This window comes from Chitinophaga sp. SVR4-12A (assembly GCF_056754765.1).
On the sequence record NZ_JBPGWP010000001.1, the window covers coordinates 2,479,875 to 2,537,545 of the forward strand.

Annotated in this window: 52 protein-coding genes and 1 riboswitch (2 of these 53 cut by a window edge); of the genes, 19 read left to right on the forward strand and 33 right to left on the reverse strand. The window is 48.7% G+C overall.

Annotation, left to right across the window (positions count from 1 at the left end; genetic code table 11):
* Together ACR9Y8_RS10120 and ACR9Y8_RS10125 are read left to right on the forward strand one after the other, a co-directional pair.
* Positions 1 to 386 carry the 3' end of a sugar phosphate isomerase/epimerase family protein gene (locus tag ACR9Y8_RS10120; protein WP_481213138.1) on the forward strand. The gene continues 553 nt to the left of window position 1, outside the view, so 386 of the gene's 939 nt are visible here — the last part of the coding sequence; its start codon lies beyond the left edge, outside the window; the stop codon is at positions 384 to 386.
* A 69-nt stretch (positions 387 to 455) separates the two neighbouring features.
* Complete coding sequence (locus tag ACR9Y8_RS10125) at positions 456 to 1,817, forward strand: c-type cytochrome domain-containing protein (RefSeq protein ID WP_481213139.1); 1,362 nt, start codon at positions 456 to 458, stop codon at positions 1,815 to 1,817.
* Between the two features lie 262 nt (positions 1,818 to 2,079).
* Here the strand turns inward: ACR9Y8_RS10125 and ACR9Y8_RS10130 are convergent, their stop codons facing one another.
* Positions 2,080 to 3,381, reverse strand: coding sequence for a DUF2851 family protein (locus ACR9Y8_RS10130; RefSeq protein WP_481213140.1), 1,302 nt, complete (start codon positions 3,379 to 3,381; stop codon positions 2,080 to 2,082).
* 134 nt (positions 3,382 to 3,515) lie between these two features.
* A riboswitch (SAM riboswitch) is annotated at positions 3,516 to 3,641 on the forward strand.
* A 135-nt stretch (positions 3,642 to 3,776) separates the two neighbouring features.
* On the opposite strand from ACR9Y8_RS10130, the gene ACR9Y8_RS10135 reads away from it, so the two are divergent.
* Together ACR9Y8_RS10135 and ACR9Y8_RS10140 are read left to right on the forward strand one after the other, a co-directional pair.
* On the forward strand, positions 3,777 to 4,958 hold the full coding sequence (locus ACR9Y8_RS10135; protein WP_481213141.1) for a trans-sulfuration enzyme family protein: 1,182 nt from the start codon (positions 3,777 to 3,779) through the stop codon (positions 4,956 to 4,958).
* 2 nt (positions 4,959 to 4,960) lie between these two features.
* Positions 4,961 to 6,142 carry a homoserine dehydrogenase gene (locus ACR9Y8_RS10140; protein ID WP_481213142.1) on the forward strand — a complete coding sequence of 394 codons (1,182 nt, stop codon included), beginning with the start codon at positions 4,961 to 4,963 and terminating at the stop codon, positions 6,140 to 6,142.
* A 94-nt stretch (positions 6,143 to 6,236) separates the two neighbouring features.
* Here ACR9Y8_RS10140 and ACR9Y8_RS10145 read toward each other — a convergent pair whose 3' ends face one another.
* The 6 genes from ACR9Y8_RS10145 to ACR9Y8_RS10170 form a co-directional block, all read right to left on the reverse strand.
* Positions 6,237 to 6,806 (reverse strand): Maf family protein, encoded by a 570-nt coding sequence (locus tag ACR9Y8_RS10145; RefSeq protein WP_481213143.1) that lies wholly within the window; start codon positions 6,804 to 6,806, stop codon positions 6,237 to 6,239.
* Positions 6,806 to 7,747, reverse strand: a complete 942-nt coding sequence (locus ACR9Y8_RS10150) for a geranylgeranylglycerol-phosphate geranylgeranyltransferase (protein ID WP_481213144.1) — start codon at positions 7,745 to 7,747, stop codon at positions 6,806 to 6,808. Before ACR9Y8_RS10150 ends, ACR9Y8_RS10145 begins: the two co-directional genes overlap by 1 nt.
* Before the next feature lie 35 nt (positions 7,748 to 7,782).
* The gene (locus tag ACR9Y8_RS10155; protein ID WP_481213145.1) at positions 7,783 to 8,304 is read right to left on the reverse strand and encodes a KdsC family phosphatase; all 522 of its coding nucleotides are present in this window, start codon (positions 8,302 to 8,304) and stop codon (positions 7,783 to 7,785) included.
* 4 nt (positions 8,305 to 8,308) lie between these two features.
* Entirely contained in the window at positions 8,309 to 8,545 is a 237-nt protein-coding gene (gene iscX, locus ACR9Y8_RS10160; protein WP_481213146.1) for a Fe-S cluster assembly protein IscX, read from the reverse strand.
* 27 nt (positions 8,546 to 8,572) lie between these two features.
* Positions 8,573 to 8,908, reverse strand: a complete 336-nt coding sequence (locus ACR9Y8_RS10165; protein WP_481213147.1) for a 2Fe-2S iron-sulfur cluster-binding protein — start codon at positions 8,906 to 8,908, stop codon at positions 8,573 to 8,575.
* A gap of 220 nt (positions 8,909 to 9,128) precedes the next feature.
* Complete coding sequence (locus ACR9Y8_RS10170) at positions 9,129 to 9,899, reverse strand: Rossmann-like and DUF2520 domain-containing protein (RefSeq protein WP_481213148.1); 771 nt, start codon at positions 9,897 to 9,899, stop codon at positions 9,129 to 9,131.
* A gap of 212 nt (positions 9,900 to 10,111) precedes the next feature.
* Between ACR9Y8_RS10170 and topA the strand changes: the two genes are divergently transcribed.
* On the forward strand, positions 10,112 to 12,466 hold the full coding sequence (gene topA / locus ACR9Y8_RS10175; RefSeq protein WP_481213149.1) for a type I DNA topoisomerase: 2,355 nt from the start codon (positions 10,112 to 10,114) through the stop codon (positions 12,464 to 12,466).
* Between the two features lie 49 nt (positions 12,467 to 12,515).
* The gene (locus ACR9Y8_RS10180) at positions 12,516 to 13,388 is read left to right on the forward strand and encodes a transglutaminase-like domain-containing protein (RefSeq protein ID WP_481213150.1); all 873 of its coding nucleotides are present in this window, start codon (positions 12,516 to 12,518) and stop codon (positions 13,386 to 13,388) included.
* A gap of 105 nt (positions 13,389 to 13,493) precedes the next feature.
* Here ACR9Y8_RS10180 and ACR9Y8_RS10185 read toward each other — a convergent pair whose 3' ends face one another.
* Positions 13,494 to 15,623: a carboxy terminal-processing peptidase gene (locus ACR9Y8_RS10185; RefSeq protein WP_481213151.1), complete on the reverse strand. Its 2,130-nt coding sequence runs from the start codon at positions 15,621 to 15,623 to the stop codon at positions 13,494 to 13,496.
* Between the two features lie 96 nt (positions 15,624 to 15,719).
* Positions 15,720 to 16,925, reverse strand: coding sequence for a PQQ-dependent sugar dehydrogenase (locus ACR9Y8_RS10190; protein ID WP_481213152.1), 1,206 nt, complete (start codon positions 16,923 to 16,925; stop codon positions 15,720 to 15,722).
* A gap of 195 nt (positions 16,926 to 17,120) precedes the next feature.
* On the opposite strand from ACR9Y8_RS10190, the gene ACR9Y8_RS10195 reads away from it, so the two are divergent.
* Entirely contained in the window at positions 17,121 to 18,377 is a 1,257-nt protein-coding gene (locus tag ACR9Y8_RS10195) for an MFS transporter (protein ID WP_481213153.1), read from the forward strand.
* Here ACR9Y8_RS10195 and ACR9Y8_RS10200 read toward each other — a convergent pair whose 3' ends face one another.
* Positions 18,378 to 18,872 carry a YkgJ family cysteine cluster protein gene (locus tag ACR9Y8_RS10200; protein WP_481213154.1) on the reverse strand — a complete coding sequence of 165 codons (495 nt, stop codon included), beginning with the start codon at positions 18,870 to 18,872 and terminating at the stop codon, positions 18,378 to 18,380.
* A 215-nt stretch (positions 18,873 to 19,087) separates the two neighbouring features.
* On the opposite strand from ACR9Y8_RS10200, the gene ACR9Y8_RS10205 reads away from it, so the two are divergent.
* The 4 genes from ACR9Y8_RS10205 (at position 19,088) to ACR9Y8_RS10220 (ending at position 23,048) form a co-directional block, all read left to right on the forward strand.
* The gene (locus ACR9Y8_RS10205) at positions 19,088 to 20,755 is read left to right on the forward strand and encodes an aminomethyl-transferring glycine dehydrogenase (RefSeq protein ID WP_481213155.1); all 1,668 of its coding nucleotides are present in this window, start codon (positions 19,088 to 19,090) and stop codon (positions 20,753 to 20,755) included.
* Positions 20,667 to 21,989, forward strand: a complete 1,323-nt coding sequence (locus ACR9Y8_RS10210; RefSeq protein WP_481213156.1) for an aminomethyl-transferring glycine dehydrogenase — start codon at positions 20,667 to 20,669, stop codon at positions 21,987 to 21,989. Before ACR9Y8_RS10205 ends, ACR9Y8_RS10210 begins: the two co-directional genes overlap by 89 nt.
* Positions 21,990 to 22,102: 113 nt before the next feature.
* A complete protein-coding gene (locus ACR9Y8_RS10215) occupies positions 22,103 to 22,438 on the forward strand; it encodes a hypothetical protein (protein WP_481213157.1) in 336 nt (111 codons plus the stop codon).
* A gap of 97 nt (positions 22,439 to 22,535) precedes the next feature.
* The gene (locus ACR9Y8_RS10220) at positions 22,536 to 23,048 is read left to right on the forward strand and encodes a hypothetical protein (protein ID WP_481213158.1); all 513 of its coding nucleotides are present in this window, start codon (positions 22,536 to 22,538) and stop codon (positions 23,046 to 23,048) included.
* Positions 23,049 to 23,129: 81 nt separating this feature from the next.
* On the opposite strand, the gene ACR9Y8_RS10225 is transcribed toward ACR9Y8_RS10220, so the two are convergent.
* The 6 genes from ACR9Y8_RS10225 to ACR9Y8_RS10250 all read right to left on the reverse strand — a co-directional run bounded on the left by ACR9Y8_RS10225 (position 23,130) and on the right by ACR9Y8_RS10250 (position 33,929).
* Positions 23,130 to 26,444, reverse strand: a complete 3,315-nt coding sequence (locus tag ACR9Y8_RS10225) for a VCBS repeat-containing protein (RefSeq protein ID WP_481213159.1) — start codon at positions 26,442 to 26,444, stop codon at positions 23,130 to 23,132.
* Between the two features lie 5 nt (positions 26,445 to 26,449).
* Entirely contained in the window at positions 26,450 to 28,018 is a 1,569-nt protein-coding gene (locus tag ACR9Y8_RS10230) for a RagB/SusD family nutrient uptake outer membrane protein (RefSeq protein ID WP_481213160.1), read from the reverse strand.
* 28 nt (positions 28,019 to 28,046) lie between these two features.
* Complete coding sequence (locus tag ACR9Y8_RS10235) at positions 28,047 to 31,493, reverse strand: TonB-dependent receptor (RefSeq protein ID WP_481213161.1); 3,447 nt, start codon at positions 31,491 to 31,493, stop codon at positions 28,047 to 28,049.
* A 249-nt stretch (positions 31,494 to 31,742) separates the two neighbouring features.
* On the reverse strand, positions 31,743 to 32,852 hold the full coding sequence (locus tag ACR9Y8_RS10240) for a FecR family protein (protein ID WP_481213162.1): 1,110 nt from the start codon (positions 32,850 to 32,852) through the stop codon (positions 31,743 to 31,745).
* Between the two features lie 78 nt (positions 32,853 to 32,930).
* Positions 32,931 to 33,506: an RNA polymerase sigma factor gene (locus ACR9Y8_RS10245; protein WP_481213163.1), complete on the reverse strand. Its 576-nt coding sequence runs from the start codon at positions 33,504 to 33,506 to the stop codon at positions 32,931 to 32,933.
* A 66-nt stretch (positions 33,507 to 33,572) separates the two neighbouring features.
* Positions 33,573 to 33,929 carry an MmcQ/YjbR family DNA-binding protein gene (locus ACR9Y8_RS10250; protein ID WP_481213164.1) on the reverse strand — a complete coding sequence of 119 codons (357 nt, stop codon included), beginning with the start codon at positions 33,927 to 33,929 and terminating at the stop codon, positions 33,573 to 33,575.
* Between the two features lie 48 nt (positions 33,930 to 33,977).
* Between ACR9Y8_RS10250 and ACR9Y8_RS10255 the strand changes: the two genes are divergently transcribed.
* Positions 33,978 to 35,870, forward strand: coding sequence for a CocE/NonD family hydrolase (locus ACR9Y8_RS10255; RefSeq protein ID WP_481213165.1), 1,893 nt, complete (start codon positions 33,978 to 33,980; stop codon positions 35,868 to 35,870).
* Between the two features lie 224 nt (positions 35,871 to 36,094).
* On the opposite strand, the gene ACR9Y8_RS10260 is transcribed toward ACR9Y8_RS10255, so the two are convergent.
* From ACR9Y8_RS10260 to ACR9Y8_RS10275, 4 genes are all read right to left on the reverse strand, one after another.
* On the reverse strand, positions 36,095 to 36,667 hold the full coding sequence (locus ACR9Y8_RS10260; protein WP_481213166.1) for a Crp/Fnr family transcriptional regulator: 573 nt from the start codon (positions 36,665 to 36,667) through the stop codon (positions 36,095 to 36,097).
* A 1,079-nt stretch (positions 36,668 to 37,746) separates the two neighbouring features.
* The gene (locus tag ACR9Y8_RS10265) at positions 37,747 to 37,932 is read right to left on the reverse strand and encodes a helix-turn-helix domain-containing protein (RefSeq protein WP_481216220.1); all 186 of its coding nucleotides are present in this window, start codon (positions 37,930 to 37,932) and stop codon (positions 37,747 to 37,749) included.
* 57 nt (positions 37,933 to 37,989) lie between these two features.
* Positions 37,990 to 38,493 carry a DoxX family protein gene (locus ACR9Y8_RS10270; RefSeq protein WP_481213167.1) on the reverse strand — a complete coding sequence of 168 codons (504 nt, stop codon included), beginning with the start codon at positions 38,491 to 38,493 and terminating at the stop codon, positions 37,990 to 37,992.
* Between the two features lie 119 nt (positions 38,494 to 38,612).
* Positions 38,613 to 38,795 carry a hypothetical protein gene (locus tag ACR9Y8_RS10275; RefSeq protein WP_481213168.1) on the reverse strand — a complete coding sequence of 61 codons (183 nt, stop codon included), beginning with the start codon at positions 38,793 to 38,795 and terminating at the stop codon, positions 38,613 to 38,615.
* 158 nt (positions 38,796 to 38,953) lie between these two features.
* Between ACR9Y8_RS10275 and ACR9Y8_RS10280 the strand changes: the two genes are divergently transcribed.
* The 4 genes from ACR9Y8_RS10280 to bamJ all read left to right on the forward strand — a co-directional run bounded on the left by ACR9Y8_RS10280 (position 38,954) and on the right by bamJ (position 42,718).
* A complete protein-coding gene (locus ACR9Y8_RS10280; protein ID WP_481213169.1) occupies positions 38,954 to 40,150 on the forward strand; it encodes a hypothetical protein in 1,197 nt (398 codons plus the stop codon).
* Between the two features lie 17 nt (positions 40,151 to 40,167).
* Complete coding sequence (locus tag ACR9Y8_RS10285; protein WP_481216221.1) at positions 40,168 to 41,241, forward strand: RHS repeat domain-containing protein; 1,074 nt, start codon at positions 40,168 to 40,170, stop codon at positions 41,239 to 41,241.
* A gap of 29 nt (positions 41,242 to 41,270) precedes the next feature.
* Positions 41,271 to 41,825, forward strand: coding sequence for a hypothetical protein (locus ACR9Y8_RS10290; protein ID WP_481213170.1), 555 nt, complete (start codon positions 41,271 to 41,273; stop codon positions 41,823 to 41,825).
* A 188-nt stretch (positions 41,826 to 42,013) separates the two neighbouring features.
* On the forward strand, positions 42,014 to 42,718 hold the full coding sequence (gene bamJ, locus ACR9Y8_RS10295) for a BamJ family beta-barrel-assembly machinery protein (protein ID WP_481213171.1): 705 nt from the start codon (positions 42,014 to 42,016) through the stop codon (positions 42,716 to 42,718).
* A 206-nt stretch (positions 42,719 to 42,924) separates the two neighbouring features.
* Here bamJ and ACR9Y8_RS10300 read toward each other — a convergent pair whose 3' ends face one another.
* The 8 genes from ACR9Y8_RS10300 to ACR9Y8_RS10335 all read right to left on the reverse strand — a co-directional run bounded on the left by ACR9Y8_RS10300 (position 42,925) and on the right by ACR9Y8_RS10335 (position 51,189).
* Entirely contained in the window at positions 42,925 to 43,920 is a 996-nt protein-coding gene (locus ACR9Y8_RS10300; protein ID WP_481213172.1) for a chorismate synthase, read from the reverse strand.
* Between the two features lie 29 nt (positions 43,921 to 43,949).
* Positions 43,950 to 45,224: a 3-phosphoshikimate 1-carboxyvinyltransferase gene (gene aroA / locus ACR9Y8_RS10305; protein ID WP_481213173.1), complete on the reverse strand. Its 1,275-nt coding sequence runs from the start codon at positions 45,222 to 45,224 to the stop codon at positions 43,950 to 43,952.
* Positions 45,225 to 45,297: 73 nt separating this feature from the next.
* Complete coding sequence (aroB, locus tag ACR9Y8_RS10310; protein WP_481213174.1) at positions 45,298 to 46,323, reverse strand: 3-dehydroquinate synthase; 1,026 nt, start codon at positions 46,321 to 46,323, stop codon at positions 45,298 to 45,300.
* Between the two features lie 51 nt (positions 46,324 to 46,374).
* A complete protein-coding gene (locus tag ACR9Y8_RS10315; protein WP_481213175.1) occupies positions 46,375 to 47,469 on the reverse strand; it encodes a chorismate mutase in 1,095 nt (364 codons plus the stop codon).
* Positions 47,470 to 47,474: 5 nt separating this feature from the next.
* The gene (locus tag ACR9Y8_RS10320; RefSeq protein WP_481213176.1) at positions 47,475 to 48,317 is read right to left on the reverse strand and encodes a prephenate dehydrogenase; all 843 of its coding nucleotides are present in this window, start codon (positions 48,315 to 48,317) and stop codon (positions 47,475 to 47,477) included.
* A gap of 97 nt (positions 48,318 to 48,414) precedes the next feature.
* Positions 48,415 to 49,584: a pyridoxal phosphate-dependent aminotransferase gene (locus ACR9Y8_RS10325; RefSeq protein WP_481213177.1), complete on the reverse strand. Its 1,170-nt coding sequence runs from the start codon at positions 49,582 to 49,584 to the stop codon at positions 48,415 to 48,417.
* Between the two features lies 1 nt (position 49,585).
* Complete coding sequence (locus ACR9Y8_RS10330; protein WP_481213178.1) at positions 49,586 to 50,410, reverse strand: prephenate dehydratase; 825 nt, start codon at positions 50,408 to 50,410, stop codon at positions 49,586 to 49,588.
* Between the two features lie 554 nt (positions 50,411 to 50,964).
* Positions 50,965 to 51,189, reverse strand: coding sequence for a hypothetical protein (locus tag ACR9Y8_RS10335; protein ID WP_481213179.1), 225 nt, complete (start codon positions 51,187 to 51,189; stop codon positions 50,965 to 50,967).
* Positions 51,190 to 51,328: 139 nt separating this feature from the next.
* Here ACR9Y8_RS10335 and ACR9Y8_RS10340 point away from each other — a divergent pair, with 139 nt between their 5' ends.
* Positions 51,329 to 51,913, forward strand: a complete 585-nt coding sequence (locus tag ACR9Y8_RS10340) for an RNA polymerase sigma factor (RefSeq protein ID WP_481213180.1) — start codon at positions 51,329 to 51,331, stop codon at positions 51,911 to 51,913.
* Between the two features lie 42 nt (positions 51,914 to 51,955).
* Positions 51,956 to 53,053 (forward strand): S1C family serine protease, encoded by a 1,098-nt coding sequence (locus tag ACR9Y8_RS10345; RefSeq protein WP_481213181.1) that lies wholly within the window; start codon positions 51,956 to 51,958, stop codon positions 53,051 to 53,053.
* Positions 53,054 to 53,148: 95 nt separating this feature from the next.
* On the opposite strand, the gene ACR9Y8_RS10350 is transcribed toward ACR9Y8_RS10345, so the two are convergent.
* The 3 genes from ACR9Y8_RS10350 to ACR9Y8_RS10360 form a co-directional block, all read right to left on the reverse strand.
* Positions 53,149 to 53,859: a carboxypeptidase-like regulatory domain-containing protein gene (locus ACR9Y8_RS10350; protein WP_481213182.1), complete on the reverse strand. Its 711-nt coding sequence runs from the start codon at positions 53,857 to 53,859 to the stop codon at positions 53,149 to 53,151.
* 111 nt (positions 53,860 to 53,970) lie between these two features.
* Positions 53,971 to 54,156, reverse strand: coding sequence for a CsbD family protein (locus ACR9Y8_RS10355; protein WP_481213183.1), 186 nt, complete (start codon positions 54,154 to 54,156; stop codon positions 53,971 to 53,973).
* Positions 54,157 to 54,208: 52 nt separating this feature from the next.
* Complete coding sequence (locus tag ACR9Y8_RS10360; protein WP_481213184.1) at positions 54,209 to 55,162, reverse strand: aldose epimerase family protein; 954 nt, start codon at positions 55,160 to 55,162, stop codon at positions 54,209 to 54,211.
* Positions 55,163 to 55,227: 65 nt separating this feature from the next.
* On the opposite strand from ACR9Y8_RS10360, the gene ACR9Y8_RS10365 reads away from it, so the two are divergent.
* On the forward strand, positions 55,228 to 55,743 hold the full coding sequence (locus tag ACR9Y8_RS10365; protein WP_481213185.1) for a DinB family protein: 516 nt from the start codon (positions 55,228 to 55,230) through the stop codon (positions 55,741 to 55,743).
* 151 nt (positions 55,744 to 55,894) lie between these two features.
* Here ACR9Y8_RS10365 and ACR9Y8_RS10370 read toward each other — a convergent pair whose 3' ends face one another.
* A complete protein-coding gene (locus ACR9Y8_RS10370; protein ID WP_481213186.1) occupies positions 55,895 to 57,379 on the reverse strand; it encodes a xylulokinase in 1,485 nt (494 codons plus the stop codon).
* Between the two features lie 78 nt (positions 57,380 to 57,457).
* On the reverse strand, positions 57,458 to 57,671 hold the 3' portion of the coding sequence (locus ACR9Y8_RS10375; protein ID WP_481213187.1) for a sodium/sugar symporter. The gene runs 1,397 nt beyond the window's last position; the window shows 214 of its 1,611 coding nt (coding positions 1,398-1,611); its start codon lies beyond the right edge, outside the window; it ends in the stop codon at positions 57,458 to 57,460.

Here is a 57,671-nt window from a genome sequence, read left to right on the forward strand (position 1 = left end):
AAAAGAACCCGGAGCTGCGCATCACGTTTGATGTATCACACTGGTGTAATGTAAGTGAATCATTATTACAGGACCAACCGGAGAATGTGGCGCTGGCCCTGGAAAGGGCGGGGCATATTCACGCCCGCATCGGGCACCCGGAAGGGCCACAGGTAAATGATCCGCGGGCGCCTGAATGGGAGCATGCCGTGAAAGCGCACCTGGCCTGGTGGGACGCAATTGTATCACGTAAGAAGCAACAGCACGAACGCTTAACTATACTAACGGAGTTCGGTCCGCCGGACTATATGCCTACCATGCCTTATACCCGGAAGGCCTTGTCTGACCAATGGGCTGTCAATGTACATATGATGCATTTACTGCGTGAACGTTATTCATCGTTATAAAAGAAAAAGATCACAGTGCTTTTGTTTATTCCAGAATTTATAGGCCGGTTTCATCCCTTACTTGTTCATTTGCCGATCGGTATACTACTGCTGGCGCCTTTGCTGCAATGGCTGTCGCGCAGGGAAGGCTATGCTATTTCGGCTGGTGTGTTGAATGTGGTTTGGTTGCTGGGCATTGGCAGCGCCTTACTATCCTGTATTACCGGTTACATGCTATCGCTGAGCGGAGAATATGATAAAGGCACGGTTACGCTGCATATGTGGGCGGGTATCGGCGTTACACTGGTGGCGATGTTTGCCGCGGTGAAAGTGTTTAATAAAGAATTTGACAACATCTATAAAGCAACGGCCATTGGGTTGCTGGTGCTGATCACATTTACCGGTCACTTAGGCGGCAGCCTGACGCATGGCGGTGATTATCTCCTGGCAGGATTGAACGGTGGTAAGAACACCGCAGATGAAAAGCCGGTATTGATAGCCAATGTGCAGGCGGCTGATGTGTATGCAGATGTAGTCTCTCCTATGCTGAAAAGCCGCTGCTATAGCTGTCACGGGCCGCAAAAGCAAAAGGGTGGCCTGCGGATGGACAGCCCGGAAGGATTGATGAAAGGAGGCAAAGAAGCAAAAGCATTTATTGCCGGGAAACCGGATGAAAGTGAAATGATCAAACGGCTGTTGCTGCCTCCCTCCCATGAAGATCATATGCCGCCAAAAGAAAAACCGCAGCTGAGCGAAGCACAGATAGCGCTGATTCACTGGTGGATAGAACAGGGCGCGCCCTTTAATAAAAAAGTCCAGGCAATGACGCAGCCGGAGAAGATCAAGACTTACCTGCTGGCATTGCAGAGTGGGCCGGCGGAGGAAAAGAAGCAACCTTCTAACGTACCTGCTGCGGAGGTAGCGCCTGCTCCCGAAAAAGACATCGCCGCGTTAAGCGCTAAAGGAGTGCTGGTAATGCCCGTAGCGCAGGATGCCCATTATTTGTCTGCCAACTTTGTAAATGCCGCCGGCTTTGGTAACAAGGATGCGGCGCTGTTACTGCCATTAAAGCAGCAACTGGTATGGCTTAAAATGGGCGGCACCCGTACAGGCGACAGCGCCCTGCAGGTGATCGGGCAATGCCGTAACCTTACTGTGTTACAGTTGAACAATACCAGCGTAACAGACAAAGGCCTTGCTTTCTTACAGCCTTTATCAGGCTTACAATCCCTTAACCTGGTGGGCACTGCTGTAACCGTACAAGGCCTGGAACAGCTGAAAGGTTTACAGCAATTGCAGTCCATTTATCTTTATAAGACAAAAGTAACAGCGCAGGACTGGCCACAGTTAAAGAAGATATTTCCGAAGGCCACGATAGACTCCGGCGGATATGTGGTGAAAACATTGCTAACGGATACTACGATGGTGAAACCGAAGGAGGTTAAAAAATAGTTGTCAGTGGTCAGTTGTCAGTCGTCAGTTGTCAGTCGTCAGTTGTCAGTCGTCAGTCGTCAGTCGTCAGTTGTCAGTCGTTAGTTGTCAGTCGTCAGTTGTAAGTCATTAGTCATTAGTATGCCCCTTCAAGACCAGCGCTCCGACAAGAAGACAACAGTATGTACTGATCCGTGGCTTATCACTGACAACTGACAACTAACGACTGACAACTATCAACTAACGACTAATGACTTACGACTAACGACTAACGACTAACAATTCAAATAATCCCTTCCCTCAGCAACTTCGCTCCTACCGCACATTGCAAACATCTTTTCTCGTCACAGTAATGCTGTTTCAGTTCAAGTAATGCCTGCGAGTCCAGGGCATTGTGCTGTTCTATGCCTGCTTCTTCCCAGGCGTTGCTGATCTTGTTCTCTTCTGCGGGCAGGGTTTCCATGAACTGCAGGGCGCGATCCTGGTAGTAGCGCTGGCCTTTCTCGCGGCCATAGAGGAACAGCAAGGGCAGAATGGTATTAATAAGGATGTTGTGAATGGCGAGACGGCCTTGGCTGCGTATTTGTGAAACCGGCCCGTCAAAGCGGTAGTGCTCCTGCCAGTAGGCAGAGGGTTGTGCGGCAAACAGCTGTTCGAAACGGCCGATGCTCTCTATTTCCAGGATCCGGGAAAACAGGTGAGGCGCCTGGTGCAATAAAGCTGCCAGGGCAGCAATACGTAAGGTGGGAAAGGAAGCCGGGCGCATACGCAGCCATTTCCAGGAATAGGCTGGTATGGGCTTCAGCTTGTATTTGTAGCGCAGGTAGTTGTACTCCTGCTGCAGGTCGCAGGGATATTCATCTGTAAATGTTCCGGACAGCATGCCCGCCTGTCCGAACAGCAGGGCTTCCAGCTGAAAGAGACTGGGCCGGTGGCGGGCCAGCAGGGTATGCGGTAGTGATTGAGCCAGCTGGAGGAAAGGCTCTCCATTAGCGGGCAGGCCAAAGCTCTGGGCCACAGCACGGTAGCATACCTCCTCCCAGTTATTACCGGTTTGCAGCAGCCAGGAATGGAGACTGGTGATCTTACGCTCCCAGCGCTGTACCAGCAGGCGTTCTTTCCAATTGTGCCAGATAAGGCCGGGCACGCGCCTGGCGCTTTCTTCACAGGGCACAAAGGCGGCCAGCTGGCGGAAACCTTCATAACGGCGCAGCAGCAGTTTGGGGATCTGCTGCTGTAGGGAGAGGCAGGGCGGCATCTTATCCGTATCATAATCGGGCACATCGTGCTCAAATACAACATGCAGGATGACATTGCTGTATTGCCCGTTATGCTGGTGCCCATGACGGTACCAGTCTGAAGTACGCAGGTGCAGTTCAACATTACCTGCCCAGAGCGTATTACCGATCCTTATTTTAGCCGCAGTGAAATCAGGCCCCGCATGGTGATTGTGTATGCCCGGGTGGATGATCTGAACAGGCTCGCCGTCTATCGTGGTTAAGGAGGCCGTTTTAAATAAGCGGAACTGCCAGATGTGCTGGAATAGCTCTTCTGTAAGAAGCGGGTTAATAGTTGCAATGGTCATTGATATGGTGGTTTTTATCGGTCAACAAAATGGAAAATGCTAAACTATTTAGCAATATATAACACTCTTTCTGAACCACCAAATTTGGAAAATTCATAAAAGTACTATTACCTTTGCACCCAGTTCTTAAACATCACTTATCCAGAAAGGCGGAGGGACTTGGCCCTGCGATGCCTTAGCAACCAATTCTGTCTGCCAGCCGGCGGATAGGAAAAAGGTGCTAATTCCTGCCCCGGCGGCAAACCGGGGAAAGATAAGTTGGCAGAGAAATTTCTTCCTTTCATGATATTCTAAAGGGCTCTTCCAACTATATGGAAGGGCCCTTTTTTTTGCGCTGTTAGCCTTTAGCCACTAGCAGCTAGCAGCTAAAAGCTAACAGCTTATAAAAATAACTGATGATGAAAACAGCAACACAACTCATTCACAGTATTCCGGTAGATGAACTGACGGGCGCTATTTCTGTGCCCATCTATCAAACCTCCACGTTTGTGCAGGAATCGCCGGGTATCAATAAAGGGTTTGAGTTTTCGCGCGCCAACAACCCCACCCGCAAAGTACTGGAGCAGCTGATCTGCGGCCTGGAAGAAGGATATGCAGGTTTTGCCTTTGCCAGCGGGATGGCGGCTATAGACGCGGTGTTGAAGCTGTTGAAGACCGGCGACGAAATACTGGCGGTTGACGATACCTATGGCGGCATCTTCCAGATGTTTAACCATATGATCGAACGTTTTGGCATCAAGGTGAACTTTACAGATACCAGCAATACAGACAACGTGCTGGCGGCTATTACGCCCAACACGCGGATCATCTGGCTGGAATCGCCTACCAACCCGACGCTGAAAATATCAGACATCAAGTCTATCAGCAAAATCGCCAAACAGCATAATGTGCTGCTGGTAGTAGATAATACGCTGTGCACACCGCTGTTGCAGCAACCGATCCAGATGGGCGCCGACATTGTGATACACAGCGCCACCAAATACCTGGCCGGACATACAGATGTAATCGCAGGACTGGTAGTGGTGAACAACAAAGCACTGGCAGACCAGCTGCGGTTTAACCAGAACATCTCCGGCAGCATTCTGAGCCCGTTTGAGGCCTGGCTCACCATCCGGGGTATCGAAACGCTGTACCTGCGCCTGGAAAAACAATGTGCCAACGCCATGGCCATTGCCAGCTGGCTGGCTACTCATCCCGCAGTGGATAAGGTGTTCTACCCGGGACTGGCCACCCATAAGAACCACCACATTGCCCGCAAACAGCAGAAACTGTTTGGCGCACTGGTGAGCTTCTCGCTGAAAAGCGACAACGTGAAGAACGCCATCCGCATTGTGAACGCCACCCGCCTGTTCAAACTGGCGGAAAGCTTTGGCGGCGTGAAAAGTATGCTGGATCATCCGGCAACGATGACACACCGCAACATCCCGGAAGACTTCCGGAAAAGGGCCGGCCTGCAGGACAGCTGCATACGGCTGTCTGTAGGCATAGAAGATGCAGAAGATCTGATCAATGACCTGAAGCAGGCATTAGATAAATTAAACCAACCATCAGGAAAACAAACCACCGTTTTACAATAAATATGGAAAATAAGATCATTAACCTGGGTATTTTCGGGTTTGGCTGTGTAGGACAGGGACTTTACGAAGTATTGAACAGGACTAAAGGCATCAATGCCCGCATCAAGAAAATATGCATTAAAGATCCTAACAAGGCTCGTCCCATAGACATGAGCTATTTTACCACTGACAAGAATGAGATCTTAAATGACCCTACCATCGACGTAGTGGTAGAGCTCATCAACGATACGGAAGCCGCCTTTGAAATAGTGAGCACGGCGCTGCGCAATGGCAAAGCAGTAGTGAGCGCCAGCAAGCGCATGATCGCAGAGAACCTGCCTGCCCTGTACCAGCTGCAGGTAGAGAACAAAGTGCCTTTCCTCTACGAGGCCTCCAGCTGCGCCAGTATTCCCATCATCCGCAACCTGGAAGAGTATTATGACAACGACCTGCTGAATGCCGTAGAAGGGATCTGCAACGGTTCTACCAACTACATTCTCACCAAGATCTTTGAAGAAGGGCTGAGCTTTGAAACCGCACTGCAACAGGCACAGGATAAAGGTTTTGCAGAAACCGACCCTACCCTTGACATTGAAGGCTACGATCCCAAGTTCAAGATCGTGATCCTGCTGCTGCATGCTTTCGGCACCTTTGTAAAACCGGAAGAAGTATACAACTTCGGTATCCACCACCTCAACGATTTTGACATACAGTTTGCCCGCCAGCGGGATTGCACTATTAAGCTGATCGGCAACTGCCGCCGCCAGAACGGTAATGTATTTGCCTACGTGCTGCCGCACCTGATCAAGGAGCATAACCTGCTGTACGATGTATACAACGAGTATAACGGTATCCTGCTGGAAAGCGCCTTTACAGATAAACAGTTCTTTGTAGGCAAAGGCGCGGGCGGTACCGCCACCGGCAGTGCTGTACTGTCTGATATTTCCGCCCTGCTGTATAATTACCGCTACGAGTATAAAAAGATCAAGCAGTCTAACCAGCCCGCCTTCACCAATGATGTGCAGCTCAAAGTATACCTGCGTTACAGAACACCTGACCAGGTAGATCTGGCTGACTTCTATAATATCTCAGAGAAATATGAATCGCCTTCTTACAGGTATGTGGTTGGGGTGATCAACCTGCAGAAGCTGAAGGAGAATAATTGGCTGAAGAATAAGGATGTGAATTTACTGGTGTTAGAATAGCCGTAAGTCATAAGTCGTTAGTCGTTAGTGATTGGAGCGGAGATTAAATCCGCTGCATTTACTAACGACTAACGACTGACCACTATCGACTGTCTTACATTTTCTCCAACTCCCCCACTACCCTGCTCACCGGCAGGCCCATTACATTATAAAAATCTCCGTTAATACTATCGATCCCTACTGCTCCTATCCATTCCTGGATGGCGTATGCGCCTGCTTTATCATAGGGTTTATAATGATCTACATAGTAAACGATCTGTTCGGGCGTGAGTGATTTAAAATGTACATCTGTAGTTTTGGCAAAGATGTTCTCCTTGCTGCCCTGTTTGATCACTACACCGGTGATCACCTGGTGGGTGCGGCCGCTGAGAGCTGTCAGAATGCGGATTGCGTCTTCACGGTCTTTCGGTTTGCCAATGATCGTATCATCCAGTACTACTACAGTATCTGCAGCGATGATAATATCTTCGGCGTTGCACAATGCTGTTACGGCCAGCGCCTTGTGCAGGGCAATATGACTGGGTACCTCGGGCACCGGCATATCGGGCGGAAATGTTTCTGCGGTTTCTACCACCTTCACTTCAAAAGGAATGCCTGCCTGTTCGAGCAGCTGTTTACGCCTCGGCGACTGTGAAGCCAATATCACGGATTTTCCTTTATACATCAGAGGTACATTTTAAAAAATATCATGGATAAGATACCGGTGAGCATCACCAGCTTGATCAGGGAGCTTACTTTATGATAATGCTCGGGCAGGTGGGCCTTTCGCAACTGCATCCATATATAGAGGGCCGGTGCCTGTACCAGCAATACCAGGTAGGCGATAGAAACATACCAGCCAAGTATGGCCACTCTCAGATCTACCAGCACCAGTAATACCTGCAGGGCCAGCAGCAGGAAATAGCAGAATCTTTTGGCAGGCAGCACCCCCCATACGATGGGGATGGTACGGCAACCGTCTTTACTGTCGCCGATCATATCTTCCAGGTCTTTCACCACTTCCCGCACCATAGATATAATGAAGGCAAACAAGGCATATACGCCGATCACCTGGATCAGCTTACGCCCGGTTGGCGAGAGGATGGCTTCAAAGCTTTCGTAGATCTGTTTTTCGTAAAAGCCTACCACTACTACGGAGAGGGCCGTGAGCAAAGAGATGACCACGTTGCCGATCAGCACCTGCCTTTTAAAAGAGGTAGAATAGAACCACAGCAGCAGGGAACAGATCACCTGTGTAAAGCCGAGGTAGATCTGGCCTATCTTCCAGGCTACTACAAAACCTATAGATACGCCGGCCATGTTCAGGATGGTATGCCAGGCCATGGCCCAGCGGCGGCCGATGATCTTATCGACCACCATCTTATCCGGCTTGTTGATGATATCTATATTAATATCAAAATAGTCGTTAATGATATAGCCGGCGGCAGCTACCAGGATGGTAGAGATGCATAGCAGCACAAAGCAAAGGACAGAAAGAGAGGGTTGCTCTCCACTGCTGGCCAATACAGGTGCTACCACGCAATACTGCAGCAGAAATTGCGTAAGCGCTATATAAATAAGGTTAGGATAACGTACGAGTTTTAAAAAAGCGGCCAACAGGTTCATAAAATGAAATAAAAAATTAAGTGATAGCCTGCAGGTCAGCGGGAGGCGATCGTTTCATCGATACCCCAGTGACCATTCAGTTTAAGCACCTTTTCCAGGATATCCCGTACACAGCCATTACCACCGGTAACGGGCGAGATATAACGGCTGATGCTTTTGATCTCGGGAACTGCATCTGCAGGGCATACCGGCAGGCCTACCATTTGCATGGCGCGGTAGTCGGGTATATCGTCTCCCATGAACAGCACTTCATCCCAGCGCAGCTCATTTTCCATGACGTAGTCCTGCAGCTTTTCCTCTTTATCAGTAATATTAATGTAGATGTCTTTAATGCCGAGGCCCTGCAAACGGCTGATAACGCTTTCTGACTTACCACCGGAGATGATCACTACCCGGTAGCCTTTCTTAACGGCGAGCTGCAGGGCGTACCCATCCTTTACGCTCATTTTCCGGGAAAGCTCACCGCCGGGCAGCAACTGTACGGTACCGTCGGTCAGTACGCCGTCTACATCCAGGACAAAGGTGGTAATAGGTTTAAATAATGATAATACGTTCATACGATTATTGCTGATTATCCCTCCATTCATACACCCAGTTGCTCTGGATCATCTCCAAGTGGCCTTCGTTACATTCTTCCCGTTTGCCCAGAAAGTTGGGGATCTGCAGCACCCATTCTATCAGGTCGGTGAACCGGATGCGGTAGATCCTGCTTTCGGAGAAGTCGTTGCCGAAACGCTCATACAACTTCATGGCTATGTCTTCATAGTCGTTCCAGTAAATGGGGGGCTCAAAATGCATTTGATCAGGAATTACAGGTTACAGAAATTATTCCCCATAGATGAGGGACTGGTCGGGAATGGTTACTTCTAACTGCCCCTTGCCATCCAGCAGTATACACTGGCAGCCCAGGCGGGAGTTAAGCCGGGGATTACGCGCACGGTCTATAAAGTCTTCTTCCCTATCTGTAAGATCTTCCAGTAACCCATCTCCCTGTTCAATATATATATGGCATGTACTGCAGGCACATACGCCCCCACAGTTATGGTGCAGCTGTATATCATGCTTCAGCGCCACTTCCAGGATGGAATCCCCTTCCGGGGCGCCGGTGATCATCACCGTTTCCAGTCCCTTCTGCTCGAACCTGAATATAATATTATACATGCCGCTCATTTAACAGACCGCAAAAATATAAAAAAATAAGGCGGTTTGAGGTTTGAAGTTTGAGGTTTGAAGTTTGAAGTTTGAGGTTCGTTGGAGGTTCGAGGTTCAAAGCAGCAATCTGCCTTAGAAGCAGATTGCCTGTATGACTGGATGGCATGTCGCGTACTTTTAACTTCTAACGAACCTCAAACTTCAAACTTCAAACCTCAAACCTCAAACCTCAAACTTTGTTCTGATGAAACTGGTGAATACTGTCTGACATGACCTGGTAGATCCGTTGCAAGTATTTTTCCTTTTCCAACAGGGAGCGGTGCAGGGCCATGGTAGTGGTATCTCCCCGGAAGGCAGGGCCCGTTTGTACAGACTCGGGCGGGAACTTCTCCAATCGATCAAAGGTCTCCTTAATAATAGGCTGCAGGAGGGTAAAATCCAGGCCTTCCTGTTCGCAATAGCGTTTGGCGCTGGCAAAGAGGTGGTTGGTGAAGTTATTGCACAGCACAGCAGCCAGGTGCAGCTGCAGACGCTGGTGGGAATTGACAACGGCTATCTGGGAGGCAATGCTCTGGGCCAGGGACTGGAGGCGGCGCAGCACCTCATCATTGCTGGCCTCCAGCATGATCGGAATGGGGGGATAGTTCTTCAGCTCCTTCCGGATGGACTGGAGCGGATATAATACCCCCGTATGGGTGGAAATACGGCTGATGGCGTCCAAAGGAACCGCCCCTGCCGTATGAGCCACGATACGCTTGCCGAGCCGGAGCTGATCGTTCAGGCCGGGGATGGCATCGTCGCTGACCGCCAGGAGGTATACGTCTGCCTCCATATTTATATCCAGCAAATCGTCTGTGGCTTTGGCCTGTAAGAGCTCGCCCAGCTCCTGGGCATGGGCCTTGTTACGGCTGATGACCTGCAGTATCTGGTGCCCGTGCAGTTTTAAGAGGTGGCCGAAACAGTGCGCTACGTTACCTGCCCCTACAATAACAATCTCCATATTGAATCTTTTTTACCTTTCTATAATGCTGAATATGTGAATATACGCAAATAAATGTGCTGTGGTTTACCTATAACATTAAAGTAACCTATAACGCAATAAAACAAAGCCTTATTTTTTATTCTCAGCCTTAATTTCTATACTTGCAAAAATCGTATTCGGATTTTTTATATTAAATTTTGCATATTTAGCTCGCATTAAAGAAGGCATTCATGGCAAAAAATCTAGTTATAGTTGAGTCCCCAGCCAAGGCTAAGACCATTGAAAAAATATTAGGAAAGGATTTTGAGGTAAAATCTTGTTTTGGGCACATACGCGACCTGGAGAAGGACGATATGGGTATCGACATACAAAATAACTTCAAACCAAAGTATGCCGTTCCGGAAGATAAAGAGAAGATTGTGAAGGAGTTAAAGAAGCTGGCGAAGGATACCGATGAGGTATGGCTGGCAACGGATGAGGACCGTGAGGGGGAGGCCATTTCCTGGCATTTGTGCGAAGTATTGGGCCTGGACCCACATACTACCAAGCGCATCGTTTTTCATGAGATCACTAAACCTGCTATAGAACGGGCGGTGCAACAGCCCCGCCTGCTGGATATGAACCTGGTAAATGCACAGCAGGCCAGGCGTATCCTTGACCGTATCGTAGGCTTTGAGCTGTCGCCTGTGCTCTGGCGCAAGATGAGCATGCGCAACTCTTTGTCTGCCGGCCGCGTACAATCTGTAGCGGTTAGGCTGATCGTGGAAAGGGAACGGGAGATCAACCAATTCACCACCGTGAGCAGCTTCAGGGTAGAGGCCTTCTTTACCGCCAAGGACTCCCAGGGCAAGAGCATGTCTTTCAAAGCGGAGGGGCCTTCCAGGTTTAAAAGTGTGGAAGACGCGGAAAAATTCCTGACACAGTGTATAGGCGCCGCCTATACGGTGAAGGATATACAGGTAAAGCCGGGCAAGAAATCGCCTGCCGCACCCTTTACCACGTCTACTCTTCAGCAGGAAGCCAGCCGCAAGCTGGGTTACAGCGTTTCAAAAACCATGCTGCTGGCCCAAAAATTGTATGAGAGTGGAAAGATCACGTACATGCGTACTGACTCCGTGAACCTCTCCGATACGGCGCTGACAGATATTAAACAAGCCATAGATAAAAACTACGGTCAGAAATACCACCAGCATCGTAAATTTAAGAACAAGAACGAATCGGCACAGGAAGCACACGAAGCCATCCGCCCTACTTACATGGAGAATTCTTCAGTAGAGGACAGTGATTCTAAAAAATTATATGAGCTGATCTGGAAGCGTACCATCGCCAGCCAGATGGCCGATGCAGAACTGGAAAAGACAATCGCCAAAATAGATATATCCACCAATCACGAAGAGCTGACCGCCAGTGGTGAAGTACTGAAGTTTGACGGCTTCCTCAAAGTATATATGGAGAGCCGCGACGACGAGGATATAGCTGACGAAGAAGACCAGGAAGGCGTACTGCCGCCGCTGCAGGTAAAACAGGTGGTGGACCTGAAGGAGATGAAGGCCACAGAAAGATTTACCCGTCCTGCGCCCCGCTACACGGAGGCCAGCCTGGTAAAGAAACTGGAAGAACTGGGCATTGGCCGCCCGTCTACCTATGCACCTACCATTACTACTATCCAGAAACGCAATTATGTAGAGAAAAGGGACAAAGAGGGAGTAAAAAGGGAGTTCCGCATACTGGTACTGAAGAGCGACAAGATCAATAAACTCACTGACACAGAGAATACCGGTGCGGAAAAATCCAAATTGTTCCCGACTGATCTTGGGATGATCGTAACCGATTTCCTGAACCAGTACTTTGACTCTGTAATGGACTATGGCTTTACCGCCAAGATCGAAGAGGAGTTTGACGAAATAGCCCATGGAAAGAAAGTTTGGAACAAGATGCTGAACGATTTCTATGAGCCTTTTCATAAAGATGTAGCCAATACACTGGAGAACGCGGAAAGAGTGAAGGGCGAACGCTTCCTGGGTGATGACCCGGAAACCGGTAAACCGGTGGTAGCCCGCATGGGACGTTATGGCCCCATGATCCAGATAGGCAAAGCCGAAGATGAAGAGAAACCACGCTTTGCCAAACTAAAGGCTACACAAAGCATTGAGACTATCAGCATGCAGGAAGCCATGGAGCTGTTCAGGCTGCCGAGGAACCTGGGACTGTTTGAAGGTACAGAAGTAAGCGTGAACATAGGCCGCTTTGGCCCCTATGCACAACATGACAAGAAATTCTATTCCCTTAAAAAGGAAATGGACCCTTATACAGTAGAACTGGATGAGATTGCGCCGCTGATCGTTGAGAAACGCGCTGCTAAAGATGAACGTACTATTAAGGTATTTGAGAAAGAGAAGATACAGATATTAAAAGGCCCGTATGGCCCGTACATTAAACAGGGACTGAAGAACTATAAGATTCCCAAGGAAAAGATAGATAACGCTGCCGACATTACTGTGGAAGAGGCCAAAGCTATTATTGAAGATGTCAAGGCCAATCCGCCCAAGAAAAAGGCGCCGGCCAGGAAGAAAAAAACGGAATAATAAAGTAATTCCCTTTTGAGAGACGGGACACATTAGCACATTGTAGCGTATGAATGAAACAAAAGAAATTAATGCTTTATTCCATTTGCTGGACGATCCGGATCAGGAGGTATTTGATACGGTAGCCAACAAGATCTTGTTATATGGAAAGGAGATCATTCCCAACCTGGAGAACCTGTGGGAAAATACAGTGGATGAATCCATCCAGGAAAGGATAGAACAGCTGATACACCGCGTGCATTACCAGGACCTGCAGGTAGCCATGCAACAGTGGATCCGGTCAGACAACCCCGACCTGCTGCAGGGCTCCATACTGGTGGCCCGCTACCAGTTCCCGGATATGCAGCCCAACCCGGTGATGACAGAAATCGAACGGATCAAGCGTAATATCTGGCTGGAGCTGAACAATTACCTGACGCCGCTGGAACAGATCAATGTGCTGAACAGCATGATCTATAACTACTTCGGCCTGAAAGGGGAAGAAGTGGCTTACATACGTAAGAACCAGTTTTTCATTAACCAGGTGATAGAGGCCAAAAGAGGCAATCCCATCACCAATGGCATCATCTACCAGAGCCTCTGCGCCATGCTGGACCTCCCGGTGTATGCTGTGAACATTCCCCGCCAGTTCATCCTGGCCTATTTCGATTCTTTCTATGATTTTGCGGAACCGCCCAAACCAGACGATTACCGCATCCTCTTCTTTATAGATCCCATGCAGGGACAGATCTACTCCCACCAGGATGTAGAAACTTACCTGAAAAGGGTATCTGTTCCATCTGTACCGGCTTATTACAAGCCGCAGTCTAATAAACAGATCATCCGCTTCTTACTGGAAGAGCTGTCAAAATGCTACCAGGAAGATAAAGAGCGGTATAAGTTTGAGGAGCTGCAGAATCTTATCAACATGCTTGCAGAATAAAAAGTCGTAAGTCGTTAGTCATTAGTCGTTAGTGATCAAAGCGAATTTAATACTACAACTAATGACTAACGACTTACGACTAACGACTTACGACTAACGACTATTTTAGTTTTCCTGTTTGCCTTTCATTTTAGGATAAGACATTACGATCAGGTCATTCATCACATTCACGGCCTCATCCAGGTAAACGTCTTTAGAACGGAACTTCAGCCAATCCTTGTTACGCGCCAGCTTCACAGTATCTGCGCCCATTTTGTCAAGATCGGTTTTCAGGTTGGTAATGTTCAGTTCTTTTACTTTATCGTTCACTGCATCATATTTCTTCAATGCAGCGGCGTTTGATTTCTGTTCTGCCTTGAAGGTTTGTAGGTTCAGCGAGTATGATTCCTGTTTATCCAGGTTCTTGATGGTGGTGATGTTGTCAGTCATCATCTTGAAGGCTTCGCTGCTGCTCACCCTTTTTGCGCTGTTCTTCTTCAGTGCTTCCACGTTCACGGGATCGATCCATACATTGTAGTTAGCTTTCGGGATCTCATCCCATGCCAGCGCATCGTCGTCTTTCTTCTCTCCTACTTCATAGTAAGGATCAGGCAGCACGATGTCTGAGCTTACGCCTTTCAACTGGGTAGAGCCGCCGTTTGCACGGTAGAACTTCTGTACGGTGAGCTTCAGTGCACCCAGGGCGCCCACTTCCGGTTTATTGGGCAGGAAGTCGTCGAGGTTGTACATACGCTGCACGGTGCCTTTACCAAAGGTAGAAGCGCTACCAATGATCACAGCGCGTTTGTAATCCTGCATGGCAGCTGCCATGATCTCGGAAGCAGAGGCGCTGTATTCGTTCACCATGATAGCCAGGGGGCCGTCATACTGTACATTCTTATCACGATCGGGCAGCACTATTTTATCACCGCCACGGGAGCGAACCTGTACAATGGGCCCATCGGGCACGAACAGGCCAGCCATCTGCACAACATCCTGCAGGGAACCGCCGCCGTTAAAGCGCAGGTCGAGGATGATGCCTTCTACTTTCTCTGCTTTCAGTTTCTGGATCTCTTTGGCTACGTCTACAGCAGAGCGGGCGCCGTTCCTGTCCTGGAAATCGGCATAGAACTCCGGCAGATAGATATATCCTATTTTATGCTGGCCATTGATAATGGCAGATTTTGCAAAGGTGTCTTCCAGCACGATCTCGTCACGTACTATGGCGATGTCTTTCATGGTGCCGTCCACGCTCTTGATGGTAAGGCGAACGGTGGAGCCTTTAGCGCCCCTGATCAGCTTTACGGCATCTTCAATGGCATAGCCGGTAATGTCAACCGGTTCTTTGTTGCCTTCTCCTACTTTCAGGATGGCATCGTTTGCTTTCAGCAGGCCCTGTTTCCAGCTGGGGCTACCGGTAACGATGCTGGCCACCTTGATCTTGCCGTCTTCTTCTTTCAGCTGTGCGCCAATACCGAAGAATTTACCCGCCATCTGCTCTTCGAAATATCTCTTCTCAGCAGGCGGCATAAAGTCGGTATGAGGGTCCATGGTGGTAGTGATGGCGTTTACATACATGCTGAAACGGTCGTTATCGTCTTGTTTGGTTTTCAGGCGGTCAAAATAACGATCGTACAGCTGTTTTACTTTAGCCCTGGCGTCGGCTTCCAGCTCAGCGTCTGTTTTGGCTTTAAAGCCGGGCTTGCCTTTTTCTTTTTCACGGGTTTCCTGCAGCTCGGCCAGCTTTTCCAGGGTACGATATTTCAGCACTTTACGCCAGGCTTCTTTACGTGCTGCTTCATCGGCAGGGAAATCGATCTTCTCAGGATCGAGCACTACCTTTTCATCCTGGTTGAAATCGAAAGGCTGCGCCAGCAGGGGAGGGTAAATAAGTGATGCTTCATTCACCCGTTGCTTGATAAGGCTGTTAAGGGTATTGAAGCAATCCAGCGGAGCGCCCTGCAGCTCATCATCTATATGAGTGGAGAGGCTTGCTAACTTATTAATATCCGATTTGAGGAAAAATTTCTTCTCGCTGTCGAGGTCTTTCAGGTACTTGGTGAACACTTCCCTGGAGAAAGCGTCGTCAATCGCTTTAGGCTGATAATGTCCTTCTTTCAGTATTTGTCCTACCAGGTTCATGATAATCTCATAACGTCCCGGAGGATCTTCGGCCCTGCCTAACTTACTGAAAGCCAGTACCCCTCCGGAAATTACTATCAGTAAAACCGGTATAATCACTTTCATTCTTCTCATATAGATCCAATTGAGCTTTATCAAATTTAAATCAAAAATGGCACCTGTAATTCCAGGTTCACCCTTGTTTAACAAAATATTACGCTATTGCTACTGCTAAAACCCTACCAATTTATACACGCCGCCTTTAAATCCCTGGCTGGTGGATGAACTGGTAAGCATATACAGTTCTCCCGCCTCGTCTTCGCCCCAGCTCAGGATCTGCAATGCTTCTGTGGGACGGCCTTCCAGCTCGAGGTCTGCGCGTTCCCAGCGCTTGCCTTGTTGCTGCAGCACCCAGGTTTTGCCGTTGTAGTCGCCGAATACATACAAACCTTTCAGTGAAGGGAGAGCTTTTCCATGGTATACATAACCGCCTGTTATACTGATTCCCAGGTCGTGATCATATTCGTCGATGGGGGCTATCAGCTTGCTTTTATCGGCGCCGTCGGGCACGTTGAATTCGTGGTAGCCTTCCATGATACGCCAGCCGTAGTTACCACCTTTTACGATGATGTCTACTTCTTCGTATTTGTTCTGGCCTACATCTCCGGCAAACAGCTGTTTGGTAGCCTTGTCAAAAGAAATGCGCCAGGGGTTGCGCAGGCCATAGGCCCATATTTCGGCACGTACGCCGTTGCGGCCAACAAAGGGATTGTCTTTAGGCACCGCGTATGGATTGCCATTGACATCTATACGGATGATCTTACCCAGCAGGGTGTTGAGGTCTTGTCCGTTGCCGATGGCGCCATGCTTATCGCCGGCGCCACCGCCATCGCCCAGGGCTACATAGAGGTAGCCATCGGGCCCGAATACGATGTCGCCACCATTGTGATTAGACTGCGGCTGCTCTATCTCCATCACCACCCTTTTGGAGGCAGGATCTGCCAGGTTGGGATTGGAGGCAGAAACGGTGAATTCGGAGATGCGGCTTTTATGATTGCTGCCTTTTGCATCGGAAGGCACGCTGTAGTATACATAGAATTTCCTATTCTTTTTGAATTGAGGATGAAAGGCAATGCCCAGCAGGCCGCGCTCGTCGTAGGCGGGGTTGATCTTTACCATTTCTCCGCTTACATCCAGGAAAGGCTGGCCTACCAGTTTTCCATTTTGAATGATCCATACTTTTCCTTCTTTCTGGCAGATAAACTGGCGGTTGCTGCCGTCTCCGGGCACTGCCAGTGCTACGGGGGAAAGTATATCGTTGGTGATCAGTTGCAAACGGGCTTTACGGGCTGGTGGTTCCTTTATACACGTGGCTGACTGGCACATCAGGACAACGGCCAGTACAGGAACGGCTATCAATAAACGAAATGCATTCATAAGGTCATCAAATGATTGACTATAAAAATAATCATCTTATGCAGATGTTAGATACCGTCTAACACAATGTTTTAGTTGTCAGTTGTTAGTTGTCAGTTGTCAGTGACCGCAGCGATAGTGATTAAATTACTGACAACTGACAACTAACAACTGCCAACTTTATTATTTTTGTACCGCTAATCAAAACTCATCAGATTGGACTCGTCGGCTACCACTAAGAATGACCCTTACGCTTCGCTGCGCATTCCGGAATTCAACTACTATCTCATTATCCGTTTTGCGACCATCTTTGCGCTCACCATGCAGTTTACCATTATAGAATGGAAAGTATACGAGTTGTCGCGTGATCCCTTTTCCCTAGGCCTGATAGGATTGGCAGAGGTGATCCCGGCCGTGCTGCTGGCGCCCTTTGCAGGCCATATGGTAGATAAACGGGAAAAGCGAGGTATGCTGCTGGCTTGTGTTTCCTCCTATATTGTATTAGGCACCGGTTTGTTCTTCCTTACCTGGGACCGCGCTGTACAAGGCCTGCCTACGGCCCTGGTACTGAATCTTATTTATGCGCTGGTGTTCCTCGGAGGCATTGTAAGAGCCTTTACCAGTCCGTCTAACTTTACCATGATGGCCCTGCTGGTACCGCGGCAGCTGTATGCCAATGCCTCTACCTGGAGCAGCAGCGCCTGGCAGATCGGGGCGATGGCCGGACCAGCACTGGGCGGGCTTTTCATACACCTGTTTGGCGTGCACTGGTCGATGTTGATCGTGGTGGCCATTTTCCTGGCGCCGCTATACAGCCTGCTACAGATCACACCTAAACCTATCCATTATAAATCACAGGGAGAAGGCTTTATTGCAGGGCTTACCAAGGGCATGCGCTTTGTATGGCAGACCAAAGTGGTGCTGAATGCCATGGCCCTGGATATGTTTGCGGTATTGTTTGGCGGGGCTACGGCTATGCTGCCAGCCTTTGCTACGGACGTGCTGCATGTGGGATCACTAGAGTTCGGTTTCTTACGTGCAGCAGTGGCGGTAGGTTCGCTGACCACAATGTTCATACTGGCTTATAAACCATTGGTGACAAAGCCCGGTATCAAGCTGCTGGCAGCGGTATTCGGTTTCGGATTGTGTATTATCGTATTCGGCCTTTCGAAAAGCTTTTATCTGTCCTTTGCTGCACTGCTGATCAGCGGTATGCTGGACGGTATCAGCGTGATCACCCGGCAAACCATCCTGCAGCTGAAAACGCCGGATGACATGCGGGGCAGAGTGGCATCTGTGAGCTCAATGTTCGTGGGCTCTTCCAATGAGCTGGGCGCATTTGAAAGCGGGTTTGCCGCCCGCCTGATGGGATTGGTGCCGTCGGTAGTATTTGGCGGATGCGTAACGCTGGGTGTGGTGATCACTACTTATATCATCTCTCCGGCCATGAGAAAGCTGGATCTGCGGGCATAGCTATTTCATGATATCTTTTAATCTTTCCAGCACGTAATAAACAGCCGGACAAATCGTACTGTTCAGGTAGGTGGTATTAGGCCGCTTGAAAAAGTCGTAGCTGTCTGTATAAGGATAGTTCTCACAATCGCCGGGCCTTACATCGTAAATGCTGCAGTAATTATCCGCTCCCAGGAAGGGACAGGGCGTTCTTTTCACCACGTAATCACCATCCTCATCCAGTCTGAGATAGGTTTCGATAAACACAGACTCCTTCATGCCCAGGTGTTTGGAAATGCGTTTGATATCAGGGGTTTTAAAGCGGGGGCTGATGGTTTTACAGCAACCGGCGCATTGCAGGCAATCAATATGGCTAAAAGCCTCTTCATGCAGCTCCGGCAGGAGCTTCTCCACTCCTTTCCCCCTTTTGGTCTGTAGTTTTTGCAGGAATTGTTTATTGGCCTTCTGCTTTTCCTTGGCCTTCAGCTCCCAGTTCTGTAATAACGGATGGTCCATTGGCGCAAAGGTACGAGGAAAAGTCCATGGTCCATAGTCCATGGACCATAGCGTTTTCTTTAGCGGGCAAGTTGTCCGGCCTGATATGCTATGGACTATGGACTATCGACTATGGACAAATCTGTGACAATTAACCTTCTGCTACAGGCCCATTTATCACCACAGTTTCCACACTCTCCGGGCCGGTTTGGCGGTTGCTCAAAAACAATATAGTTTTGCACATTCATTTCAATTATTACCTGCTTCATATCATGAATCTTTTTGATATTCAACAAAATGAGTTCGTCTCCCGGCATATCGGTCCGAACGAATCTGAAACCAACCAGATGCTGGATACTGTCGGCGAACCTTCCCTGGACGCGTTAGTGAGCAAGACCGTACCGGGCAGCATCCGTATGCAGCGCCCGCTGGCCATACCGGCTGCCATGAGCGAGAGTGATTACCTGCGCCACCTGAAGGAGGTATCCCTGAAGAATAAGGTATTCCGCAATTGCATTGGGCAAGGTTACTACGATACCATTACGCCCAGCGTTATTTTACGTAACATTTTCGAGAATCCGGGATGGTATACCCAATATACGCCCTACCAGGCTGAGATCTCGCAAGGACGCCTGGAGAGCCTGCTGAACTTCCAGACCATGGTATCCGATCTTACCGGTCTGCCTATCGCCAACGCTTCCCTGCTGGATGAAGCTACGGCGGCAGCGGAAGCCATGACCATGTTCTTTAATGCACTGAACCGCGATCACGAGCACATTGCCCGTCCTAAGTTCTTTGTAGACAATAACGTGTTCCCGCAAACCAAAGACGTGATCTTTACCCGTGCTACCCCGCTGAACATCGAGGTAGTATGCGGCGATTACCATACCGCGCAGCTGGACGCCTCCTACTTTGGCGCATTGCTGCAATACCCCAATGACCTGGGCGCTGTAGAAGATTACCGTGCTTTCATTGAAAAGGTACATGCCACCGGCGCTTATGTAGCCATGGCTACCGACCTGCTGGCCCTGACCCTGCTGACCCCTCCGGGTGAGCTGGGCGCCGACGCTGCACTGGGCTCTGCTCAACGTTTTGGTGTTCCATTGGGCTTTGGCGGTCCGCACGCTGCTTTCTTTGCTGTAAAAGATGATTTTAAACGCGCTATCCCAGGCCGTATCATTGGTGTAAGCATCGACGCACAAGGCAACCGCGCACTGCGTATGGCCCTGCAAACCCGCGAGCAGCACATTAAACGCGAAAAAGCTACTTCCAATATCTGTACCGCACAGGCATTGCTGGCCAATATGGCGGCGATGTACGCAGTGTTCCACGGACCTAAAGGCCTGCAGCAGATCGCTACCAGGATCCACCTGCTGAGCACTGCACTGGCAGAAAAGCTGAAAGCTAAAGGCTTAACGCTGAAAGCGGAGCAGTTCTTTGATACCCTGGTAGTAAGCTCAACTAACGTGGCTGCTGTGAGAAGCAAAGCTGAAGCAGCCGCTATCAACTTCCGCTACTTCGGTGATGACCGTATTGGTATCTCACTGGACGAAACCACTACCATCCAGGATGTGAACGATATACTGCAGATCTTTGACGCAGGCCAGCTGTCTGCCAGCCTTGAGCTGAAAGGCAAGATCCCCGCTGCGCTGGAACGTACTTCTCCTTACCTGCTGCACCCGGTGTTCAACACTCACCACAGCGAAACAGAGATGATGCGTTACATCAAAATGCTGGAGAATAAAGATCTCTCGCTGAATACGTCTATGATCTCCCTCGGCTCCTGCACCATGAAACTGAACGCAGCTACCGAGAATGATCCCTTTGAGCTGGGCGCACTGGAGCAAGATGCACCCCTTTGCTCCTGCCTCACAGACTGGCGGCTACAAACAGATCACCGATGAGCTGAGCGAGTACCTCAGCCAGATCACCGGGTTTGACGCCTGCAGCCTGCAGCCTAACAGTGGCGCACAAGGCGAATACGCTGGTCTGCTGGTGATCAAAGCTTATCACGAAAGCCGTGGCGAAGGTCACCGCAATGTAATGCTGATCCCTATCTCCGCCCACGGTACCAACCCTGCTTCTGCAGTGATGGCCGGCTTTAAGGTAGTAGTAGTGAAAGCGCTGGAGAACGGTTACATCGATGTAGCCGATCTGAAAGCCAAAGCAGCTGCCCATGCAAAAGACCTGGCAGGTATCATGATCACCTATCCTTCCACTTACGGTGTGTATGAGGAGAGTGTGAAAGAGATCTGCAGCATCATACACGAACACGGCGGACAGGTATATATGGACGGCGCCAACATGAACGCACAGGTAGGCTTAACAGCCCCGGGCCTGATCGGCGCGGATGTGTGCCACCTGAACCTGCATAAGACCTTTGCAATTCCGCACGGTGGCGGTGGTCCCGGAATGGGCCCCATCTGCGTAGCCAAACACCTGGCTCCTTTCCTGCCCGGGCACGTATCCCTGAACGGACAAGAGAAAACACAGGCTGTTTCTGCCGCGCCGTACGGTTCTGCCAGCATCCTGCTGATCTCGTACGCCTATATCCGTTTGCTGGGCGCCAATGGCGTTAAGCAAGCTTCTGAATATGCGATCCTGAATGCCAACTACATGAAGGCAAGACTGGAAAAAGCTTATGACATACTGTACACTGGTGTGAATGGCACCTGTGCGCACGAGTTCATTGTAGACCTGCGCCCCTTCAAGACCAGCGCAGGCATTGAGGCCGAAGACGTGGCTAAACGCCTGATGGACTACGGTTTTCATGCCCCTACCATGAGCTTCCCGGTACCGGGCACCATCATGATAGAGCCTACGGAAAGTGAAGACAAGGCTGAACTGGACCGCTTCTGCGACGCCCTGCTTGCCATCCGCGAAGAGATCAGGGCAGTAGAAGAAGGCAAGGCAGACAAGCAGCAGAACGTGCTGAAAAATGCACCGCATACACAGTTTGTGATCACTGCCGATAAATGGCCTTTTGCGTATAGCCGCCAGCAGGCCGCTTATCCGCTGGAGTATGTGAAGCTGAACAAATTCTGGCCTTCTGTAAGCCGTGTAAACAATACGCATGGCGACAGGAACCTGATCTGTACCTGCGAGCCTGTGAGCGCTTATGCAGAAGCAGAAGCTTAAACAACCTTTAGTCATTAACATCTTTATAACAATGTGCCATCACGGGAGCTCCGTGATGGCACATTTATTTTGGGTATATTTATAAAAGGATAATTGATCGCCTAATCCATGTCATGAGTATCGAAAAAATATACTTTACCCTACTGGTATACATAAAACCTGGCCAATACGAGACCTTCCAAGAATATGAAAGAAAAGTGCTTCCGCTGCTTCCTTCCTTCAATGGTATGCTGGAATTACGCCTGAAAACGGATAAAAAGGCCGACGAAACAGAGGTGCCAGACGAGATCCATGTACTGTCCTTCCATTCCATGAATGATTTCGAGCGCTATCGTACGGACGACCGCCGTAAGCAGTTCCTGGAAATGTTCCACTCTTCTGTAGAAAAAGCTATGCTGATCAAGGGAAAGGACATTAAGACACCGGGAACAAACGGCCTGTTTGAGTAAGCGGCCAATATACTGAAAAAAATAAAATATTATATATTAAAACAAAATAATTACTTATTTATATATATATTAGCTATAAGAAAACCCTTACTTTCTTATGCAAGATTTCTCTTTTATGACTACAGAGGAGCATTTTCTATTGCAGGATGCCCTCAAAAAGAATAAAAAACAAGTCATCAAGTTCCTATTTATTGGCCTTTTCCTAATGGTATTAGCAGTAGTAATACCACAGCTCTTCCTCAGAAATAATACGGCAGAAGAAACAGAGCAGTCTATGTTCTCTTACAAGAACGGATGGTTCTGGATCTGGCTTTTGTCCTTTGTTGTAGCACTAATATTTGCCCTGATCAAGGTAACGGAAGTACGTTACTTTACCATCCGCAAAGACCTGATCAAGCTGCAAAAGGGACAGATCAACGCCCCGCTGGAAGCCGTATATCATGAGAATAACAACACCCAGACGAATTTCATGGTACAGATCCCGGATACAAAACGGAAACGCCTGTTTTACTGGACCCGCGGCGCCCTGGATGGCTACCGGGTAGGTAATGAAGTGGAGATCAGCTATGCGAGGTATTCCAGGGTGATACTGGCGATAAATAAAAAGTAAAGAGTTGACAGTTGTCAGTTGTCAGTGAATAAAGCGAATTAATATCCGAGGCAATCACTGACAACTGACAACTGACAACTGTCAACTTTTTTTTATCCGGAAAGCTCTGAGAGAGTCGTTGTTAACCGCCGCCAGCACTATTCTCTGGCCCGCAGGGGAGGCAATCATCGCCAGGTCTTTAACATCCCCGTTCAATATAAACCCGCTTTCTGCAGGGGGCACTGCTTTGAATGTTTTTCCTTTACTGCCTTTCAGCAAACAGCCATAGAGGGCGTCGTAACGCCCGGTCATCACGTCTGCCTGGTATTCATTGCCAGCCAGCAGCAGGTCTGTATACCCATCGTTGTCAATATCGGCGCAGGTAATGGCATTTACGGGGCCGAATTGAGCTTCATTGGGTAAGGGATGTTTTCTGAACCGGCCATTGCCCAGGTTCTCCAGGAAACAGCTGCGCGTTTCATCGCAAGTGAATTTGAGCAGGCCTTCTGTTTTTCCTTTGAAGAGATCATCAAAAGTGGCGCGGGCATAATCGCGGTGATAGAGAAATTTCTTTTTAACGCCGGGTACCTGTTCTGATAACTGCCCGCGGTTGATGGCCGGGTAAGCGTGCCGCTGGCCATCATTCCCCATGATATAGTAAAAAGGGATCGGGTCTATGCTGCCATTGCCATCCAGGTCTGCCGCAAAGAGCTGCATGGGATGGGTGGAGTCTACATGGTATACACAGTTAAGGCCATAGTTACCGGCTATGAGGTCTGTATCGCCGTCATGATCAATATCGACGGCGGCAAGGCTGCGCCACATGCCGTTTACCTGGGAAAGGCCGGTGCTGAGTTCTTTCAGACGACCATGATCATTTCTGAAAAAGCGTACCGGCATCCAGTCGCCGGCGATCACCAGGTCTGCCTGATGATCATTATCGAGATCGGTCCAGATGGCGGAGGTGATCATTCCGGCTTTTTGCAAAGTGGGGCATACGGTGGATGTAACATCTGTAAATATGCCTTTATCGTTGCGGAGGATATAGCTGTTGGGCGCCAATGGATAAGTAGAAGACACCCGCCCTCCTATGAACAGATCGGGATCGCCGTCTCCGTCATAATCACCTGCGGTAACACAGCCGGCAATGGTGCTGATACCGGGAGGAATGGCCGCAGGCTGCAATGTGAAATGGCCTTTGCCATCGTTGAGATAGAGGCGTGGACGATAGTAAGGAGAACCTTCCGGGTAACGGGTATCGCCGCTGGTAATGAGCAGATCAAGGTCTTTGTCACCGTCTGCATCCAGCAGGATACAGTCAGTGTCTTCCTGGCGTTTAGTGCTGTCAGAAAGCGGGTGCCCTGTAAAGGTACCGTTAGGTTGTTGCAGGAATACCTGCCCGGAAAAGTTAAATGCGCCGCCAACAAAAAAGTCAGTACGCCCGTCCCCATTCAGATCACCTGTTGCAATATAAGGCCCCTGCTGGGAGTATTTCTGCGGCAGCAGGCGCTGGGTATTAAAATCATTAATAGGGTTGTCTACATGCCTGTAAATGGCCTGTAAACCGTCTGTAACATCATCCAGCATGGTAAGCGGGGGATGAAGGAGAACAGGCCCCTGCTGTACCGCGTTTTTGGCGTAGAGGGTCAGCACGGTATCCGCTTTAATGTTGCGCAGCGTCTCCCGGCTGTTATCCGGCCATACTACCGATACAGAATCTGCCTGCTGATCATCTCCCAGGCCGAACAGCAAACGCTGATCTACCGAAGAGCAATAGCCGCGTACCGGGCTTTGCTCCTGCATATAGGCGGCGCCGTTATGATACACGCACACTTTGGCGCCAAAGCCGTGCAGGTTAGTGTTCGTGCCTTTCAGATCAATGCCGAGGTAATGATGACGGGCATTGTTAATGAAGACAAAAGCAGGATCATTGATATTATTAATCACCAGGTCAGCATCGCCATCATTATCCAGGTCGGCCCAGGCAGCACCGTTGGACATAGAAGGCTCGTTGATACCTGCCTTAGCCGAGGCGTCTGTAAAAGTATAGTCGTGGTTATTCAGGTACAGGTAGTTACTGAGCTTGATATGATCGAGGGAAATGAGCTTCTCGCGGATGTGTTTGCGTTGTTCCTGTTTATCGCGGATGTTGCCCAGGTTGTTGGTAAAATCCAGGAAGTCGGCATTGATAAAATCGCGGCCAATGCCGTTGGTGATGTGCATGTCTTTCCAGCCGTCGTTATCAAAATCCGCCATGAGCACGCTCCAGCTCCAGTCTGTTTCGGAAATGCCTGCCAGCTGTCCGATCTCGCTGAAGAAAGGCACCTGGCTGTTGGGATAAACGCCATTATTTAGCTGGAGCATGTTGCGCATGAAGGAAGGCTCGTAGCCCATGTTGCGTTCCGCTTCGTAGCGGTCGTAGTTCATGAAGGAGTACATCAGCTTTTTACGCTCGTTGTGCTCGGGCATCATGTCGAGGGTAGCAATGTCTGGAAGGCCGTCGTTATTAATGTCGGCTACATCGGCGCCCATGCTGGAATAGCCCTGGTGCCGGGTAGACCGGGCAATACTATTACTGAAAGTACCGTCGTGGTTGTTCAACCAGAGCTCGTCGTTGGAAAGAAAATCATTAGCCACATAGATGTCTGGCCAGCCATCATTATTGAGATCGCTGATCACCAGGCCGAGACCATAGCCGTCTTCTTTGATACCTGCATCCAGCGTTACATCTTTGAATACCGGATGAGCAGCGCCGGGAGGTGTGCCTTCGTTACGGTACAGCTTATCATTGGCAGGAGAATGCCCACTGAGATCTTTTGGGAAAATGGTGTTGGCATTAGGACCATTGAGCATGTAATTGAGCAGGTATATATCCAGGTCGCCATCTTTATCATAATCAAAGAATGCGGCCTGGGTAGAATAACTGGTATCTGCCAATCCATATTCGCTGGCAGATTCTTTAAAAGTAAGATCATGCTGGTTGATGAACAGCAGCGTGTGGGCGCGTTGCTGCAGGTCTTTACCGAAGGTGCAGACGAAGATATCATCGTAACCATCGTTGTTCACATCTGCGATGCTTACACCGGTGGCCCATACCTCGTGGGTAGTAAGGCCTGCCTTTTCTGTTATATCATCGAACTGATGATTCCCCTTGTTCAGATAAAGGCGGCAGCTTACCTGGTTACCGGCAAAGAAAATATCTTTCAGTCCGTCGTTGTTAAAATCGCCTATCCCTACTCCACCGCCCATGTAGCCGAATTCGTTGATAAAGGAAGCGGAGGTATCATCTTCCCTGATATCGTTGCTAAAGCGGATGCCGGATTGTGATGCAGGCAGGGTTGTAAATAAAGCATGCTGTGCTGACTGCTTACAAGCGGCAGCCAGCACAGCGAAGAAGAATAATATACGAATGTTCATGTTTATCAATAACCCGGATTCTGCTTGTTGATACCGCCGGCGCCCAGTTCGGGATTATTATCTATTTCAGCTTGCGGGATAGGTAACAGTTCATCGCGGTTGGCCCTGAAATAAGGCAGCGGATCTGTGGTGAAGTATCCCTTCTTTCTCCAGCGGAGGATATCACGGTTGCGCACTTCTTCATCTCCTAATTCTACTGTTCTTTCATGCATGATGGCCTTGATCAGTTCTGCTTTACTGTTGCAGGGATATTTGGCGGTAGGATAATGCGGCATTGCTACATCTGCCCTGTCGCGTATCTGGTTGAGGTAGCCTGTCACCACAGCGGGCGCGCTACCCAGTTCAGCTTCGCATTCAGCCATCATCAGCAGCACGTCTGCATAGCGGATGATGCGCTGGTTGATGCCACCGGGATGGAAGGTATTGTTGTCTTTATAGATCAGCATAAACTTGCGCCAGCTCACCTTTTTAGTAACACCGTTCACAACGGAAGCATTACCATTCTGAGCGGCATCCGTCAGCGTCAAGGTATTATTGAAATACTTATCGCCTGTTTGATATACAGAAAACGCATAGCGCGGATCTGTTTTCGGTATGGTAGTACCGTTTTGAAATTCAAACTCATTCAGGAAGCGGTTGGAGGGAATGAGGTTACGCCATGCGATAGGAGAATACTCCTGGTTGCGCACCGTGCTTTGCGGTTGCGCGTTCGGCTGATCATCGCCGGTATATCCCCAGTTAAAGTTATTATCTCCACGATCAAAGAATACCGCTTCGAAGATTGATTCTGCGTTGAACTCATGCTCCTCATCAAAGTTGGAGCTGTAGTTAGGCATCAGGCTATAAAGTCCTGAGCTGATCACGGCCTGCAGCGCAGTTTTCGCAGCGGCATAGTCGCCTTTCTGCATCTGTACGCGGGCCAGCATAGCCTGGGCAGCGCCTTTGGTAGCACGCCCCTGGTCATCTGTGGTAGCCGGCAGGGAGGTGATAGCTTCTGTAAGGTCGGTGATGACCTGGGTATATACTTCTGCTTCCGCTTTCCTGGGCTGGAACTTATCTGGCGCAGTGACCTGTGTGGTGTACACTGGTACAGCGCCCCACAAAGATACCAGTTCAAAATAGGCCCATCCGCGGAAGAATTTGGCCTCGCCTACGCAGCGGTCGCGCAGCTCGGTGTTGTCTGTTACATTCGGGCCGTTATCGATGACGGTATTGGCGCGGTGGATCACTGTATAGAGACCGTTCCAAACGTTATTCATAACAGCATTATCGGCAGTAGTGGCGCCGTTGAGCATCTGCGCCCTGGGCACTTCCAACTGGCCGCCGCCGCTGTTCACATCGTCGCTTCTGAGATCATGCAGGAAGAACCATTCCCTGCCCACCAGGGCGGCGGAGTGGAAGATCGAGTAAATGGCATTGGTACCGCCCAGCAGTTCCGAGCTGTTCTTAAAGTATGTTTCCAGCGTAGGGTGGCTGGGATCTGTTTTTTCCAGCTGTTTATTACAGGCGATGAACACCGTTCCTGCTACCATAGCAACGCCAGCCAACGCTTTATATAGATTTGAATATTTCATACTGATACTTTTAAAATTTCATGTAACATTAAAAACCAACCTGGAGACCAACCTGGAAAGACCTTGCAGCAGGATACTGCCCATAGTCGATACCGTTGGTCAGCGTAGTGTTCTTTGACCCGATCTCGGGGTCCCAGCCTTTATAGCCGGTAAATGTTACCAGGTTCTGAGATGACACATACACCCTAAAGCTGCTGATAGTGCCTCTTGTGAGGGATTTCAGCCTGGTGCCGGGAATGTTGTATCCCAGTATGATGTTCTTCAGGCGCAGGTAAGAACCGTTTTCTATCCAGCGGGTAGAAGGGCGTACGTTCTGGTTAGGATCGCCGCTCACAGCACGGGGAACGTCGGTATTGGTATTGGTGGGCGTCCATGCATCCAATACAGCGGTACCTGAATTAAACAGGCGGGCCATGCCTTCTGTGATCACCCTGGCGGCGTTAAAGATCTTGTTGCCCTGTACTCCCTGGAAGAACACGGAGAGGTCAAAGTTCTTATAGTTGGCGCCGAGGTTCAGGGCGTAGGTAAAGTCGGGGATATAACTGCCCAGGTAGGTGCGGTCTGCATCCGTGATCTTACCATCGCCGTTAATGTCTTTGAATTTCAGATCGCCTTTTGCGGTGCTTTTTGCGGGATCAGTGCCAGGATTTTGTACCGGGCTTTTCTGCACCTCTTCGTCTGTCTGGAAGATGCCCTCCACGACGTATCCATAGTAAGATTGGATAGGATGACCGGCGGCCGTACGGGTAATAGCCGCGCCACCGCCAAAGTCCTGGTCACCACCCTGGTCAATGGTAGCATTGGGCGTATTCATCTTCAGCACCTTATTGCGGATGAAAGTGATGTTACCACTGGCATTCCACGTAAAATCGCCTTTTGTTTTATTGTAGCCTGCCTGCAGTTCAACCCCTTTATTCTCCATAGATGCGGCATTCTGATAAGAGCCTACGCCATTAAATCCGAATGATCCGGGAGTGGGTACATTCAGGATCAGGTTATCAGTTTTTCTCCTGAAATATTCTGCGGACAATGTAACCTTGTTATCCAGCAAACCCAGGTCCAGACCGATGTTTATCTGCTTGGTCTTTTCCCATTCCAGGTTCGGGTTGGCGAGGGTGTTATAATAAGATCCGTTGCCGGTAGTGTTGTTATTAGAGAAGGGATAGGTAGCGCCGCCAGCATAAACGGCTACCTGCCAGGGGTAATAAACGCCGCCGGTAGTAACGTTATAGAAGGCGTTCACCGCATCAAGGCCGGTTTCACCATATCCTGCCCTGAGCTTCAGTTCGGAGATAGCAGGGATACCTTTCATGAAAGGTTCACGGTCTATCTTCCAGCCTACAGAAGCAGAGGGGAAAGAAGCATACTTTTTACCCGGCGCCCATATGGACAATCCATCACGACGGATAGCAGCGCTTAACAGGTATTTTTCTCCAAATTCATAGCTCAGGCGGCCGATGTAGGATACCAGGAAATTCTCGGCTTTAATAGACTTGAAGCTCACGTTACCGGCGCCGTCGAATGTTTCTATGTCGTTAGAATTCTGGGTGCCGGAGGCGTTCTCCTGGTAATATTTCTGCCCCTGTGTTTCGAAAACAGCCACTGCGTTGAGATGGTGCTGACCAAATGTTTTATCGAAAGTAAGTTGTTGTGTATACAATTTGGTAGTAGCGTTGTTGCGCAGATCTGTGATCTTGGCTACGGCGGAGTTCCGTCCCTTATCGTCATACTTGGGCTGGAACTGATGCTGGTAAAGGTTTGCATAATCCACGCCGAAAGTAGAGCGGAATTTCAACCAGGAAGTGAGGTTTACTTCCAGGTAGGCGGTACCAAACAGCTTGAATGTTTTGTTATGCGCATTGCCCAGCAGTATGGCATCTTCGATCGGGTTGGTGGGATCCGCACCGTCAAAGCTGTTCTCCGCACCACGGAAGCCGCCTATTGTGGTAGGATCATACACCGGCAGGTAAGGCATGCTGCGCACTACGTTTACCAGGCGGGTACGGTTACCGGAAGTATTATCGTAACGCTGGTTGGAATAGGAGAAGTACAGGTTCTGGCCAAAGGTGAACAGCTTGCTGATGTTATGATCAGAATTGATACGGAAGTTACCTCTTTCGTAGTTCACTCCTTCTGCAATACCGTCTTGTTTAAAGTAGCCGGCAGAAGAATAGAACCTGGACTTTTCGTTGCCACCGCTTACCCCAAGATTATGCTGGGTGATCATACCGCTTTTGAAATAGGCATCCTGCCAGTCAGTATTGGTTTGCGCAAAGGTTTGACTGGCGCCCTGGTAAATGGGCTGGTTGAAGTTAGCCGATTCGAGGCGGGGCGGCAGGGCAATATTTGCAGCGCCGTTGAGGGCCCTTTCATATTTCAGGTACTGCTCTGTGTTGAGCAGGTCTATTTTTTTCCAGGGCCGTTGTGTACCTATATAAGAATCGAGGAACACTTTGAGATGGTTGTCCCTTTTTCCTTTTTTGGTAGAGATGATGATCACACCGTTGGTGGCGCGGGAACCGTAGATGGCAGCTGCACTCGCATCTTTCAGTACTTCTACCGCTTCTATATCGCGGGTATCGAAATTAGAAAGGTTACCGGTAGGAAAACCATCTATCACATACAGCGGATCGGATGCAAAGCTGATGGAGCTGATACCCCTGATCCTTACCAGGGCAGATGTACCGGGAGAGCCGTTGTTGGTAACGGTCAAACCAGACACCCTTCCTTGCAGGGCCTGTTCTACGCTGGCCACCGGCAGTTCTGCGATGGTCTTGGAATTCACAGAGGCAATAGCGCCGGTGAGGGTGCTTCTCTTCTGTGTACCGTAACCCACTACCACTACCTGTTCCAGCAGGGCCACATCGGGTTGCATCTGAACGGTCAGTGATGTTTCGCTCCCTACTTTTATAGAATGCGTTTTATATCCTATCATGGTGAACTCCAGCGTTTCGCCGGGATCAGCGCTGATGGAGAAGCTGCCGTTAGCATCGGTGGCAGTGCCCCTGTTGGTATTTTTTATCTGGATGGATACGCCGCCCAGGGGAGCGCCGCTTTCATCGGTGACCTTCCCGGTGATCACCTTCACCACAGCCGCTTCGGGGATCATCTTATCAGCGTCTATATGCAGGGGCAGCAGGTTACCCTGGTTGTCTGCTTTCTGGGTAAGCACGATCTGGTCGCCAGACACGTGGTAGTTAATGTCCAGCGGTTGCAGCAGCTGATCCAGCACGGCGCCCAGGCGTTGGTCGTGTGCGGTGAGCGATACCTTTTTATTGGCAGGGATCTTCTGCACGCTGTATACAAACCTGATGTCTGCCAGCTTGCTGATCTCGCCCAGTACGGATTTTACCGGTTTCTGGTCTGCAATCAAATTAATTTTCCTATCCAGCACCTCCTGGCCGCTGGTAGGCTTTGCGTAGATAATTCCTGTCAGGCAGTTTATCAGTATCAGTGGAAGTAGCCCTAGTCTCATAACCCGGTAGAATAACAAGTTAGTGGGTCTCCTTTTTTTCATAACTTTGGAAATGTTTGATTAAAGCAATCAGTTTTAACAGACGTCTTGCCCCGCTAGTTAGCCGCTGGGGGGCAATCTTACAGAGCCGGTATTGTTCGCAGCAATACCGGTTCTTTTTTCTAAGCTGGCAAAGGTGATTATGTCAATGTGGTATGCATAATAAATTGTTTACGAGTTTAACAGTTTAACGAGTTTGAATATTGCCTCTCAATCGCAGCCGCCGGCTTGTATCACCACCTGTCCGTCGATCACTTCATAATTAGCGCCTATCGCTCTGCAAACCAGGTCCAGTTTACGATAGAAGGGCTCGTGCCGGAGGTCTGCTGTTACGGTACAATGCTGTAATAGTTCAGTGTCGTATACGATGGTAATGTCATAGGCCCTGGCGATAGCGTCGAACACTTTATCCAGTGGCGCTTCATCGTATACCATGTTACGGTCTGCTTCGGCAGACAGGGTCATCACCGGGTTTTCGAGCAGCACTTTCTGGAATTTCTGTGCGGCCTTTTCATATACCAGGCGCTGGTTGGGCGCCAGTATTACTTCGTCAGGGCTGCTGGCTACATCAGCGGCGGTCTGGCGCGGGTTTTCACTGAAGGCGGATACGCTGACCTTACCTGTTCTGACGATCACCTGTATGGTGGTATCGGCTTCAAAAGAGCGGACGCTGAAGCTGGTGCCTAATACTTTTGTAACGATATCGTTCGCAAAGACCCGGAAGGGCCGGTTAGGCGTCCTGGCTACGTCGAAAAAGGCCTCGCCGGACAGGTAAATGTCCCTGGTACCGGCGCTGTCAAAGTTCCTGGCGTAGCTGATGCGGCTATGCGGCGCGAGCTCGATGCTGCTACCATCGGGCAGTGAAAGGCGAACAGGTACATTAGACGTGTTCACGTTTTCGGTCAGGCGTCTGTCGGCCGTCAGCGAGGCGTAAGAAACTTTGGATGTACTGGGTTTCCCGCCTAAGGAAACATATTTCACACTTGCTACAGTCAATATGATTGCCATAACGGCTGCCGCTGCGTACCACCAGATATGGCGGCGGCGGGCGGTGAGCCGGGTAGGTTCGTGCTGGTCCCGGATGGTTTGCATCAGCCTGTTCACTTCATATGTCACCACATGATCCGGAATGGAAGATTCCGCTGTTTTAAGCGACTCCAAAATTCGCCGGGCTTCTGCTATAACGAGATGTTTACCCGGATGCTGGCGGAGCCAGTTATTCCAGAAGGTCTCGTCCTCTTCTTTTTTCTCATGCACCCAGCGTATGAAGTCTTCGTCAAGCACAAAGTCGGTAATATCGAACAACCGGAAATCTTTCATAGCGCCTTGTTACCTATATAAGTTCCGCGATTAAGCAGATTCTACTGGATAATTTAAAAATATTTTTTTGAGCAGCCGTTAACGGGTTATAAACTCTGTATGCCAGAGAGTTCTGAGCTTCTGGATGGTCTCATGGAGGAGGTTATAAACGGACTGGCGGCTGACACTCATCAGTTCGGCGATCTGTCCGTGGTCCAGGTGCTGGTAAAATTTAAGATAGATCACCTCCTTTTGCCTTTTGCTAAGCTGGGCAAGGGTACGTTTTACCTTTTCGGCTTTTTCTTCGGAGATCTGTTTTTCGATGATGATGCGTTCAATAGAGAATTCATGGAAAAAATCATAGTCACCCTGGAAATAGTCTAAGCCTGTTTTGCGGTCATTATAATAGAGGGCTTTAAGCACTTTATTTTTAACGGCCCGCAGCAGATAATACCGCAGTGAGAGAATAGTGCCTGCGGTTTCTCTTCTTTGCCAGAGGCTTATAAATACTTCCTGAATGCAATCCTTGATCACGGATTCATCCCGGGCAAACCTTGCAGCATAATTGTAGAGATCAGCATAATAATGCCTCATGAGCATTGCCAATGCCTGTTCACTATTCTGTTGCAATTGCTGCAGCCAAGATGCTTCCAAATGGGAAAGGCCTTCTTTCATTGGCTAGTAGTTCATAACGTTACAGCCAAATTTAAGGATATTAAATGTGAATTAGACAATTTAGTTTTAGTAACTTTTTAGCAAGTCATCCTTTACCTTTTTTGGGAGGCTGGCTACTACCAGTTCGTAAGAGTCTTTGATCCAGGAATAGATCAGTTTGTCGGAGATACCGGCGTGCATATCTACCGTGTTCCAGTGTTTTTTATTCATATGATAGCCCGGGGTGACACCATCATAGCGCTCGCGTAATTCGATTGCAATTTCCGGGTCGCATTTCAGGTTAACGCTTTCGAAGGAGGTGATGCTGGTCAGGGCGAACATCTTTCCCATGACTTTATATACCAGGGTTTCTTCTCCAAACGGGAATTCTTCTGTCACGCCTTTTAAAGAAAGACAATACTCACGGAATTGTTCTATGTGCATACGCCGAAATTAGTAAATTTATCGCTTGATCTAAACCAAAATCGACTTATGAGAAAACACCTGTGGCTGGCATTAGCCATCCTGCTTGTATTCCCGGCTTTGGCAAAAGCCGTTAATGAAGACTCTCTCTGGATGTATGAGCACTATACGAAGAAGGAGGTCTATATCCCGATGAGGGACGGGGTCCGTTTGTTTGCTTCGGTGTACCTGCCGAAGGACAATGCGGAGAAGCATCCGATACTGATGTCGCGTACACCCTACAGCTGTGCACCATACGGGGAGAAGGAATATCGCCCCTTCTGGCGTACCGAATGGCTGAATTACATGAAAGAGGGCTATATCCTCGTTGTAACGGACGTAAGAGGCCGTTGGATGAGTGAGGGTACCTTTGTGGATGTACGGCCTTATAATCCCAATAAAAAGGGCAAAAATGATATTGATGAGGCCAGTGACACCTATGATACTATCGACTGGCTGGTAAAGAACCTGCAGAACAACAACGGCAAGGTGGGCGTAACGGGGATCTCCTACCCTGGTTTTTACAGCACAATGGCAGCGCTGAGCGGTCACCCGGCTTTGAAGGCAGTAAGCCCCCAGGCGCCGGTGACGGATTGGTTCCAGGGAGATGATTTTCATCATAACGGGGCCTTCTTTGTGTTTGACGGCTTTTCTTTCTACACAGGTTTTGGTCAGCCACGGCCTAAGCCGACTACTGTCGGCCCTAAAGATTTTACCTATTATACACAGGACAGCTATAAATTCTACCTGGAAACAGGGGCTTTGAAAAACTTTGCCAGGCTGATGGGCGATAGTATTGCTTTCTGGAAAGACCTGTACAGCCATCCCAATTACGATGAGTGGTGGAAGGCCAGGAACGTGCGGCCGCATCTGCAGAACGTACAGCCGGCCATGTTAGAAGTAGGCGGTGTATTTGATGCGGAGGATTGCTTTGGCGCCTGGCATACGTATTCCGCTATCGAAAAGCAGAGCCCGCGTACCAACAACCGTCTGGTAATGGGCCCCTGGTATCATGGGCAGTGGGCCAGCAAGCATGGCGATCACCTGGGCAATGTACGTTTTGGCAGCAACACGGCTGAATGGTATTTTAAAAACATAGAGTTTCCGTTCTTCAATTACTACCTGAAAGGCAAAGGCGCGGAACCGGACATTGCGGAAGCTACTATCTTCTTTACCGGTGAAAATCAATGGAAAAAGTTAGCGCAATGGCCGCCGGCAGATATGCAGCCACAGTCCGTGTACCTGCTGCCGGATGGTAAGCTGGGATTTTCCAAACCTGCTGCCGGCAACTCATTCAGCGAGTATATCAGCGATCCCGCCAAACCGGTACCCTATACAGAGGATGTGCACTTTACCCGTACCATCAATTATATGACGGACGACCAGCGTTTTGCTGCACGCCGTCCGGATGTGCTGGTGTTTGAAAGTGAAGCGCTGCCGCATGATGTGAGCCTGGCGGGTCCCATCACGGCCGACCTGGTGGTAAGCGTTAGTGGTACGGATGCTGATTTTATCGTAAAGGTGATAGATGTGTTCCCGGATGATTTTAAATATGAAGACAATGCGACGAGCGAGCATCGCCGGGTGCCTTCTGCTACTTATCCGATGGGTGGTTACCAGATGCTGGTACGTGGAGAGGTGATGCGGGGTAAGTTTCGCAACAGTTTGGAAAAACCGGAGCCCTTTGAACCGGGTAAGCCTACGCAGGTGAAGTTTACGCTGCCGGATGTGGCGCATACTTTCCAGAAGGGTCATAAAATTATGATACAGGTGCAGAGCAGCTGGTTCCCCCTGGTGGATAGGAATCCGCAGGTGTTCACGGATATATATCATTGTGATGACAAGGATTTCCAGAAGGCGACGATCAAGATCTACCATGATGCGGAGCATGCATCAAAGGTGGAATTGCCGGTGGTGAAGTAAAAAAGTAAGTTTTCTTTAAGGAACGGGGCAAGAGGGTTCACCTTTTGTCCCGTTTTCTTTTATCTGAATTAAAGTGCTGATTATAAAATATTTAGCTTTCTAGCCCTAAGTACCCATCGTATTATTACGAGTAGTATAGGGGGGTGGTGTTTCACCGGGGTTTCAGTGGGGTTTCAGTGGGCAAAAAGGGCGTTTTATAGGGGAAGGAGTGCAATAGCATTAGCTTAACTGTTGCCTTTGTCTCTAATCCTGCTTAAAGCCGCCTGGCTCATGCCAAGGTAGGACTTGATATGAGTGAGCGGTAACCGTCGTGCCAGTTCCGGCTCTTTTTCAACGAGCTCCTGGTACCTTTCTTCTTTTGTTAATACCACAAGGTCGACCGCCCGCTGATAGAACTTAGCATAATATTGCCCCAGCAGTTTAAGGACCATTTTCTGGAAAGCGGGAAAAGCATCGCAAAGCAAACAGTAATCCTCATGGGACAGGCATATCACTTCGGTGTCCTCACACGCCTCAATATACTCCCTGCTGGGAATTTGCAGGAAGAAACTGTCGGCCGCAGCTGCAAGGTCGTTCTCGAGCATACCCCAGGTAGTAATTTCCTTTTGCCCCTTCAGCATGTAAGCTCTTAATCCACCTTTTACAATAAGGTAAATGTACCGGCAGACGTCTCCTTCTCTGAGGACAAGTTCTTGCGGAGAAAAATGCTTGAAAACAATACGGCGTTTAAGCTCCAGGAACAGCGGCTCGAAATAGGCATTATGAGCCCGTAATAGTTTAATTACCGGCTTAATCATTGGATAATGGTTTTTGATTATTTAATGATTATTATCGACAGGTCTAAGCAAAAATATGATAACGTAAATTAAAAAAAGTTGATCTGGATCATCAAATTGCATGGGGGTAATTAAAAGTTGGATTTGGTTACCCAAAATGCCTGTCAGCTTTTAATCCAGATCTATCGTCTGACACGATACATCTGTCAGCTTACAACGCACATCTGTCAGCTCGCAGCTCACATCTGTTATCTTACATCGAACGCCTTCAATCTATCACGATACATCTGTCAGCACGCAACGCACATCTGTCAGCTTGCACGATACATCTGTCAGCTTGCAGCGCACATCTGCCATCTTACATTGAACACCTTCGATCTATCAGGATATTGCTGTCGTCTTAAATTGCTGACAAGAATATTTCTGGAAAGCGCCGGTACCAAAAACAGGCCACTACAAAATTTTTTGATAAAAAACTGATTCGGATTTTCTCAAATGAGAAAATCACTCATTTTTCTTTGTTCTACCATTGCATTGTCAACGTTGATCGCATAACCTATACAGCTGCAGATGTAAAAACGATGCTGGTTGGCTTCTGCTTGCAGGGCTTCTTCTCCGGCACGAAAAGCAATATTTATTAACAATTAAAATTTAAAAAAGTGACAAGAAGACAATTAAATCTGTTGGAAATGTACCAGGCTGTATTATCTCATTTGGATAAGTTCCCCGCTGCCTGGAATCAGTTGACACCAATAATGCCGGTTGTCGATAACCGTCAATTCCTGAGAAGAATAAATTGAGCTTTGGAATTGATTTTTCCAAGTATCAATATAAAAGGCAGTATGTTGCTGTAATGAATGATAAAGGAGAGAAAATTGTTTGGGTAAATGGGTTATGCCATACATGGGGTGATAGGTGGAAAAAAGAGGTTGTTGAAGTAATGGATGGGGGAAACTGTTACTTTGGCGTGAAGATTAATTTATCGACGATGAAATGTCTTGGTGTCGGGATACATGGGTTTGGGTGAGATTTAAATCAAAGGATTATTTTTTTGCTTGGGTAAATTCTGCGAATAATTCTGAAAGGGAGATATCTAACCCTTAGGCAAGTTTGATGAGAGTAGTTACAGCAAAGTTCTTTTTGCCGTTCTCTATTTTGGAAATATCACCCTCGCTGATGCCGGTGGCAACTTCGAGTTCAAGAAGGGTAAGTTTCTTTTGGTTTCTTGCTTGCCGGAGGATTTGTCCCAGCTTTATTAATACTTCTTTGTTATCGTTCTCAATTATATGTAATTACATACAATCTATAGCTGCGAAGTCACATAAATCATACGGTAAATAACACTACTTCTCCCCAGCCAAGTTTGGCTCTTTCCGGTTATAAATTTTCCTCGCCGTCAACGCATCAATTGATAAAGCACCCGCGCCTGTAATCATAAGAGAAACCAGCCCTGCGATATACAACAAATTGATTTCATACCCCGGAGGCCCAAATACCGGTCCCTGAGGTGTCAGGCCAATCGTTTTAACAGAACTGAAGCCATAATTGATTTGAATGGTAAACATGGCAACCAACATGGTGACAATAAGCGGAATGGCAGTTATACTTACAAAAGCCCCCATTAGTATTGCAAGTCCTCCAAAAAGCTCTGTTAAGGATGTTATCCATGCCATAGCGTGAGGAAAAGGAACTCCCATCTGGATAAGCAATTTTCCAAAACTTGCCGGTCCCCTGCTTAATTTTGCCCAACCATGCACTATACATCCCGTACCTATGGCTAAGCGTAAAAATAAAGGCGCCCACTGGCGATAGTTCTTCTCTGCAATAGAAAATACCTTGCTGATCATGGTTCCGTAATTAATAGTTCAAGTTGTTGATGATTTTTGAACTATTAGTCGCATGACCTATACAATCCTTACAATTTAACCAAGGTTTTTTCTTAAAATTTATCTACTCTGCTTTTAAGTTAAAAAATGGTATATGTCGCTTCTACAAACTCCATTTGCTCGATCACCGGCTCAGCCTCCAAATGTTGGTCCCGCTCCTGCTGGAATGCTCCGAATGAGGGCAGCTCCAATAATCTTTTCTGCGCGTCATCGCTGTTATATTCGGAAAAGTGATAAAATGTCTTCCCATCGTTATGTTGCATTGCTGAGAGGTTTTAATAATATTAACCGGGTTTCAGTTCTTCAATAATATTACAAATAAAATTTAATCAAAGCTTCCACAAATCGTCCAAGTTATTGATCCATTTTTTATCTTAGCATCCGTTAGCTTGATATTTAAGTTATCTGATACCCTATACATATGAAAGCGTTATCCCATTTTCTCGTCTTTTCTTTTATCCTGATCTATTCACATAGTAAAGCGCAAACGGATATTAAGCAAGACCCTCGGGTTGATCCCCTATTGAAGCAGGTGGCCTCCAGGCAGCCGGGCTTGCACATTTATAGCCGAAAAGATGGGGAAGGCGGTTATGTGAATATGGCGGTGCTCAGGGAAGACACCCGGCAGCTGAAATGGTTTAGCTGCTACGGCAAAGTTTTTGATTCCATACAGCCAGAAAATGACATCTATGATCAGCTGATTAGCGGTACGCTCGATCCCTTTTCCTTTTACCGTGATTACCGTTACGAAGATATTTCTTACATCGCACAGGCTGAGCGCCTTTACCGCCTGCATGGCAAGGCTGCATTGGAAGACACTGCCTACAATAGCCGGATCATATTTAACATACCTTCCATCAGGTTAGCGGGGACCATGCTGCAAAGGATAGTAGCTATTGAGTCACTAATGAAAAAAACATATCTGCAACTGAGAATATTTGACAGCAAATCCCCCAGGCAGCTTGTCAGCAATCACATTGACAGCAGCCGTACCCGAAACGTGCTAGCCGGCATGATGCTTACGAACTCCAATGGCACTACATTTTTTAACGCTGACCCCATCGCAGCAGCCGCCAGGATCGAAATAAGACGCCGATCGCCCAATAGACTATTCGTGTATAACCTGGAAGGGAAGCTGATGGACAGCGTTCCTCTGAAACCTGGAAAATACGCGTCTCTATTAAGAGAAAGAGAAGACGTATTCCTATTGTACCGGGGTTGGCTGGAACTACAGTGGCAACAGGCAGAGGACGGGAAACAGCAATATTTAAGTTGGTTAAACAATCTTGATTCCGGATTATACAAACCCACCTCTGGGACGACAAGCAGGCGGCAACTCCGGGAGGGATTAATAAGTTTACAACAGCGGCAAGATACAATCAACGACAAAATCAACAACCTGATCGTACCCGATGAACAATACGCGGAACAGTTGATTTTCGATGCTTATGGGAATGAGGCGCCCGAAATTTCTTATCTGCCCGGGCTTGGGTTTGCTTATGGCATCTCCTATATCCGGGGACAAAGGACCTATGAACTTACGGATACCAGGGGGAATGTGATGGCGGTTGTCACTGACAGAAAAAAGAAGCAGATGAGAACACGGACGGCACTATAGACTATTACAATGCAGATATAGTCAGTGCTAATGATTATTATCCATTTGGAATGCTGCAGCCCGGACGTAGCTATAGTTCCGGCAATGGGTATAGATACGGTTATAATGGCAAGGAAAAAGATAATGAAGTAAAGGGAGAGGGAAACCAAATAGACTACGGCATGAGAGTGTATGACCCAAGGCTTGGAAAGTTCTTATCCGTGGATCCGCTAACGCAGCAATATCCCTGGTATTCCCCATATCAATATGCAGGTAATAAACCTATCAAATTTGTTGACCGGGATGGAGAAGAGGAATCCGATCCGGATAAATATTATAAAAAGGCAATACCTGTCATTAAAACTACCTTTGCCAATAACATCAACCGATTACCAAATGATGATAGGGCTTCAACATCAGATGCGGTTACTACCGCTTTTAACAGAGTACATTTATTTACTTTTTATGGCAGGTACCTCTCAGCCAGGTTGATGACCAGATGGATGGAGGGACAAGGCGGATACGACATACTAAGTTACAAAGCGTTGTCTCATGCAGGTGGCAGCTGGATTTTCAACCATCAGGTTAATACTGTTGAGAAATTTATAAAAAAGCAAGCGCTGGCACAGATATTTGCCTTGAAGGAGCCTGGTACACATAGTTTCTCGGTTAGTTCCCACGTTGACTACCAACAGGGAGGCGCTGTAATCTCGGATCTTGGTACAGCATTAGGTTCTTATTCCATATACGGTACAGGCAAATTCACTGTCAATATTGATAAAAACGGCAAAAAGGAAGTATTGGGGGATATTTATTTTACCTTAGCCGACAAGTACCAGTGGAAAGCAGGCAGAGGAGCCAACCTGGAAGAAGAGGTTGATCATGATACTATGTTGAAACTCGAAAAAGTCGGAGCTAAACCCTTTTATATCCGGTCATATTTTCAGGCTTCGTACAGAGGAGATCAAGATGGTTTGGAACAGGTGGGAAATATGAAAAATTCTGTGTACGATTGGTCAAATACGACAAATCCTAATCCTGAACCAAAACCAACTAATGGCTATGCATTGCCTGCTAACGCCAAAAAGGTAAATGACTCAAGAGGAGAATAAATAGGAATTACAGATATTATGCACTACTTATGAAAAGAGATCAAATAACTAATGCACTAACTGCATTTTCTCTATTTATACTTGCCGTTGTCATCGCATTAGGATTATCTTCAACATTCCAGGACCCGACTTTCATCATATACGGCCTTTTTGGAAAAATAGCAGGCGTTATGGGATTATTGTACCTGCTATCAGCTTTTGTCATCCGTATGAAAAAACCGCTACTTTCCAGATATCTTTTTGTAATTGGCATTGTACTATTGGTGACGGGAACAGCCTTCGCCATCAGCTACGCTAAAAAGCCCATCCAGGACGAAATTCCTGATGGCCTTTCGTATTATAAATTTGTGCATATAGAGGAGGTGTACCAAACCGAAGATTCCATAGTAGTAAGCGGCTACCGGTATGTTGATAGTCCCTTCACCAAGGCTGAACTGGACACTTTAAGTTTAATATTGAAAGAAGAACACAAAGCATTTATTATTGGTAAAAACGGGGAAATACTTGTTTCTAAGGGCTCGCCCTTTAATGCAGGGGAAATGAACCGTATCTATGGTTTATTACAAGCGAGAATGAACAAGTGATAAATTTCGATCTTCTGTATTGACATTCCCCCTCAAACCTCCTATCTTCACTTCAAATCCACATTATGAAAAAGGCTATTCTCCTCATTACCCTCTCTTTTGCATTCGTTGCCATTATGTTACTTACAGCTATAGCTGCTACGGCATAATTTCCCTATCTTGCCGGCCAATATAGAATCCAAGAACATATGATCAGAAAAATCCTATTCCTGGGGGTATTGGGCCTGGCTAGTCTGCAAGGCTTTTCACAAGCCAAACCCAAGGCAAAACCTGCCGCTAAGCCTGCTGCACTGAAAACCAGCATTGATTCAGTGAGCTACGCTATTGGCCAGGATATCGGCAACTCCCTCAAAGGTCAGGGCCTTACCAACCTGAACGCGAACCTGTTAATGAAAGCCATTCAGGACGTGCTTAAAAACCAGCCTTTATTATTATCAAAAGAACAATGTGATATGAGCATAAGAGACTTCCTGCAGAAAGCAGCATCAGAAAAAATTGCCAAGAACAAAGCCGCCGGAGAGCAGTTTCTGGCAGCCAATAAAACCAAACCAGGTGTAACCACACTGCCCAGCGGTTTGCAGTACCAGGTGATCAAAGAGGGCACCGGGCCGAAACCCGCGCTGACAGATAAAGTGAAAACGCATTACCATGGCACCCTGATTGATGGTACCGTGTTCGATAGCTCTGTAGACAGAGGCCAGCCTATCAGCTTTGCTGTGAACGGGGTAATCCCCGGCTGGACGGAAGCTTTGCAGCTGATGCCGGTGGGTTCTAAATGGAAGCTGTTCATTCCGTCTGATCTGGCTTATGGAGATCGCCAGGCAGGACCGAAGATTGGACCGGGTAGTACGTTGATATTTGAAGTAGAATTATTGGAGATTGTGAAAGAATAAATAATTGGCCGAAGCAATCTTTTAGCGTGTAAATGATGTTAAAAGATTGCTTCGTCGCTCCGCGCCCTTATCCCCGCTGCGCCTCGCAATGACGGAGACTGAAGACCCGCTCTTTCCCCCTGCGCCTCGCAATGACGCAGACTGAAGACCGGCTCCTTCCCGCTGCTCCCGCAATGACGCAGACTGAAGACCCACAACTATGCGGATTACTTCCAAACCCTTCCCACCCGCTGTTCCAGCAGCATAAAATCTGCCAGCACCATCGCTGTCACCGCTTCCAGCACTACGGGTACACGCAGTGCAATGCAAAGGTCATGACGGCCTTTTACACTGAAAGTTTCTACCTCTCCGCTTTTGATATTCAAGGTCTGCTGCTCTTTAGGTGTACTGCTGGTTGGTTTTACCGCTACCCGATATACCAGCTGATTACCATTGGTAATACCCCCAACCACGCCGCCGGCATGGTTGGTAGCCGTTTTACCAGTGGAGTCTATGATAGGGTCGTTATGCTCCAGGCCTTTCATACGTGCAGCGGCAAAGCCGGAACCGAATTCAACGCCTTTGATGGCGGGTATTGAAAAGGCGGCATGCGCCAGGCAAGATTCAATAGAGTCAAAGAAGGGCTCTCCCAGGCCGATGGGCAAACCATCTACCACACATTCTACAATGCCGCCTACAGAATCTTTGGCGGCAATGGCTGCTTCCAGGCCTTCTTCAGGATCGGCGTAACCGCCTACTTCTTTCAGCTTAGCCGTAACAGTGATACCCGCGCCGAGGAGCTTTTTGGCAATCACACCGGCTGCCACCAGGTTGAGGGTCAGGCGGCCACTGAAGTGCCCCCCTCCCCTGTAGTCTTCAAAGCCGCCGTATTTCCTGGTGGCTACAAAATCTGCGTGGCCCGGACGGGGAAACTCCCGCAGCTTTTCGTAATCAGCGCTACGGGTGTTGTTATTTTCGAATAGAATGGTGATGGGCGCCCCAGTGGTGAGGTCGTTGAATACACCGGATTTAATGTATGGAAGGTCTTCCTCTTTACGGGGCGTAGTGCCCCTGGAACCGCCCTTGCGACGCTCCAGGTCTTCTAAAAAATCTTCCTGCTTTAACGGAAGGCCAGCGGGCACCCCGTCGATATTGACGCCTACACTGGCGCCATGTGACTCTCCAAATACATTTACCCGGAATATTCTACCAAAACCATTCATTGAAATCAGATTTAAAAAAATGAAACTGCTTAATTGATCTTAACTTCTTCTTTCTGTACGATACCCCCGATTTTCTGCAAATGTTCAAAAAATTCAGGGTATGATTTGTTAATGGCCTCCGCATTATCTATCTGCACCGGGCCGTCGGCTGTTAAAGCAGCTACTGCGCAAGCCATCGCAATACGGTGATCGTTGTGTGAATGCACCCTTGCGCCCTTGATACCGGTACCGCCATGCACCAGCATCTCATCGCCCTGCAGGTCTATCACGATGCCCATCTTGCCAAACTCTTCCTGCAAGGTTACACCACGGTCGCTTTCTTTATGCGCCAGGCGGCTTACGCCCCTGAGCCGGGTAATGCCTTTACAGTTGGCAGCCAACGCTACCAGCGGAGGGAACAGATCCGGACAATCAGTAGCGTCAAACTCAAATGCCTGCAGCCTGCCTTTCTCTACGATCACGGTAAAGACGCCGGGCGCTAAATGCGCGCCTGCTTTCTCCAGGGCTTCCAGGATGGCTTTGTCAGATTGTGCAGAGTGAATGTTCAGGTGATGCACTTCTGCTTTACCTGCTACCGCTGCAGCTACCAGTAAGAAAGCAGCACCGCTCCAATCACCTTCTACAGTATACTCCCCCGCGCGGTAAGTTTGCTTTTTCCCGAAACGGAAATGCTCGAAATTCTCCTGCTGCACCTTTACGCCAAACTGCTCCATCAACTGCAGGGTGAGCGCGATATAAGGCTTGCTCTTCAGATCCTTTACGGTGATGGTCACATCTTCTGCTACGGAACCGTAGGCCATCAGCAAACCAGTCAGGAACTGGGAGCTCAGCGAACCATCTATGGTGATGTTCTTTGCTTTCAGTGGACCTTTGATGTGTAGGGGCAGCTTACCATTGTTGGTAGAACACTCCACATCCAGCTGGGGCAGCACCTCTTCAAAAAAGCCCATGGGACGGGTGGCCAGGCTGCCATGTCCTTCAATGGTGATGGCAATATCTGCCAGAGCAGCTATGGGCGTGAACATACGAATACCTAAACCGGATTCGCCACAGTTGATACTGTCGTAGAAAGGTTTTACGCCATTGCTGGTGATCTCTACTTCTTCTTCTACCCGTTTTATTTTAGCGCCCAGGTTCTCTGCTACTTCCAGCGCTGCCAGGCAGTCGTTACTTAACCCGGGATTATGAATAACCGTCTTCCCCTTGCTGAGCAGGGCGGCTGCTACTGCACGCTGCATAGCACTTTTAGACGGATTGGCGGTAACGGTTCCCTGTATGGCGCCTGGCGATACTATAACTTGCATATTCAATTTGTTTGAAGTTTGAAGTTTAAGGTTTGAAGTTTCAAAACAAGCAAACCGTCAACATTCAAGACCGTTATAATTCCTGTAATAACTGTTTAAGCACATCCAGCGGCACCGGCTTTGTTACAGCCTTGCCAATGGAGTCCAGCAGCACGAAATGGATAAAATCCTTTTCCCTTTTTTTATCGAGCCTGAAGATATCGAACACTTTCTCCTTATCGGAAGTCAGCGTTACGGGCAACTGGTAATCGTTGATCAGGCGCATCAGCCGGTTGGTCTGGTCTGAAGGAAAGCCGTTCAGCTTTTCAGAGATCTTGGCGGCAGCCACCATACCAATGGCCACTGCCTGGCCGTGAGCGATGCTTTCTATCTTTTCCACCGCATGCCCAAGGGTATGACCAAAGTTCAGCCAGCGGCGGGGACCGGTCTCGAATTCATCTTCCAGCACTACCTGTGTTTTCAGCTGCACAGAACGTTCCACCAGGAATTGCAGCACTTCCACATTACGCTCCATGGCTTTATCACGGTTTTGCTCCAGGTAGTTAAACAGGTCTGCATCCAGTATGCAGGCATACTTGATGATCTCTGCAAAACCGTTATGCCACTCTTCTGCAGGCATGGTAGACGGCAGCGTATAGTCAAAGAGGATGAAGTCCGGCTGCCGGATGATACCCAGCATGTTCTTATGCACACCGTGGCTGATGCCGTTCTTCCCACCTATAGACGCGTCTACCTGGGCCAGTAAGGTAGAAGGCACAAAAGCAAAGGAGATACCGCGCATATAAATGCTGGCGGCAAAACCTGCCATGTCTGTGAGCATACCCCCTCCAATACCAACCAGCATCGTTTTCCTGTCTGCTTCCAGTTCTATCAGGCCATTAATGATCTGTTCCAGTACTTCCCAGGTCTTACAATCTTCCCCATCGGGAATCACCAGCTTTCTCCAGTTGGCGAATTTGTGGCCGTGATATTTATCCACGTTCTCGTCTACTACCAGTACGGTGCGTGACTGGTCCACAAAATCTCCCAGCTGCGCCAGATCTGCCCCCAGGTGATAAGTGGTGGTGCTTTGCTGAAATTGGTATTTGAGTGTGCGCATGTTAAATAGCAATTAGCTGTTGGCTATTAGCTGTTAGCTGATGGCCGTTTATTACTTTTTGTCTTCGTTCATTACTTTGTTCTGCCTGTTGATAGATTCCAGGTGAACAGCGTCGAAGTATTTCAGGATGAAGTCTTTGGTCAGGCCCAGTTTCTCACCCTTGCGGATACCACGTTCCAGGATCTCATTCCAGCGATTGGTTTGCAGGATAGTGATATTGTTCTCTTTTTTGTATTCGCCTATTTTCTCAGCCACTTTCATACGGTTACCCAGCAGCTGCATGATCTCGTCGTCGATCTGGTTGATCTGGGCGCGGAGCTTTTCCAGGGCGGTGTTGAATTCCTTCTTGTTGGTATGCTCATGGCGCCAGGTGATACCATCCAATATCTCTGCCAATCTTTCGGGCGTTACCTGCTGTTTGGCATCGCTCCATGCATTATCAGGATCTACGTGCGTTTCCAGCATCAGGCCATCGTAATCCAGGTCAACTGCTTCCTGGGCAATTTCCTGCAGGATGTCGCGGCGGCCGCCGATGTGGCTGGGATCGCAGATCATGGGGATACCGGTCATACGGCGCTTTACTTCGATAGCCAGGTGCCACATGGGAGCATTACGGAATTCAGTATTGCCATAGCTGGAGAAGCCGCGGTGGATCAATCCCAGTTTGTTGATACCTGCTTTCTGGATACGCTCAACAGCGCCGATCCACAGTTCGAGGTCCGGGTTGATCGGATTTTTGATCAGTACGGTAGTGTCTACACCTTTCAAGGCGTCTGCTACTTCCTGTACGGAGAAAGGGTTCACCGTGGTACGGGCGCCTACCCACAGGATGTCTACGCCGAAGTGCAGGGCGTCTTCCACCTGCTTAGCGGTAGCTACTTCGATGGCGATGGGCATGCCGGTCAGCTCTTTTGCCTTCTGTAACCAGGGCAGGCCTTTGGTGCCGATACCTTCGAAAGAACCAGGACGGGTACGGGGTTTCCAGATGCCCGCGCGGAGCACGTCCACTTTACCGGTCTTGGAGAGGGCCAGGGCAGTAGCCAGTACCTGCTCTTCTGTTTCTGCGCTGCAAGGCCCTGAGATGATCAGCGGCTTTTTATCCGAAGATGGATCAGCGAATTTTGTTTTTGCTAAGATCTGTTCCATGTTAGTTATTTTAGAATTTTCCTGATTTTATTTGATTTCTGTATAAGCTTGTAAAATGTATCGTAGTCTTCTTCTTCCAGTAATTTCTTCATCTGCTCCAGCTGGTGAATATGCTCTTCCAGCACGTCCAGCACATTGTTGCGGTTATGCTTGAAGATAGGCACCCACATATCGGGCGAGCTCTTGGCCAAACGCACGGTAGATTCAAAACCACCGCTGGCCAGCTCAAAAATGCGGCCCTGCTCCTTCTCCTTCTTCAGTACGGTCAGCGCCAGCGCGAAAGAAGTAATGTGGGAGATGTGAGATACGTAGGCCGTATGCAGATCATGTTCTTCCCCGTTCATGTACACCAGTCGCATCTGCAGGTTTTCTACCAGGCTCTCTATCACTTCCAGCGCATCTTCATCGCTGTTCTTCACATCGCAGAGCACCATCGTACGGTTGGTGAAAAGATTCGGTATGGCGGCTTCGGGACCGGAATACTCGGTGCCGGCCATCGGGTGGGCGGCAACCCAGCGTCCCCTGTTGGGATGACCGGCAACGAGCTGTAATATTTGTTTCTTGGTAGAGCCTACATCCATGATCACATGATGTGGCTGTGCATTATCCAATACTGCCGGCAGCAGCTGCAACAGCGCATCTACCGGTACCGCCAGTATGATGAGCGATGATTGCTGCATGGCCTTTTCCAGGCTCACCGCTTCGTCAATGATCTTCAGTTCCTGTGCTTTCCGCAAGTTCTCTTCACGCTGGTCTACGCCCAGGACACGGCTGATCATCCCTTTTTCTTTCAGGGTGATGGCCATTGACCCGCCTATTAATCCTACGCCTACAATTGTTGCGACCATAAAATAATTAATAATGAATAATGAAGAATTAATAATCGTAGTACAAGTGCCAGGCTAAAGACATGTGTTGCGATTCTTAATTATTAATTCTTAATTTTTAATTCTTATCCTTAATTGCACGGATACGATTAATTGCTTCAGCAAACACTGCTTCATCCTTACACAGGCTTACGCGGATATAACCGTTGCCGTTACTACCGAAGATGCCGCCGGGCGTGATGAATACATGCGCCTTTTGCAGGATCTCATCGGTCACCTCGTACCCGTCTTTTGCAGTAGCGGGGATCTTTGCCCATACGAACATGCCTACCTGCCTGGTGTCGAAAGTGCAGTTCAGCAGCTGCAGCAGCTCGAACACTTTCTGGCGGCGGCCACGGTAGATGGTATTCAGTCCGTCGTACCAGTCCTGTCCCAGTTCAAGGGCTTTTACAGCCGCCATCTGTACGGGCTGAAACATACCGGAGTCCATATTGCTTTTGAAGCGCAGCACTTCGTTGATCCAGGCAGCCTTGCCTACTAACATGCCTATACGCCAACCCGCCATATTGGATGATTTGCTGAGGGAGTTCAGCTCCAATACCACATCCCGGGCGCCTTCGACCTGGAGCAGGCTTTCGGGGCGATCGTTCAGGATGAAGCTGTAGGGGTTATCGTGACAGATCAGGATATTATGCTTTTTGGCAAATGCGATGAGCTCCTTAGCGAATGCTGTATTGGTAATGGCGCCGGTAGGCATATGCGGATAGTTCACCCACATAAGCTTTACGCGACTGAGGTCCCTTTTAGCCAGGGCGTCCAGGTCGGGCAGCCAGTTGTTCTTTTCTTCCAGGTCATAATCCACCACGGTAGCCCCACTCAGCTGAACGGCAGAGCGGTAGGTAGGATAACCCGGGTTGGGTACCAGGGCTTCATCGCCTTCCTGCAGGTAGGTCATGCAGATGTGCATGATGCCTTCCTTGGAGCCGATGAGCGGCAGCACTTCGGTATCCGCATCCAGGGACACGCCGTAGAAACGCTGGTACCAGGCCGCCATGGCATTGCGCAGGGCCGGTATGCCTTTATACCCCTGGTAAGCATGGGTATTGGGCTTTTGCGCGTATTCGTTCAGCGCCGCTATTACGGAGGGGTGCGGGGGCAGGTCCGGACTACCGATGCCCAGGTTAATGACATTGGCTCCCGCCTTGTTCATTTCGTCTATCTCCCGCAGCTTCCTTGAGAAGTAGTATTCTTCTGTGTGCTGTAATCTTTTGGCTACCGCGATATTCATATTAATGCGTATTTCCTTTTTTATAGATCCCTAATACTTTCAGATGTTCTGTCAGTGGCGTGATGCGCTCCAGGCCTTTATGGAAAAGGTCCTGGTGCTCAAATTCCATATCGGCGTGGAAATAGTAGGTCCATTCTTTGGCCGGTATTGGAAAAGACTGCAGCTTAGACAGGTTAATGCCTGCTTCTGCAATTTTGGTAAGCACTTTAGCCAGGCTTCCCCTGTCATGGGAAGTCTGAAAATATACGGAGGCTTTATTGGCGTCGGGAGCAGGTGTTACACCGTTACGGGAGATAACCAGGAAGCGGGTGTAATTGTTCTTTGCGGTGTGGATGTTAGGGGCGATGATATCGAGACCGAAGATGTCGGCGGCCAGTTTGCCGGCGATGGCGGCGGTGCTTTTCAGCTTTTTCTGGGCCACGTGTTTGGCGCTGAGGGCCGTATCTTCTGTTTCCACCAGTTTAATATGCGGGTGCTTTTCCAGGAAGTCCATACACTGCAGCAGGGCCATCGGGTGGGAATGCACTTCCCGGATATCTTCCAGGGTTTGTCCGGGCAGTACCATGAGCTGCTGTTTGATCTGCAGGTATACTTCCCCGTTCACATGCAGGCCCGAATTCTTGAGCAGGCTGTAGTTGGGCAAAATGCTGCCGGCGATGGAGTTTTCTATGGCCATTACACCGGCGTCCACATCGGGTTGTTGTTTTGCTTTCCTCACCAGCTCAGCGAAAGAGGCGCAGCATTCAACTTCCGTTTGCTTGCCGAAGTAGCTCTGTGCAGCTATCTGGTGAAAAGATCCTTCAAAACCCTGGATTGCGATCCGCATAAATTTAGTCGTTAGTTGTTATTCGTTAGTTCAGTTACGGTAATAAAAAAGGTCCCGGGAGAGCCGGGACCCTTATTTTGTAAAATCTTATGTGATCAGTTATTACAAAAGAGTCCCGGCCTTCTCCACGTAAAAGAAGTAAAAGAAAAAGTAGAAGAAATAAATGCCGAAACGTTTCTGTAACATAACTGTAATCTGTAATCTTATAAAATCAGAAAGGGCCCCTTCTTCAGGAGGCCCTTTTGCTAGTTTCTTTATCTTTTTGATACTTACAAGCGACCTCCTTATTTCTGGTACCAGAAAAAGTAAAAACCATAAAAGTATCCAAAGGTCGCTGTGCGGATCATATATGTAATCTTAATTGCCCAACAAAAATACGCTGTGCTTTTTATTATCCAAGGCCACCCGTTAAAAATTATATTTTATTTAATAAAAGGACTAAAAACCTGGTTTCCATTCAAAAAACGAGGAGCCCGGCAGGCTCAGGCACAAAAAAAACCGTTCGGGTTGACCCAAACGGCTTTTTTATAATAACCTTTTTTGCTTGCCTCAGATTAGTGATGAGTAGTATCAGCAGCAACTGAATCAACTGCGTTCTTTGCAGAGTCAGCAACAGCGTTGATAGAAGAATCAGCAGCAGCAGCAGTTGAATCGATGGCTTCGGTAGCAGCGTTAGTAGCAGAATCAGCAGATTCGCCAGTGCCAGTGCCAGAACCGCAAGCGGTTACGAAAAGACCAAAAGCCAGTGCCAGGAAACCAATTTTCAGAGCATTCTTCATTGTACAATGTTTTTAAGGTTTGGAAATTAATTTAACCTTTATACCGGGTTCGGGAAAAGGTAACCCAGCATCCGAAAAAAAATTTGAAATTTATTTTTCGCTACTTTGGGTTACCAAAAGCGCATAATTGTATTAATAAGTGAATGATAATCTAAACATAGCAAGGGATAAGGAGTTACTGGAAGGACTGGCCCGGGATGACGACAAGGCACTGAAAACCATTTACCTGGATAATTTTCCTGCCATTTTGAGGATGGTGCTCCAGAATAACGGATCGGAGGATGACGCCAAAGACCTTTTCCAGGAAGCCATGATCGTTCTTTATGAAAAGGTGCAGCAGGGAGGCTTTGATCTTTACAGCAAACTGAAAACATTCCTTTATGCAGTTTGCCGCCACCTGTGGCTGAAGAAATTACAGGGCAATACCTGGCAGGTAGCGCTCTCGGACGGACTGGAAGAAACACTCCCCCTGGAAGATACCATGGAGGAGCATCAGAAAAGGGACGAACAGTTCAATGTGATGCAAAAAGCCATGGGAAACCTGGGCGAACCCTGTAAGACGCTGCTGGAAGATTATTATCTGCGAAAACTATCCATGCAGGACATTGCCGAAAAGTTTGGTTATACCAACCCCGACAATGCCAAGAACCAGAAATATAAATGCCTGATGCGGTTAAAAAAGCTGTTTTTTGACCAATACACAGGGGTAAACCATAATAAATAAAAGGAATCTAACTATACCAAACAATTATTAAAGGGAACGGTGATGAAAGATCAGCTTCAAATATTACAGGAAATAGAACGCTACCTGGAGGGCCAGATGAGCGAGCCGGAAAAGGCCGCTTTTGAAGCGCTCCGGAAAGCGGATGCTGCCCTGGACCGCCAGGTCATCGAGCAGCAGGCTTTCCTGGATACATTTCAACAATACGGCCGGCGGAAAGATCTGCAGCAGAAGATGGACAAGATACACTCCGCTATAAATATGGAGCAACTGCGCTCCAAACCGGAGGCGACGGTACACACCCTGCGCAAATCCGGCTATCCGCGCAGGCGTACCCTTACCAACCTGGCTGCGGCCGCCTGTATCGCCCTGGTAACCTCCCTGGCGACCATCGCCATCATGCAACAGGCCGCCAGGCAGAAAAGCACTTCACAGTATGAGGACGTTAGGCGTGTATTAAATAATATACAACGCTCCCAGAACGCCCTGATCAAAGACATTAACAATAACAAGAAAGCACCTGCCAACCCCGGCACCTATGGCGGAACCGGCTTTGCCATCTCTACCAACGGCTATATCATTACCAATTATCATGTAGTGGCTGGCGCCGACTCCGTGTATGTGCAGAACAACAAAGGCGAGGCCTTTAAAGCCAACAGCATATTCGAGGATATTTCTGCCGACCTGGCCATCCTGAAAATAGCTGACAGCACCTTTAAAAGCCAGCCCCTCCCCTATAGCCTGAAACCACAGGCGGTAAGGTTAGGTGAAGAAGTGTTCACCATGGGCTATCCCCGCGACGAAATCGTGTATGGTAAAGGGTACATCAGCGCCCAAACCGGCTTCCAGGGCGATACCGTAGCTTACCAGGTATCCATCCCCGTAAACCCGGGCAACAGCGGCGCCCCGCTGATGGATAATGAGGGTAATATTGTAGGGATCATCACCGGCAAACAAACTACCTCTGACGGTATAGCCTTCGCGGTAAAATCCTTTCACCTGAAACGCCTGCTGGAAGAAATGCCTAAAGAAAAACTTCCCCGCAGGGAATGGACCCGCAAGAACAACCTGAATACCCTGAGCCGCGTAGATCAGATCAAGAAACTGGAAGATTTTGTGTACATGGTGAAGGTGTATAACTGATAAACGAAGAAAAATTGGCCTTAGAATAAGTATAAAGGGCTGCACCGTTAAAGTGCAGCCCTTTTCAATATTGGTGTTCGCCTGCTGGCGGATAATTATTTCTTCCAGGCCCGGTACTTATCTGTGATCCAGTACAAGAGGTCTTCCTGGCGCATCATACGCATCGTTTCGTAATCGGGACGAACTTCACTCATGAACTGCAGCAGGGAATCTCCTTTGAGGCCGGTCACCTGGGCAACCAGCACCGGGGTATAACGGGAATCCACATATCGTTCATGTTCTGCTTTCTCAAAATTCTTCTTGAACTCCCTTTTCTGTTTCTCTCTTCTTGAGTATCGGGTAATTGGACTGAAAGTAAGCCCGAATCCCTGCGGGGTACTGCCTCCTGCCAATGGCTTGTTCTCCTTATCGAGGATAAAACCATATTGATCGCGCCGCGCAATAGAGTCCAGCTGATAGGGTGTGTAATGAGCAGTTACCTCAACACTTCGCAACACTTTACCCTCCACCTGCAGTTCCACGTTACGGGTTTCGGTACCGCTGGACTGCTGTACTGTAATACTATCCGGTTTATAACCAACGAAAGTAAATACGATCATATCGCGGGGACTGGCAGAGATGCGATAGAAGCCTCCCTGGTCAGAATAAGCTCTTTTCCCGGTAGTCTTATTAATGATAGAGGCGTAGGGCAGTACCAGGAGTTTGTTATCCTTGTCTGTGAGCTGGCCGGTAACAGTTACCTGGGCCTGTAATTGCTGCGCCACCATCATGCAGCCTACAAGCAATAAAGCGCTTATGTATTTCATTTGTTCAGATATGGATGAAAATTAGAACAAAGTAACTCACAAGTTGTTAAAAAAGAAAAATCCTTCCTTTTCAGGAAGGATTTTTTTATGGTGGGAAAATATCGTTCTAAATCAGACAGATCTCAGCATTTTGATCACTTCATCCCTTGATTTTCCCAATTTCTGCTGCAGCTTGCCTATCAGCCTATCCTCTTCACCTTCCTGGTACAGCAGGTCGTCGTCAGTAAGATCTGCATACTGCTTTTTCAGTTTGCCCTTAATCTCGTTCCATTTTCCTTTGATCTGTAAGTTATCCATAACATTCTATTTAATGGTGAACAATAAGGTTACAGAAAGGAAAATCCAAAGACTATGCCAGCCGGACCTGGATACGCGTGCCAAAGGTGCGGGGCTCATCGCGTTCCAGCTGGTACAACCCCATCCCGTTGTTAAAAGCATCCGGCGCGCCGCTCAGGTTCTCTATGGCAATACTGCGGCGGTGGGGCGGTATGTATACCTGTAATACAGGATAAGTATCTTCCGGGTAGAAATCGATGGTAATACCCTGTTTACGGTCGTACAGGCTGCAGGACGGGCCAGGATTATCAAAACTTAACAGGAAGGAATTATCCAATGACACGCCTTCCAGCAGTAAAGGTTGCAGAAATTCTTCGCAGGGCTCCAGGTTGCCATTGGGCACCAGGCGCTCATCGAACTCTACCAGCCAGGTAGCGGAGAACTGTAGTTCCAGCTCATCCACGGGAGTGCCGGTGGTAAAATAAGGATGCCAGCCATCCATCACCGGGATAGGCGTAGCCTCATGATTGCTGAGCGTGGTTTTTATTTCCAGCTGATGATCCGGCAAGAGTGTATAGCGCACCCGGCAACTGTAATGGAAAGGATAGCCGGCGTCCTCTGCTTTGTAATCATACTCCAGCAGCAGGCTTGCGCTTTCTGCTGAAGCCGTTTGATCTACCACTGTAAATTCGGCGTCGTATAAGAGCCCGTGAATGGCGTGGTCCGACAGCACTGATTTTTTGATCTTATAGGATTGCTCGCGCCATTCGTATTGTTTGTCTGGAATGCGACAGGCAAAAGGGCTCAGTTTCACGCCTTTGAAAGTGTTGGCAAACTGCTGCTGATATTCTTCCTTGCTCTCGAAATTATCGATGATATTTAAGAGCTGTCCCTTATGCTGTACGCGGAAAGCATGCAGCATGGCCCCATGGGAGGGAATGATCTCCACCTGCGCACCGCTCTTGTTATCTTTCAGGGCGATAATATCAAACCCATTCTGTTGAAACGCTTGTATATTGAATGACATAAATGTGTTGCAAAATGAGGTCTAAATTACCCAACCTGCAGCATATCTTCGTTAAAAAATAAAAAATGGCGGATATAAAATTACCGGAAGTTTGGTTACGCGGCCCTCTCCCAGGCATACCTGCGTTACTGCAACCGGTGGCACATGCCCTGCTGCAGGCAAGAGAGGAGATCCTTGAACTGATGAAAGATTTCCCGGAGGCATTGCTGTGGGAACGCCCGGCGGGTGTAGCTTCCGTAGGTTTCCATCTGCAACACCTCACCGGTGTGCTGGATCGTTTGTTCGCTTACGCACAAGGACAGGCGCTTTCTCCCGCGCAGTTGCAGTACCTGGCCGCAGAAGGTGCGGCTGAAGATAGCATCCGTTTGCAGGCCTTAGTAGATGCATTTGATGCGCGGATAACCCAGGCCATTGAACAATTAAAAAACCTGCAGCCTGCGCAACTCACGGAAATAAGGACCGTAGGCCGTAAACAGCTGCCTTCCACTGTGCTCGGCTTATTATTCCATGCGGCAGAACATACCATGCGGCATACCGGGCAGCTGCTGGTGACGGTAAAGGTGCTGACTACACGTAATTGAACGTGAATACTCTTTGTGAAAACGCTGCCTGCGTAATGAGCAGCAGGCATATGATCAATTTGTTCATGGTACTTCAGGCATATAAACAGGTACAAAAGTAAAAGGCCGCGTCCAAAAAATAGACACGGCCTTTACTTTTGTATGTGTTTGTTTACTCGAAATGTAATGCGGGTTGGGTCATGCCTGCCAGCCATTCTGTATAGATCTGCTGGTAAGTTTGTTGTCCTTCATCCGGTTCTACCGTAGCAATGCATTCCATGCCTTTAAAGGCATCTGCCTGTGAGAAGAGGCCTGCTCCTATCCCGGCGGCGCGGGCAGCGCCCTGGGCGCCATCGGTATTATACAGCTCTATCACCACGTTCAGCGTATTGGCAAATACCTGGCGGAACAGGGGACTGAGGAACATGTTGGCATGTCCGGCTCTTACGCGCCGTATATCCATCTGCATCTCTTTCATGATATCCACACCGTAAGCGAGCGCGAATACGATCCCTTCCTGTGCGGCACGCAGCAGGTGCTCTCTGTTATGTGTGTTGAATTGCAGGTTCTGTATAACAGCGCCGCTCTCCTGGTTGGCAAGGATACGCTCTGCACCATTGCCGAAGGGATAGATGCGCAGTCCGGCGGCGCCTGCAGGCGCTTTAGCTGCCAGGGCGTTCATTTCCTCGTAAGGCAGCGAGCCGGTTGCACTTCTTAACCAGCTGTTCAGGATGCCGGTACCATTAAGGCACATCAGCACACCGTTGCGTATATCCTTTTCCGTGTTGTTCACATGTACGAATGTGTTCACGCGGCTTTGCTCATCAAAAGCGATCTGGTTGTGCACAGCGTACACCACGCCGGAAGTGCCGGCAGTAGTGGCGGCCTCTCCCGGGTTCAGCACGTTCAGGGAGAAGGCATTGTTAGGCTGATCGCCGGCGCGGTAGGTAACCGGTATGCCGGGCGCCAGGCCCAGTAATTTTGCTGCCTGCTCTGTGAGCTTGCCTTGCAGCCCGAAGGTGGGCACGATATCAGCTAAAAGGGAACGATCGATCTTATAATAATCCAGCAGGGACTGGGCAACGGCGTTGGCCGAAAAATCCCAGAAGATGCCTTCAGACAGGCCCGAAATAGTTGTACAGGCCTCGCCTGTCATGCGCATGGCAATGAAATCACCCGGCAGCATTATCTTATGGATGCGGGCATAGACCTCCGGTTCGTTCTCCTGTACCCAGCGCAGTTTAGACGCTGTGAAGTTACCGGGAGAGTTCAGCAGGTGTTCCAGGCAATATTCATGTCCCAGCTGCGCAAAGGCTTTGTTGCCGATATTCACAGCGCGGCTATCGCACCAGATGATGGATGGGCGCAATACCTGCTGATCCTTATCTACACACACAAGTCCGTGCATTTGATAGGCAATGCCTATACCTGCCACATTCTTTCCATCCAGGGGATGTTGCTGCAGCAGCAGGCGGGTAGCGTGTTGTATTTCCTGCCACCAGCGCTCAGGGTCCTGTTCGGCCCAACCGGCCTGCGGCGCCTGCATCGGCATTTCCTGCGCCGGACTGGTGGCGCTGGCTACACATTTACCGCTCGCTACATCCAGCAGCGCAGCTTTTACGGAAGAAGACCCAATATCGTAACCAAGTAAGTACATCTTAAAAGTTTGAAGTTTGAGGTTTGAAGTTTGATGTTCAATTCAAATATCACATCTTACCGCAACCTTCGTAAACGATTACCAGAACACGGTATACAAAGCAGCCAGTATACCACAGATTAAAATTGCACCTACGGCAAAACCACCGGAGGTCTTGAACATGGAACCATCCACTTCAAGGCCTTTCGGATTGTTCTTGCTTTTCGGATCAAGCATCGTCATGATCACCATGATAGCAACAATGATCACAAAGATCCAGCCCATACGATCCAGGAAAGGCATCTCAGGCATG

Bases quoted from the DNA above. Each gene is read 5' to 3' on its own strand.
- ACR9Y8_RS10130 (WP_481213140.1), bottom strand. From the start codon at position 3,381: ATGACCATTGCAACTATTAACCCGCTTCTTACAGAAGAGCTATTCCAG.
- ACR9Y8_RS10135 (WP_481213141.1), top strand. From the start codon at position 3,777: ATGATGAAAACAGCAACACAACTCATTCACAGTATTCCGGTAGATGAA.
- ACR9Y8_RS10140 (WP_481213142.1), top strand. From the start codon at position 4,961: ATGGAAAATAAGATCATTAACCTGGGTATTTTCGGGTTTGGCTGTGTA.
- ACR9Y8_RS10145 (WP_481213143.1), bottom strand. From the start codon at position 6,806: ATGTATAAAGGAAAATCCGTGATATTGGCTTCACAGTCGCCGAGGCGT.
- ACR9Y8_RS10150 (WP_481213144.1), bottom strand. From the start codon at position 7,747: ATGAACCTGTTGGCCGCTTTTTTAAAACTCGTACGTTATCCTAACCTT.
- ACR9Y8_RS10155 (WP_481213145.1), bottom strand. From the start codon at position 8,304: ATGAACGTATTATCATTATTTAAACCTATTACCACCTTTGTCCTGGAT.
- iscX (WP_481213146.1), bottom strand. From the start codon at position 8,545: ATGCATTTTGAGCCCCCCATTTACTGGAACGACTATGAAGACATAGCC.
- ACR9Y8_RS10165 (WP_481213147.1), bottom strand. From the start codon at position 8,908: ATGTATAATATTATATTCAGGTTCGAGCAGAAGGGACTGGAAACGGTG.
- ACR9Y8_RS10170 (WP_481213148.1), bottom strand. From the start codon at position 9,899: ATGGAGATTGTTATTGTAGGGGCAGGTAACGTAGCGCACTGTTTCGGC.
- topA (WP_481213149.1), top strand. From the start codon at position 10,112: ATGGCAAAAAATCTAGTTATAGTTGAGTCCCCAGCCAAGGCTAAGACC.
- ACR9Y8_RS10180 (WP_481213150.1), top strand. From the start codon at position 12,516: ATGAATGAAACAAAAGAAATTAATGCTTTATTCCATTTGCTGGACGAT.
- ACR9Y8_RS10185 (WP_481213151.1), bottom strand. From the start codon at position 15,623: ATGAGAAGAATGAAAGTGATTATACCGGTTTTACTGATAGTAATTTCC.
- ACR9Y8_RS10190 (WP_481213152.1), bottom strand. From the start codon at position 16,925: ATGAATGCATTTCGTTTATTGATAGCCGTTCCTGTACTGGCCGTTGTC.
- ACR9Y8_RS10200 (WP_481213154.1), bottom strand. From the start codon at position 18,872: ATGGACCATCCGTTATTACAGAACTGGGAGCTGAAGGCCAAGGAAAAG.
- ACR9Y8_RS10210 (WP_481213156.1), top strand. From the start codon at position 20,667: ATGATCCCTTTGAGCTGGGCGCACTGGAGCAAGATGCACCCCTTTGCT.
- ACR9Y8_RS10215 (WP_481213157.1), top strand. From the start codon at position 22,103: ATGAGTATCGAAAAAATATACTTTACCCTACTGGTATACATAAAACCT.
- ACR9Y8_RS10220 (WP_481213158.1), top strand. From the start codon at position 22,536: ATGCAAGATTTCTCTTTTATGACTACAGAGGAGCATTTTCTATTGCAG.
- ACR9Y8_RS10225 (WP_481213159.1), bottom strand. From the start codon at position 26,444: ATGAACATTCGTATATTATTCTTCTTCGCTGTGCTGGCTGCCGCTTGT.
- ACR9Y8_RS10230 (WP_481213160.1), bottom strand. From the start codon at position 28,018: ATGAAATATTCAAATCTATATAAAGCGTTGGCTGGCGTTGCTATGGTA.
- ACR9Y8_RS10235 (WP_481213161.1), bottom strand. From the start codon at position 31,493: ATGAGACTAGGGCTACTTCCACTGATACTGATAAACTGCCTGACAGGA.
- ACR9Y8_RS10240 (WP_481213162.1), bottom strand. From the start codon at position 32,852: ATGAAAGATTTCCGGTTGTTCGATATTACCGACTTTGTGCTTGACGAA.
- ACR9Y8_RS10245 (WP_481213163.1), bottom strand. From the start codon at position 33,506: ATGAAAGAAGGCCTTTCCCATTTGGAAGCATCTTGGCTGCAGCAATTG.
- ACR9Y8_RS10250 (WP_481213164.1), bottom strand. From the start codon at position 33,929: ATGCACATAGAACAATTCCGTGAGTATTGTCTTTCTTTAAAAGGCGTG.
- ACR9Y8_RS10255 (WP_481213165.1), top strand. From the start codon at position 33,978: ATGAGAAAACACCTGTGGCTGGCATTAGCCATCCTGCTTGTATTCCCG.
- ACR9Y8_RS10260 (WP_481213166.1), bottom strand. From the start codon at position 36,667: ATGATTAAGCCGGTAATTAAACTATTACGGGCTCATAATGCCTATTTC.
- ACR9Y8_RS10270 (WP_481213167.1), bottom strand. From the start codon at position 38,493: ATGATCAGCAAGGTATTTTCTATTGCAGAGAAGAACTATCGCCAGTGG.
- ACR9Y8_RS10275 (WP_481213168.1), bottom strand. From the start codon at position 38,795: ATGCAACATAACGATGGGAAGACATTTTATCACTTTTCCGAATATAAC.
- ACR9Y8_RS10280 (WP_481213169.1), top strand. From the start codon at position 38,954: ATGAAAGCGTTATCCCATTTTCTCGTCTTTTCTTTTATCCTGATCTAT.
- ACR9Y8_RS10290 (WP_481213170.1), top strand. From the start codon at position 41,271: ATGAAAAGAGATCAAATAACTAATGCACTAACTGCATTTTCTCTATTT.
- bamJ (WP_481213171.1), top strand. From the start codon at position 42,014: ATGATCAGAAAAATCCTATTCCTGGGGGTATTGGGCCTGGCTAGTCTG.
- ACR9Y8_RS10300 (WP_481213172.1), bottom strand. From the start codon at position 43,920: ATGAATGGTTTTGGTAGAATATTCCGGGTAAATGTATTTGGAGAGTCA.
- aroA (WP_481213173.1), bottom strand. From the start codon at position 45,224: ATGCAAGTTATAGTATCGCCAGGCGCCATACAGGGAACCGTTACCGCC.
- aroB (WP_481213174.1), bottom strand. From the start codon at position 46,323: ATGCGCACACTCAAATACCAATTTCAGCAAAGCACCACCACTTATCAC.
- ACR9Y8_RS10315 (WP_481213175.1), bottom strand. From the start codon at position 47,469: ATGGAACAGATCTTAGCAAAAACAAAATTCGCTGATCCATCTTCGGAT.
- ACR9Y8_RS10320 (WP_481213176.1), bottom strand. From the start codon at position 48,317: ATGGTCGCAACAATTGTAGGCGTAGGATTAATAGGCGGGTCAATGGCC.
- ACR9Y8_RS10325 (WP_481213177.1), bottom strand. From the start codon at position 49,584: ATGAATATCGCGGTAGCCAAAAGATTACAGCACACAGAAGAATACTAC.
- ACR9Y8_RS10330 (WP_481213178.1), bottom strand. From the start codon at position 50,410: ATGCGGATCGCAATCCAGGGTTTTGAAGGATCTTTTCACCAGATAGCT.
- ACR9Y8_RS10335 (WP_481213179.1), bottom strand. From the start codon at position 51,189: ATGAAGAATGCTCTGAAAATTGGTTTCCTGGCACTGGCTTTTGGTCTT.
- ACR9Y8_RS10345 (WP_481213181.1), top strand. From the start codon at position 51,956: ATGAAAGATCAGCTTCAAATATTACAGGAAATAGAACGCTACCTGGAG.
- ACR9Y8_RS10350 (WP_481213182.1), bottom strand. From the start codon at position 53,859: ATGAAATACATAAGCGCTTTATTGCTTGTAGGCTGCATGATGGTGGCG.
- ACR9Y8_RS10355 (WP_481213183.1), bottom strand. From the start codon at position 54,156: ATGGATAACTTACAGATCAAAGGAAAATGGAACGAGATTAAGGGCAAA.
- ACR9Y8_RS10360 (WP_481213184.1), bottom strand. From the start codon at position 55,162: ATGTCATTCAATATACAAGCGTTTCAACAGAATGGGTTTGATATTATC.
- ACR9Y8_RS10365 (WP_481213185.1), top strand. From the start codon at position 55,228: ATGGCGGATATAAAATTACCGGAAGTTTGGTTACGCGGCCCTCTCCCA.
- ACR9Y8_RS10370 (WP_481213186.1), bottom strand. From the start codon at position 57,379: ATGTACTTACTTGGTTACGATATTGGGTCTTCTTCCGTAAAAGCTGCG.